Consider the following 56,759-nt stretch of genomic DNA (forward strand, 5'->3'; position numbering starts at 1 on the left):
AGGCGGGCGGTGGGGGCGTAGAAGCCGGTGACCTGGTAGCCCCACGAGCCGCCGAAGGGGTGCTCGGCCACGGGCAGGAACTCGACGTGCGTGAAGCCCAAGTCGGCTACGTAGGCGGGGAGTTGTTCGGCGAGTTGGCGGTAGGTGAGGCCGGGGCGCCAGGACGCAAGGTGCACCTCGTACACCGAGAACGGGGACGCGTGGGCGGGCCGGGCGGCGCGCTGCTCCAGCCAGGCCGCGTCACCCCACGTGTGGTGGGAGGCGTGGATCATCGAGGAGTTGGCCGGGGGCTCCTCGGTGCGGGTGGCGAGCGGGTCGGCGCGCATCGTCTTGCTGCCGTCGGGCCGGGTGATCTCGAACTTGTAGAGCTCGCCCTCGCCGATGTCCGGCACGAACAGCTCCCACACGCCGGACGAGCCGAGGGAGCGCATGCTGTGGGCCGCGCCGTCCCAGTAGTTGAACGTGCCGACGACGCGGATGCCCCGGGCGTTGGGCGCCCACACCGTGAAGCGGGTGCCCTGGACGCCCTGGTGTTCCATGGGGTGGGCGCCGAGTGCGTCCCAGAGCCGCTCGTGCCGGCCCTCGGCCATCAGGTGCAGGTCGAGTTCGCCGAGGGAGGGGAGGAGGGCGTAGGAGTCCGCGATGCGCTGGGTCGTGTCGGCGTACGTGATCTCCAGTTCGTACGTGGGCGGGATCTCGCGGAGTTGCAGCAGGGCGGTGAAGAACCCGTCGCCGTCGTCGTGGAGTTCGGCGTGCAGGCCCTCCGGGGTGGTGACGGCCACGTGCCGGGCGTAGGGGCGCCAGGTGCGGAAGGCGATGCCGCCGTGGGCGGCGTGCGCGCCGAGCACTCCGTGGGGGTCGTGGTGGGTCGCGGCGAGGAGCCGGTCGCGGTCGTCCGGGGGGACGGGGGCCGGGGTGGTGGTCGGGCGGCGGGTCACGGTGGGGGCCTCCTTGGGCGCCTTCGTGTGTGCGTGCCGGTCTTGTGTGGTGCGGTGCCGTGCTTGGAAGTCGCCCCCTCCTCCCCTTCCCGTCCCGTCTCCTGGGGGCTGCGCCCCCAGACCCCCAAAAGATTGCGCTCACGCGGCGGAGCCGCATATCGACACAGCCCCGCGCCCCTGAAAGACCTAGCTGCCCGCCAGGCGTTTCAGTGCCGCCAAGGGGACCTGGAGCCAGTCCGGCCTGTGGCGGGCCTCGTACAGGGCCTCGTAGACGGCCTTGTCCGTTTCGTAGGCGCGCAGGAGGACCGGGGCCGTGCGGGGGTCGGTGCCCGTCACCTCCGCGTAGCCGTCGCAGAACGCGGCGCGGCAGGAGAGCGACCAGTCGCTCTGCGGGGAGGCGTAGTCGAAGGAGCGGAGCATGCCGGCGATGTCCCGGTGGACGGGGTGCGGCAGGCGGCGCTCCGCGAGGGGGCGGGTCGGCTCGCCCTCGAAGTCGATCAGCTTCCAGGTGCCGGACGGCTCGCGCAGGCACTGGCCCAGGTGCAGGTCGCCGTGGACCCGCTGGGCCTGCCAGGTGCGGCCCTCCGCGCCGAGCTGGGCGAGCGCGTCGAAGGCGGAGCGCAGGCTGTCCACGTAGGGGAGCAGGGGCGGGACCTGCCCGGCCGTCGTCTCCAGGCGGTGCGTCATCGACTCGGCGAGCTGGTCGATGTGGGCGCGTGTGTACGTGACCGTGGGCAGCGCGCGGGCCAGGGACGTGTGCACCTCGGCGGTGGCGCGGCCGATGTCGCGGGCCTGTGCCGTGAAGTCCTGCTGGTTGGTGACGTGCTTGAGGGCGAGGTCCCAGCCGTCGGCCGCGCCTCTCAGGAAGGGCTGCAGGAGGCCGAGCGTCGCGGGCTGCTGCCCGGGCTGCGTCCCGGCCGTCTCGAACCAGGCGACGGGCGCCGGCACCCGGTCGCAGCCCTCGCGGGCCAGGGCCAGCGGGAGTTCCAGGTCGGGGTTGAGGCCGGGGACGACCCGGCGGAAGAGCTTGGCGATGAGCGTGTCGCCGTACACGACCGAGGAGTTGGACTGTTCCGCCGTCAGGGGGCGGGGTGCGAGGTCGCGCGGGACCTCGCCGTGCGGGCCGCGGTGGAAGCGGAGGGCGCCGAGCGCGCCGGGTATTCGGAGCCGCTCCAGGAGGACGGCGCTGTGCCGCGGGTCCTGGAGCGCCTCGTACGCGGTGCGGCCCGCCAGCGGCCCGTGCGTGATGTGGCCGATCACGGCGGGCGCGAGGTGCGGCGCCGCGGCCTCGGCGGTGCCGATGAGCAGCTGGTAGCGGTCGCCGGGCCCCTCCTCGTCGGCCGGTGGCTGGTGGGCGCGGACGAGGAGGTGCAACAGGGCGGCGTCCGGCAGCAGTTCGGTGACGGAGTCCAGGGTGAAGCCGGTGACGGGGCGGCCCTTGCCCGCGAACCAGCGCTGGCGCGGCAGCCATTCGCGCAGCAAGGGGTCGAGCGACATGAGTAACTCGGATTCTCCGGCCGTCGGGGCGGCGGCCCGGGTTGCGGCTTCCGACATGGCGTCGCGTCCTTTCCCGGATATGCGTGGAGAGTGCCCAGGTATGTCGTCGTCAGTCCTTGCGGAGGCGGAACCAGTAGAAGCCGTGTCCCGCGAGGGTCAGCAGGTACGGGAGTTCGCCGATCGCCGGGAAGCGCACCCCGCCGATCAGCTCGACCGGGTGCCGGCCGTTGAACGACTGGAGGTCCAGCTCGGTGGGCTGGGCGAAGCGGGAGAAGTTGTGCACGCACAGCACCAGGTCGTCCTTGAACTCCCGCAGGAACGCAAGGACCGCCGGGTTGGAGGAGGGCAGTTCGGTGTACGAGCCGAGGCCGAACGCCGGGTTCTGCTTGCGGATCTCGATCATCCGGCGGGTCCAGTGCAGCAGCGAGGACGGCGACGACATCGACGCCTCGACGTTGGTGACCTGGTAGCCGTAGACCGGGTCCATGATCGTGGGCAGGAACAGGCGGCCGGGATCCGAGGACGAGAAGCCGGCGTTGCGGTCCGGGGTCCACTGCATGGGGGTGCGCACCGCGTCGCGGTCGCCGAGCCAGATGTTGTCGCCCATGCCGATCTCGTCGCCGTAGTACAGGATCGGCGTGCCCGGCAGGGAGAGCAGCAGCGCGGTGAACAGTTCGATCTGGTTGCGGTCGTTGTCCAGGAGCGGGGCCAGGCGGCGGCGGATGCCGATGTTGGCGCGCATCCGCGGGTCCTTGGCGTACTCCGCGTACATGTAGTCGCGCTCTTCGTCGGTGACCATCTCCAGGGTCAGCTCGTCGTGGTTGCGCAGGAAGATGCCCCACTGGCAGCCTGCCGGGATGGGCGGGGTCTTGGCGAGGATCTCGGAGACCGGGTAGCGCGACTCGCGGCGCACCGCCATGAAGATCCGCGGCATCACCGGGAAGTGGAACGCCATGTGACACTCGTCGCCGCCGGACGCACTGTCGCCGAAGTAGTCGACGACGTCCTCCGGCCACTGATTGGCCTCCGCGAGCAGCACGACGTCCGGGTACTGGGCGTCGATCTCTTTGCGGACCCGCTTGAGCATCTCGTGGGTGGCGGGGAGGTTCTCGCAGTTGGTGCCCTCCTCCGCGTACAGGTAGGGGACCGCGTCGAGACGGAACCCGTCGATGCCCAGATCGAGCCAGAACCGCAGGGCGGCGAGGATCTCCTCCTGCACCGCCGGGTTCTCGTAGTTGAGGTCCGGCTGGTGGGAGAAGAAGCGATGCCAGTAGTACTGCTGGCGCACCGGATCGAAGGTCCAGTTCGACGCCTCGGTGTCCACGAAGATGATCCGGGCGTCGGCGTACTGCTTGTCGTCGTCGGCCCACACGTAATAGTCGCCATACGGGCCCTCGGGATCCGAGCGGGACTCCTTGAACCACTCGTGCTGATCACTCGTGTGGTTCATGACGAAATCGATGATCACGCGCATGCCGCGCTGATGCGCCGCGTCCACGAACTCCACGAAGTCGGCCAGATCACCGAACTCGGGGAGCACCGAGGTGTAGTCCGAGACGTCGTAACCGCCGTCCCTGAGGGGCGACTTGAAGAACGGCGGGAGCCAGAGGCAGTCGACGCCCAGCCACTGGAGGTAGTCCAGCTTCGCCGTGATGCCCTTGAGGTCTCCGACGCCGTCGCCGTTGCTGTCCTGGAAGGAGCGGACCAGGACCTCGTAGAAGACCGCGCGCTTGAACCAATCCGGGTCCCGGTCCTTCGCAGGGGTGTCCTCGAAGGTGTCCGGGACGGGCTCATTCATCATCATGGTGTGGGTGACCCTCCGAATCCCATGTCCCGAATGCTCCTGAGAATTCATCGCGGCGTGGCCGGTGGCGTCAGGACGAGGATGTGCGCGGGCGTGCGGCCCGGCTCTAGGCGCACATAGTTCGTCCTGCCCCAGTGGTACGTGTCGCCGGTGAGTTCGTCGCGCACCGGCACGGACGCGTGCCAGTCGAGGCCCAGGTGCGGCATGTCCAACGACACCGTGGCCTCCTGGGTGTGGTGCGGATCGAGGTTCACGACGACCAATACCGTGTTCGAGCCCTGTGCGGATGCGGTGGTTTTGGAGTACACGAGCACCGCGTCCTGGTCGGCATGGTGGAAGTGCACATCCCGCAGCGTGCGCAGGGCCGGATTACGGCGCCGGATCGCGTTCAGCGCGGTGATCAACGGGGCGATCGTGCGGCCCTCCCGCTCGGCCGACTCCCAGTCCCGCACCACCAGTTGATACTTCTCCGAGTCCAGATACTCCTCGCTCCCGGCGCGCAGCGGGGTGTTCTCGCACAGCTCGTACCCGCTGTAGACACCCCAGGTGGGCGAGAGCGTCGCCGCAAGCACCGCGCGCAGCTCGAAGGCCGGACGGCCGCCGTCCTGCAGGAACTCGTGCAGGATGTCCGGGGTGTTCACGAACAGGTTCGGCCGCATGTAGGCGGCCGCCTCGCCGCTCAACTCGGCGGCGTACTCGGCCAGTTCGCGCTTCGAATTGCGCCAGGTGAAGTACGTGTACGACTGCTGGAAGCCGACCGCGGCCAGCGTGTGCATCATCGCGGGACGGGTGAACGCCTCCGCCAGGAAGATCACGTCCGGGTCGCTGCCGTTGATGTCGGCGATCACCTTCTCCCAGAACACGACCGGCTTGGTGTGCGGATTGTCGACCCGGAAGATCCGCACCCCGTGCCCCATCCACAGCCGCAGGATCCGCGTCGTCTCCGCGATCAGCCCCGGCAGGTCCCGGTCGAAGGCGAGGGGATAGATGTCCTGGTACTTCTTCGGCGGATTCTCCGCGTACGCGATGCTGCCGTCCGGCCGGTGATGAAACCAGTCCGGATGCTTGTCCACCCACGGATGATCCGGCGAACACTGCAACGCGAAGTCCAGAGCCACCTCCATGCCCGACTCCCGGGCACGCGCCACGAAGGCGTCGAAGTCCTCGAAGGTCCCCAGGTCCGGATGGATCGCGTCGTGGCCGCCCTCGTGCGAACCGATCGCCCAGGGCACCCCCACGTCGTACGGGCCCGGCGACAGCGAGTTGTTGGGACCCTTGCGGAACGTCGTCCCGATCGGGTGGATCGGCGGCAGGTACACCACGTCGAAGCCCATCGCCGCGATCTCCGGCAGCCGCCTCGCGGCCGTACGGAACGTGCCGCTCACCGGCGGCTTCCCCGGCTCGACCACCGCCCCCTCGGAGCGCGGGAAGAACTCGTACCAGGACCCGAACAAGGCCCGTTCCCGCTCCACCAGGAGAGGCAACTTGCCGCTGCGTGTGACCAGTTCGCGGAGTGGGTGGCGGGCGAGGACGCGGCTCACGTCGGGGGCGAGCGCGGCGGCCAGTCGGGCGGGGGCCGGGCGCGTGGTGTCGCGGAGCGCGGCGGCGGCCCGCACAATCGTTTCGCGCAGCGGAGCGGGGGCGCTCTTCGCGGCGCGTTCGTGCAGCAACGCGCCCTCCTCCAGGACGAGTTCGGTGTCGATGCCCGCCGGAATCTTGATCTTCGCCGTGTGCCGCCATGTGGCCACGGGGTCGCCCCACGCTTCGATCCGGTACGTCCAGTGGCCCGGCGCGTCCGGGGTGACCTCGGCGCCCCAGCGGTCGGTGCCGGGCGCCAGCTCGCGCATCGGTGTCCAGGGGCCGGGCTCGCCGTCGGGTCCGCGCAGCACGACGTTCGCGGCGACGGCGTCGTGCCCCTCGCGGAACACGGTGGCCGTCACCAGGAAGGTCTCGCCGACCACGGCCTTGGCGGGGCGCCGGCCGTGCTCGACGACCGGGCGGACGTCACGTATCGGGATGCGGCCCATGGTGGCGCGCGGTGTCGTGGGCGCAGTGCGCTTTGAGGGCATGACCGCTCCTGTCCGCGGGGGATCGGGGGTGCGGAGACGAGATTCGGGGAGGGGGTCGTGCGGTGCAGCCGTGCGGCGTACCGGTGGAGCCTTCCACGCTCCATCGGCGGGCAATCCGTGTCGTACCAACTACTCGTCACTACTGGCGCGTAAGGGAACACATAAGACCGGTCCCGCCGAAAACGACGGGACCGGATCATGAACTCACCTCCTCCTACGGGTTGTTGACCTGAAGCAGTTTGTTGGGCGAGCCGAGGCCCGCGCCCGTCACCTTGCCCGTCGCCGCCCGCTCGGCCAGCGCCTTGCTCACCTCGGCGGGCGAGGCCGCCGCGTGGTCGGCGAGGTACAGCGCGGCCGCGCCCGCGACGTGCGGCGAGGCCATCGACGTACCGGAGAAGGTGGCCTTCCCCGAGTCGCTCTTGTACGAAGCGGACGTGATGTCGACGCCGGGTGCGAACAGGTCGAGACGAGTACCCCAATTGGAGAAGCTCGCACGTGCGTCCTTCTTGTCGCTCGCGCCGACGGTGATCGCTTCCTTGACGCGGGCCGGTGAGTACAGCTCCGCGGGCATGCCGTCGTTGCCCGCGGCCACCGTGTAGGTGACGCCGGAGGCGATGGAGTTGCGTACGGCGGCGTCGAGTTGGGCGTTCGCGTAGCCTCCGAGGCTCAGGTTCGCCACGGCCGGCCGCTGGGCGTGCTTGGTCACCCAGTCGATGCCCGCGAGGACCTGCGCCGTCGTGCCGGAGCCCTCGTCGTCGAGCACCCGCACACCGACCACGTCGGCCTGCTTGGCGACGCCGTACGTCTCGCCCGCGACGGTCCCGGCGACATGGGTGCCGTGCCCGTTGCCGTCCTGGGCGGTCGAGTCGTTGTCGACGAAGTCCCAGCCGCTCGTGGCCCGACCGCCGAAGTCGCGGTGGGTGGCGCGGATGCCGGTGTCGATGACGTAGACGTGCACTCCGGCACCCGCGGACTCGGGCCAGGTGTACGACTTGTCGAGCGGCAGATCCTTCTGGTCGATGCGGTCCAGGCCCCACGAGGGCGGGTTCTTCTGCGTGTGCTCCATGGTGACCCGGGAGTCCTGGACGACCGAGGCGACGTTCCCGTCGGCCGCGAGCCGCTCGGCCTGTCCCTCGCCTAGCGTCACCGCGTAGCCGTTGAGCGCCTTGCTGTAGGTGTGGCGGATTTTCGCCCCGTACTTCTCCGCGAGGCCCTTGCCCGCCTCGGACGGGGCCTTCGTGTCCCCCTTCAATGTCACTATGTAGCTGCCCGCTATCGAGCCGGGCTCCCCGGCGCCGAATATCCGTCCCTGCGCGGGGGCGGCGTCCGCGGGCAGCGTGATGGCCGAAAGCACCGCGACCGTGGCGACCGCGGTGAGCCCGCCGGCCCAGCGCGTCCGTCGCTTTCGCGTCACTCGCACGGTCCCTGCCATGGGTGAGTTCCCCTCCTCAACTCGGCGCGGTCTCACGCCAGTTGGCAGCCTCTCGTGCGGTGTGAAGCACCACAAGGAGGTACGAGGTGGCGGAATCGGCCATATCGGTCGTGGGGGTTGTGCGGTGGAGTTGCGGCGTTTTTCGGACGCGCCATGGGGCTTTCGGTCGTCCGCGGGGCGCGCGCAATTGTCTGGCGCGGCGCACGGCGACGTCCGATGATGAAGCCGTGTCGATCATTCACCGCACCACACTGAAGCCCACCAAGCTCGAACTCCTCGCCGACTGGCTGCCGAAGCAGCCCTGGTACCGGGGCTCCGGGACCCCGGAGCTGACCAAGGCCGGCGGGTTCCGGCTCGATGACCCGGCCGGCGAGGTCGGCCTCGAGTTCATGGCCGCGACGGACACCTCCGGCCCCGAGCCGGTGACGTACCACGTGCCGATGGCCTACCGCGGGGCCCCGCTGGAGGGCGCCGCGGACGACGCGCTCATCGGCACCGTCGAGCACGGCGTCCTCGGGAGGCGCTGGGTGTACGACGGGGCCGAGGACCCGCTCCTCGTACGGGAGTTGACCGCGCTGCTGAAGGGCGAGGCGCCCGCGCACGCGCAGAGCGTCGACGGGGAGCTCGACCCGACCGTGCGGGCGCACGTCACCGGCGACGCCGTGCGCCCCGAGATCGTGCGCGTCCTGGAGGCCGGGGTGAAGGCGCCGGACGACGCGGTCGGCGAGGTGTCCGCCGAGTGGGCCGCGGAGGACGGGCGGCGGGTCCGTGGGGTTTTCGTGGTGGTCCGCGTCGGCTGACGACCTCTGGGCGTTGCGTGCCTCTGGGTGATCATGAAATCTGGCATCGTGGGCAGGTCGCCGATGACCTACGGCGACGACTTCCTGCACCGACGTCCGAATGGTTTGGATGTGGTTTTTTGATCTGGGGGGCAACACGCATGACAGCGACCCGACGTCCGCGACGGCTTGCACGCATCTTCACGGGAGCGGCCCTCACGGTGGGCGCGCTGCTCGGCGCCGCGGCCGCACCGGCCGCGGCCTACGACCCCAACCCCGACGCGGCGGTCACCTACCGGCAGGCCGCGGGCGGCAGCCTCGGCGCCGACGTGGCGCTGACGCAGCACGGTTCCCGCCTCGGTGAGGTGGAGTTCCAGCCGGAGACGCAGCAACTGCGGGTGTACGACACCCGCAACGACGACGACACGTTCTACGTGCACGTCTCCTCCACCACGAACGGTGTCACGCACAACCTGGGCACGTACGCCGCGCCCGGCAGCGAGGCCCCCGTGGACTACCTCGTGAGGGACCTCCACCTGACGAAGGGCACCCCCGTCGACATCGAGGTGTACGACGACGCGGCACTCACCGACTACATCGGCGGGGCGCGCGGCACCGGGGCGGCCATCGCCTGACGAGAGCCCCCAGGGGCATCCGCGTACGGCGGTCCGGGCGCACGCAGCGCGTGCCCGGGCCGCCGTACGCGTTCCGGCGCCCTGCCTCGCGCCGTGGCCCGCGGCGCGGGAGGGCGGCTACCGTCGGGAGGCGACTCCGGCATCCGACGCGCAACCGCAGAGGTGAGCACGTGAAGGCCATCCGCCGATTCACCGTCCGCCCGGTCCTGCCCGAACCCCTCGCCCCGCTGCACGATCTGGCGCGCAATCTGCGCTGGTCCTGGCACGCCGGGACCCGTGACCTGTTCGCCGCCGTGGACCCCGGCCGCTGGGCCGCGTCCGGCGGCGACCCGCTGCGGCTGCTCGGCAGCGTCCCGCCCGAGCGGCTCACCCGGCTCGCGGGGGACGAGGACTTCCTCGCGAGGCTGAGCGAGATCGCCGACGATCTGCGCGGCTATCTGCACGACGACCGCTGGTACCAGGAGCGGGCCCGGCAGTCGGGGCTCCCCGCGGGCATCGCCTACTTCTCGCCGGAGTTCGGCATCACGGCCGCGCTGCCGCAGTACTCGGGCGGCCTCGGCATCCTCGCGGGCGACCACCTCAAGGCCGCGAGCGACCTGGGGGTTCCGCTGATCGGCGTAGGGCTCCTCTACCGGCACGGCTACTTCCGGCAGTCGCTGTCGCGGGACGGCTGGCAGCAGGAGACGTATCCGGTCACCGATCCGAACGAGCTGCCGCTGAACCTGCTGCGGGAGGCCGACGGCACGGCCGTGCACCTCGCGCTCGCCCTGCCCGGCGGGCGGCGGCTGCTCGCGCGGGTGTGGCAGGCGCAGGTCGGCCGAGTGCCGCTGCTGCTGCTCGACTCCGACGTCGAGGAGAACGACGCCCACGAACGGGACGTGACCGACCGGCTCTACGGCGGCGGCAGCGAGCATCGGCTGTTGCAGGAGATGCTGCTCGGCATCGGAGGGGTGCGTGCCGTGCGCGCGTACTGCCGGCTCACCGGACACCCGGCCCCCGAGGTCTTCCACACCAACGAGGGCCACGCGGGCTTCCTCGGCGTGGAGCGAATCGCCGAACTCGCCGAGGAGGGAACGGACTTCGACGCCGCGCTCGAAGCCGTGCGGGCGGGCGCCGTGTTCACGACGCACACCCCCGTCCCCGCCGGCATCGACCGCTTCGACCGGGAGCTCGTCGCCCGCCACTTCGGCGCGGCGGCCGAGCTGCCGGGCCTCGACGTGCAGCGGATCCTCGGCCTCGGCATGGAGACGTACGCGGGCGGCGACCCGAACGTCTTCAACATGGCGGTGATGGGGCTGCGGCTCGCCCAGCGCGCCAACGGCGTCTCCACGCTGCACGGCTCCGTCAGCCGCGACATGTTCGCCGGGCTCTGGCCGGGATTCGACGTCGAGGAGGTGCCGATCGCGTCCGTGACCAACGGTGTGCACGCGCCCACCTGGGTCGCGCCCGAGGTGTACCGGCTCGGCGCGCGCCAGATCGGGGAGCGGCGCACCGAGGACGCCCTGTCGGTCGGCGGCTCCGACCGCTGGGACGCCGTGGGCGAGATACCCGACCGGGACATCTGGGAGCTGCGCGGCGAACTGCGGCGGGGGCTCGTCGACGAGGTGCGCGAGCGGCTCGCCGCGTCCTGGCGCCAGCGCGGCGCGGGGGCGGCCGAACTCGGCTGGATCGACGGCGTGTTGGACCCGGACGTGCTCACCATCGGCTTCGCGCGCCGCGTCCCCTCGTACAAGCGGCTCACGCTGATGCTGCGCGATCCGGACCGGTTGATGCGGCTGCTGCTGGACGAGGAGCGTCCGGTGCAGATCGTCGTCGCGGGCAAGGCGCACCCGGCGGACGACGGCGGCAAGCGGCTCGTGCAGGAGCTGGTGCGGTTCACCGACGACCCGCGGGTGCGGCACCGGATCGTCTTCCTGCCCGATTACGGGATGGCGATGGCGCAGAAGCTCTATCCCGGCTGTGACGTGTGGCTGAACAATCCGCTGCGCCCGCTGGAGGCCTGCGGCACGAGCGGCATGAAGGCGGCCCTCAACGGCTGCCTCAACCTGTCCGTCCTGGACGGCTGGTGGGACGAGTGGTTCGCGCCCGACTACGGCTGGGCCATCCCCACGGCCGACGGGACGGCCACGGACGAGCACCGGCGCGACGACCTGGAGGCGGCCGCGCTGTACGACCTGCTGGAGCGCCGGGTGACGCCGCGCTTCTACGAGCGGGGCCCCGAGGGGCTGCCCGACCGCTGGATCGAGATGGTCCGCCGGACCCTCACCCACCTCGGGCCGAAGCTCCTCGCGGGGCGCATGGTCCGTGAGTACGTGGACCAGCTGTACGCACCGGCCGCGGGGTCCGCGCGCGCCCTCACCCCGGACGCCGCCCGGGACCTCGCGGCGTGGAAGGCGAGGGTCCGCGCCGCCTGGCCGCGGATCACCGTCGACCATGTGGAGGCGTCGGCCGGTGGCGCCGAGCTGGGTGCCACGCTCGGGCTCCATGTCCGGGTCGCGCTCGGCGAGTTGGGCCCCGACGACGTCGAGGTGCAGGCCGTCGCGGGCCGCGTCGACACCGAGGACCGGATCACCGAGCCGACGACGGTGCCGCTGAAGCCGGTCGGCGGTCCGGACGGCGAGGGGCGCTGGGCGTACGAGGGGCCGCTGGCCCTGGACCGGAGCGGGCCGTACGGGTACACCGTCCGCGTACTGCCCGCGCATCCGCTGCTCGCGTCGGTGGCGGAGACGGGGCTCGTGGTGCTGCCGACGGAGGCGACGCAGGAAGGAGCCGGGGTCCTGATGCGCTGACCCCGGCTCCGACGGCTGGTGCTTTACGGGAACGTCAGCTTGAAGCTGTTGATGTAGCCCGTGTCCTGCGCGCCGAGGTCCTGGACCTTCAGCTTCCAGGTGCCGTTCGCGGTCTCGGCCGAGGCGTTGACCGTGTACGTCGTCTGGATGTTCGGCGTCGGGTCGTACGTCGAGCTGTGCAGGCGGTACGTTCTGCCGCTCGGGCCGACCAGGTCCACCTGGAGGTCACCGCTCCACGTGTGCACGATGTCGACGCCGACCTTCAGCGTGGACGGGGCCGCGCCGCTGATGCCGGTGACCGGGACGGACGAGGTGACGGCCGCACCCGGGTAGTCGGGGATGTTCACGTTGGTGTCGTTGGTGAACGTCTTGCCGGTGCCCGGGTCGCCGCCGCCGGAGCGGGCGCCGACGTTGACGCCGGCCCACGCGTCCTGGACCGCCTTGTACTCGGCGGACGTCGTGCCGTACAGCTCACCGGCGGCCGCGAGGGTGCCGGTGCGGGCGCCCGCGTAGTTCGTCGTCGACGTGAACTTCGTGGAGAGCGCCTTGAACCAGATCAGCGCCGCCTTGTCGCGGCCTATGCCCGTGACCGGGAGGCCGTCCGAGGTCGGCGAGTTGTAGGTGACGCCGTTGATCGTCTTCGTTCCGCTGCCCTCGCTGAGCAGGTAGAAGAAGTGGTTCGCCGGGCCCGAGGAGTAGTGCACGTCGACGTTGCCGATGCCCGAGTACCAGGCGTCCTTGGACGCGCCGTCCTTGCTCGGCTTGTCCATGTAGCGCAGCGGCGTGCCGTCGCCATTGATGTTGATCTTCTCGCCGATGAGGTAGTCGCCCACGTCGGACGAGTTGTTGGCGTAGAACTCCACGGTCGAGCCGAAGATGTCGGACGTCGCCTCGTTCAGGCCGCCGGACTCGCCGGAGTAGTTGAGGCCCGCGGTGTTCGACGTGACGCCGTGCGTCATCTCGTGCGCGGCCACGTCGATGGACGTCAGCGGGTGGGTGTTGCTGGTGCCGTCGCCGTACGTCATGCAGAAGCAGCTGTCGTCCCAGAACGCGTTGACGTACGCGTTGCCGTAGTGGACCCGGCTGTACGCGCCGACGCCGTCGCCGCGGATGCCGCTCCTGCCCTGCACGTTCTTGTAGTAGTCCCAGGTCAGCGCGGCGCCGTAGTGGGCGTCGGCGGCGGCCGTCTCGGTGTTGGAGGCGGAGCCGTTGCCCCACACGTCGTCGGCGCCGGAGTAGAGGGTGCCGGTGCCGGACGTGCCGCGGTTCAGGTTGTACGTCTTGTGGGCGCCGCGGGTCGTGTCGTTCAGCGTGTACGAGGAACCGGACTGCGCGGTGCCGAGGGTGACGGTGCCGCTGTACTGGGTGTTGCCCGTGCCGGTCTCGATGGCCTGCCACTCGTGGAGCTTCTTGCCGGTGGTGGCGTCGGTGATGACGTGCAGCTGGTTCGGGGTGCCGTCGTGCTGCAGGCCGCCGACGACCGTCTCGTACGCGAGGGTGGGCTGCCCCTTCGTCGCGCCCTGGCCGAGCCAGACGACCTTGCGGGGCGCCTTGTCGGCCTCGGTCTTCTTCGAGCCGTCGGCCTTCGCGAGGGTGAGGGCCTGGGTCTCGGCCTTCGCCGGTTTCAGCGTGGCGGTGGTGTCGACGTTCTTGAGCTCGGCCTTGGCGGCCTTGGTGACGCTCTTCTCGGCGCCGGACTTCGTGGCCTCGACGATCAGGTCGCCGCCGAGCACCGGGAGGCCGTCGTAGGTGCGCTCGTAGCGGGTGTGGGTGGTGCCGTCCTTGTCCTGGAGGACGTCCCGTACGACGAGCTTCTCCTGCTTGCCGAGGCCGAGGTCCTTCGCGGTGGCGGCCTTTCCGGCGTTCGCCTCGCGGATCAGCTCGGCGCGCTTGGCGGGGGAGAGCTTCGCGGGGAGAGAGCCCGGGTCGGCGCCGGACGCGTCCGCTGTGGCGGGGAGGGACTGGAGGGTGACCGCCATCAGGGCGGCGACGGTGCCGGCGGCGATTGCCGTGGCCCGGCGTCTGGGGGAGCCGGATCTGTGGGAGGTTCGGTTCTTGCGCAACGCTGAACTCCTTCTGCGTGGCCGCGAGTTGGGTGTGCGGCCAGTGGGGAACGGGCGGCGGGTGGCCGTCCGGGCAGAGCGCAATTGCGGAGTGGTGCGGTTGGGAGAGTGGCACCACGCGCTGCCGCGTGTCAGGAGCCCGTCAACAGGTTGGCCGGAAATCGTTCGTTGTCCGGTGTGCGTGGTTCGTTAGCCGGTGACGTGGTTGCGGTCGCGGGGCGCTGCCCCGGGCCCCGCTGCTCAATCGCCGCAGGGGCTGTAAAAGATCGGGGCTCTGCCCCGGACCCCGCGCCTCAATCGCCGGCGGGGCTTGAAGGGGCCGAGCTCAGCCGATCACGCTGTCGCGCCACGCTCGGTGGAGGGTGGCGAACTCGCCTGTTGCGGCGATGAGTTCGGACGGGGGGCCGTCCTCGACCACCTTGCCCGCTGCCATGACCAGCACCCTGTCCGCGATCTCCACCGTCGACAGGCGGTGCGCGATGACGACCGCCGTGCGGCCGCGCAGTACCGTCCGCATGGCCCGCTGCACCGCCCGCTCCCCGGGGATGTCGAGCGAGCTGGTCGCCTCGTCGAGGATCAGGACCGCCGGGTCGGCGAGGAGGGCGCGGGCGAAGGCGACCAGTTGGCGCTGGCCGGCCGAGATCCGGCCACCCCGCTTGCGGACGTCCGTGTCGTAGCCGTCGGGGAGCGCCGCGATGAAGTCGTGGGCGCCGATGGCCTTCGCGGCCTGTTCGATCTCCGCGCGGGTCGCCTCGGGGCGGCCGATCGCGATGTTCTCGGCGACCGTGCCGGAGAAGAGGAACGCCTCCTGGGTCACCATGACGACCCCGCGGCGCAGCTCCGCGTTGGACAGGTCGCGCAGGTCCACACCGTCGAGCAGGACCTCGCCGTGCGACGGGTCGTAGAAGCGGGCGAGGAGCTTGGCCAGGGTGGACTTGCCGGCTCCGGTGGAGCCGACCACCGCCACCGTCTGGCCGGCCGGCAGCGTCAGGTCGAAGCGGGGGAGGACCTCGCCGCCCGTGCGGTAGCCGAAGGAGACCGACCTGAACTCGACCTCGCGGCCCGGCAGTTCGCTCTCCCGGGCGGGCAGCGGGCGCGGCGTGGCCGATTCCGGTACCGAGGGGGTCTGCACGAGCAGGCCCGCGATCTTCTTGAGGGACGCGGCCGCGCTCTCGTACGCGTTGAGGAACATCGCCAGGCGGTCGATCGGGTCGTACAGGCGGCGGATGTAGAGCACCGCGGCCGCCAGGACGCCGAGTTCGAGCGTGCCGCCCGCGACCCGGTACGCGCCCCACAGCACCATGCCCGCCACCGCCGTGTTCGCGAGCAGCCGGGAGCCGACGACGTAGCGCGCCATCTCCAGCATCGCCGTGCCATTGGACCGCTCGTGCCGGTGGTTGAGCCGCGCGAAGTGCTCGTCGTTGGCGCGTTCGCGGCGGAAGGCGCGTACCGGCCGGATCCCGTTCATCGTCTCGACGAACTTCACGATGACCGCGGCGATCGCCGAGGAGCGCTCCGCGTACGCCCGCGCCGCCCGCTGCCGGTACAGCCGGATCAGGACGTAGAGCGGCCCGAAGGACAGGGCCGCCACCGCCCCGATGCCGAGGTCCAGCCAGAGCAGCATCGCCGTGATGTAGACCGAGCCCACGATGACGTTGACCAGTTCCTGGAGGCCCTCGCTGAGCAGTTCGCGCAGCGCCTCGACGTCCGTGGTGGCCCGCGAGATGACCCGGCCCGAGGTGTACCGGTCGTGGAAGTCGACGCTCAGCGCCTGCGCGTGCCGGAAGATGCGTCCGCGCAGGTCGAGCAGCACGTTCTGGCTGACGCGGGCCGAGCAGCGGATGTACGCGTACACGAACGCCGCCGAGCCGACCGCGCACAGCAGGAAGCCCCCGCCGACGACGATCAGCGGCCCATAGTCGTGCGCCCGGAACGCGGGGACCGCGCTGTCGATGGCGTACGCGACGATCAGCGGCCCCGACTGCACGGCGGCCTGTTGCAGGAGCAGCGCGAGGACCGTGAGGGCCACCATGCGGCGGTGCGGCGCGAGCAGCGAGCGCAGCAGCCCGCCCGTCGCACCCTGGGGCGTCGGCAGGTCGTCCTGGTCGAAGAGGTCGCCGGGGGAGTGCGGCCGGATGTCCTCGGGCTGCCGGGGGTCGCCCTGTGCGCCCGTCCTGTCGTCCGGCTTCGCGGTCGTCGTCATACGCGCTCCGTCTCCGTCTTCGCGTCCGTCTCCCCGGGGTGCTCGCCCGACATGAGATGTCTGTACTCGGCGTTCGTGCGCAGCAGTTCGTGGTGGGTGCCCACCGCCGTGATCCGGCCCTCGGACAGCAGCGCCACCCGGTCGGCGAGCAGGACCGTGGACGGCCGGTGCGCGACCACGAGGGCCGTGCTGTCCGCGAGGACGCGCCGCAGCGCCGCCTCCACGGCCGCCTCCGTGTGCACGTCGAGCGCGGACAGCGGGTCGTCCAGGACGAGGAAGCGGGGCGTGCCCACGACCGAGCGGGCCAGGGCGAGGCGCTGGCGCTGGCCGCCGGACAGGCTCAGGCCCTGCTCGCCGACCTCCGTGTCGACGCCGTCGGGAAGCCGGTGCACGAACTCGGCCTGTGCGACGCCGAGCGCCTGCTCCAGGTCCGCGGCCCCCGTGTCCTCGGAGGCTCCCATCAGGACATTCTCGGCGACCGATGCGGAGAACAAGGTGGGCTCCTCGAACGCCACGGACACCAGCTCGCGCAGCTCGGCGCGCGGCATCGCGGTGATGTCCCGGCCGTCGAGCGTGATGCGGCCCTCCGTCACGTCGTAGAGCCGGGGCACGAGCGCGGTGAGCGTGGTCTTGCCGCTGCCGGTCGCGCCGACGAGCGCCAAGGTCTCGCCCGAGCGGATGTGCAGGTCGACGTGCGTCAGCGTGGGGGTGGAGTCCTCGGCGGCGTCGGGGTAGCGGAAGGCGACGCGTTCGAAGCGCAGGCCGTCATCGGTCTCGCCCTGTGGCGCCGGGGACGGGAGCGGGGTTGCGGGCGCGGGGCTCTGCCCCGGACCCCGCTGGCTCTCGTACACAAGGCGGGCTTGATTCGCCTCCGGGTCCGCGTCCAGCACCTCGAAGTACCGCCGCGTCGCCGTTGCCGCCTCCTGGCTCATGGCCAGCAGGAAGCCGATGGACTCGATCGGCCAGCGCAGCGCCAGCGCCGTGGACAGGAACGCGACGAGCGTGCCCGCCGACAGCGAGCCGTCGGACACCTGGACCGTGCCGATCACCAGCGCCGCGCCGAGCGCCACCTCGGGAAGGAGCGTGATCACCGTGAGGATCCCGGCGAGGAGGCGCGCCTTGAGCAGTTCCGTGCCGCGCACCGTGCGCGCCAGGTCGCGGAAGGCGCGGGCCTGGCTGCGGTGCCGGCCGAAGCCCTTGATGACGCGGATGCCGAGGACCGATTCCTCGACGACCGTCGTCAGATCGCCGACCTGGTCCTGCGCGCGGCGCGAGGCGTGCGCGTACCCGCCCTCGAACTTGTAGCAGAACGCGATCAGCGGGACGGCAGGGGCGAGCAGGACGAGGCCGAGCCCCCAGTCCTGGACGATCAGCACGGTGAGCCCGGCCAGGATCGTCACGCCGTTGACGATCAGGAACGTCAGCGGGAAGGCGAGGAACATCCGCAGCACCATCAGGTCCGTCGTGCCGCGCGAGAGCAACTGGCCCGAGGCCCACCGGTCGTGGAAGGAGACCGGGAGCCGCTGCAGATGCCGGTAGAGATCCGCGCGCAACGCCGCCTCCACCCCGGCCAGCGGTCGCGCCACGAGCCATCTGCGCAGGCCGAACAGGAGCGCCTCCGCGATGCCGAGCCCGAGCAGCACCCCGGCGCCCAGCCACACCCCGCCCGGATCGCGCTCGGTCACCGGGCCGTCCACGATCCACTTCAGGACCAGCGGGAAGACCAGCGCCAGACACGACGCGAGCACCGCCACGAACGCCGCGCCCGCCCACCTCGCGCGCACCGGACGCACGTACGGCCACAGCCGCAACAGCGTCCGCACGGCGGAGAGTTGGCCGGTCGTCTCTGTGGTGGCACGTGTCGTCTTCGGCATCAGGAGCGAGCCTACGGATTGCCACTGACAACGCCCACCGAGTTTCGGCCCGGCACCCGCGAGGCCCCAGCACTTGCGACGCCCCGGGAGTCGTACCCGCCATCAACCGATCGGCTGATGCGTGCTCGAGCGCGATGGCCGATGCCCCGGCAGGGCCCCCGCGGCGAGTCTTGATGCCATGACCACCACCACTGCACCGCTCATCGAGGTCGCCGGGCTGCGCAAGACGTACGCCGGGCGGGCCGTCGTCGACGGGGTGTCCTTCACCGTCGGCGAGGGCGAGATCTTCGGGATCCTCGGGCCGAACGGCGCGGGCAAGACCACGACCGTCGAGTGCGTCGAGGGGCTGCGCGCGGCCGACGAGGGGCACATCCGGGTCGCGGGGCTCGATCCCGTGCGCGACCACGCACAGGTCACCGGGATCCTCGGCGCGCAGCTCCAGGAGAGCGAGATCCAGCCGAAGCTGACCGTGAAGGAGGCCCTTGAGCTGTATTCCGCCTTCTATCCCGCGCCCCTCGACTGGCGGCCGCTCGCCGACCGGCTGCGGCTCACCGACAAGCTCGGCACCCGGTTCGCGAAGCTCAGCGGCGGCCAGAAGCAGCGCCTGTTCATCGCGCTCGCCCTCGTCGGCAACCCCCGCGTCGTCGTCCTCGACGAGCTGACCACCGGGCTCGACCCGCGCTCGCGCCGCGACACCTGGGAGCTCATCGAGGAGGTGCGCGACAGCGGCGTCACCGTCCTCCTCGTCACGCACTTCATGGAGGAGGCGCAGCGGCTCTGCGACCGGATCGCCGTGATCGACAAGGGCCGCGTCGCCGCGCTCGACACCCCGGCAGGTCTCATCCGGCAGGCCGCGGGCGCCACCGTCATCTCGTTCACCCCGTCCGCGCCGCTCGACGAGCGCGAACTCGCCGCGCTGCCGGGCCTCGCCTCCACGGAGCACAAGGACGGCCGGGTGACCCTGACCGGCGGCGAGGACACCGTGAACGCCGTCCTCACGCTGCTCGCCCGGCACCGCGTCACCGCCCACCAACTCCGCGTGTCCGACGCCACCTTGGACGACGCGTTCCTCGACCTGACGGGAGCCGGACAGTCATGACCACCGCCACCGCGCCCAGCAGCACCGCCGTCGCCCCCGCCGAGCGGGCCGCCGTCAACCGGGCCGTTCTCAAGGCCGAGTTCACGCTCTTCCGGCGCGAGGCCGGCAGCCTGCTCGGGATCCTGCTGTTCCCCGTCGCCCTGCTCGTGATCCTCGGCTCCATCCCGTCCTTCCGGGAGACCGACGCCGGGCTCGGCGGCATCCGCCTCGTCGACGCCTACGTGCCCGTCACCGTGCTGCTCGGCATGATCGCTGGCGGCATCCAGTCGATGCCGCCGATCATCACCGGCTACCGCGAGCGCGGCATCCTGCGCCGGATGTCGACCACGCCGGTGCGGCCGACGGCCGTCCTCGGCGCGCAGATGGGCATCCACGGCGTCGCCGTCCTCGTCTCCGTCGCCGTCTGCCTCGCCGTCGGCCGGATCGCCTTCGATGTGGCGCTGCCGCGACAGCTCGGGGGCTATCTGCTCGCGCTCGTCCTGTCCGTCGTCGTCTCCCTCGCCCTCGGCGCGCTGATCGCCTCCCGGGCCCGTACGACCAAGATCTCCAACGCGATCGGCTCGGTCGTCTTCTTCCCCGCGATGTTCTGCGCGGGCGTCTGGCTGCCGGTGCAGGCGATGCCGGACACGCTGGCCCGGATCGTCGAGCTGACGCCGTTCGGCGCCGCCGCGCAGGCCCTGAACCAGGCCGCTGCGGGCGACTGGCCCGCCTGGTCGCACCTGCTCGTGCTCGCCCTGTGGGCCGCGGGCCTGACCGGCGCGGCCGCGCGCTGGTTCCGCTGGGAATGACCGGGGAGGCGGGCGTGGTCGCGCAGACTGGGGGCATGGACGAGCGGGACCCACAGGACGGACGGGCGGCGGGCGGCTCGCTCGGCGAGGCCGTCGCGGACGTCGAGCGGCGGTGGCGGGAGTTCCACCGCTACTCGCCGTACGCGCTGCTCGGCGTCAGCGTGCTGCTCTCGGTGCCGACGAACGCCCCCTTCGGAGTGACACGGCCCGGCTGGTACGCGATGGCGGGCCTGGTCGTCGCGGCGGCGGTCCTGGAGGGCGCCGCGGTGCGGGCCCGGCTCGCCGCGAAGGGGCCCTCGGTCACCGGGTCGGTCTACTACGGGCTGCGCTGGGCGCTCGCCTTCGGCCTCGCGTGGATCAACCCGCTCTTCGCGTTCTACGCCGCCATCGGCTATTTCGGCGCCGACCGCTTCCTGCTGCCCAGGCTGATCAAGCCGGGGCTCGCGGCGTCCGCCGTGATCCTCGCGGGTTCGCAGTCCGGCGGGCTCCCGCCGAAGAACGCGGCGCAGTGGGGGCTGTTCGGCGCGCTCTACGCCATCAACATGGCGCTGGTCGCGGCCATGATCCACCTCGACTCCAAGGAGCGGGACCGCACCGAGGCCCAGGTCGCGACCATCGCCGAGCTGGAGCGCACCAACAAGGCGCTCCAGGACGCGCTCGACGAGAACGCCGCCCTGCACTCCCAACTGCTCGTCCAGGCGCGGGAGGCAGGCATCTCCGACGAGCGGCGCAGGCTCGCCGCCGAGATCCACGACACCATCGCCCAGGGCCTGACCGGGATCATCGCCCAGCTCCAGGTCGTCGCGGGCACCGACGACCGGGACCTGGCCCGCGAGCACCTCGACCGGGCCGCCGACCTCGCCCGGCACAGCCTCGGCGAGGCCCGCCGCTCCGTGCACAACCTGGCGCCCGCCGCCCTGGACGACGCGACGCTCGCCGAGGCCCTCAAGAAGACCGTCGCCGACTGGTCGGCCCGCACCGGCGTCCGCGCCGACTTCACCCTCACCGGCACCGCCGAGCCGCTGCACGAGGAGATCGAGGCGAGCCTGCTGCGGATCGCCGAGGAGGCGCTGTCGAACGCCGCCCGGCACGCCGCCGCCACCCGCGTCGGCGTCACCCTCTCCTTCATGGCGGGCCAGGTCACCCTCGACGTGCGCGACGACGGCCGCGGCTTCGACCCCCTCGCCGTCCCCGCCCGCTCCGGCAGCGGCGGCTTCGGCCTCGACGGCATGCGGGCCCGCGCCGAGCGCCTCGCGGGCGGCGTCACCGTCGAGTCGGAGGAGGGCGGCGGCACCGCGATCTCCGCTCACGTACCTTTGGTGCGCCATGACCAGTGACTCCGCGCCTCCCGCCATCAGCCTGCTGATCGTCGACGACCACCCCGTCGTACGGGACGGTCTGCGCGGCATGTTCGAGTCGACCACCGGCTTCACGGTCCTCGGCGAGGCTGCGAACGGGGTGGAGGCCGTCGCCCGCGCCGCCGCCCTCGACCCGGACGTCGTCCTCATGGACCTCCGGATGCCGGGCGGCAACGGCGTCGACGCGATCCGCGAGCTGGCCAGGCAGGGCGTGCGCGCCCGCGTCCTGGTCCTCACCACGTACGACACGGACTCCGACACGCTGCCCGCGATCGAGGCGGGCGCCACCGGCTACCTCCTCAAGGACGCCCCGCGCGAGGAGCTCTTCACGGCGGTACGGGCCGCGGCCGAGGGCCGCACCGTCCTGTCGCCGGCGGTCGCGTCCCGCCTGGTCACGGCCGTGCGCACGCCCGCGCCCGCCGTGGACGAGACGCTCTCGGCCCGCGAGCGCGAGGTCCTGGTCCTGGTCGCGAAGGGCACATCGAACAAGGAGATCGCCCGCGAGCTGTTCATCAGCGAGGCCACGGTCAAGACCCATCTCACCCACATCTACGGCAAGTTGGGCGTGAAGGACCGCGCGGCGGCGGTCGCGGTGGCGTACGACCGCAAGATCCTCGGCTGAGGCCCGGATACGCGACGGCTCAGCGGATCTCGTCCGGCGTCACCGTCACCCACCGCTTGTCGGCGGTCACCTTCTGGCCCAGCTCCTTCTGCCGCTTCGCCCCGTCCGCCTTCATCGCGTCCAGCTCCTTCATGTAGCTGTCCTTGCGGTTGACCCACACCCGCACGCCGCCGTGCGCCACGTCCACCGAGCGGAACAGCATCGGCCCGTCGCTCTTCGGGGTGTCCCCGGCGGCGAGGACCGGCTTCTTCCAGGCGTCGATGTACGTGCTGATGGCGGCGGGCTTGCCCTCGTACCAGGTCGCGGGCGCCCACAGCTTCGGCGTCAACTCCCGGTTCTCCAGGGCCTTCTGGTCGAACGTCCCGGCGGCGATCTCCTTGCGCGAACTCGTCACGTCACCCGTCTTGCGGTCCTTCAGGAGCGCGGCCACCCCGAGGACGTTCTCCGGCTTCACGTCGTAGCCGTACTTCGGATCGGCCAGCACCATGCGGACGAGGTCCTCGCTCGCGGCGCTCACCACGTACACCTCGATGCCGTGCGAGCGCAGCGCGTGGTACAGCTCGCGCATCCCCTCCGAGAACTCCGGCGGCTTCGCGCCGCCCGGCAGCGGCTTGTCGTACGCGAGCAGCTCGTCGACCCAGCCCTTGAGCTGCTTGAGCGTGAACCCGGAGAAGATCTGCGCGGCCCACGGGTAGCAGACCTGGTCGTCGACCTCGCACAGCCGGTTGTAGTACTCGGTGAGCGTCTCCTTGTGGTCCGCCGTGTCCTTGAAGGGGATCACCTTCAGCGACGGGTCCATGGTGTCCCGCGTCAGGACGCCCTTCTGCTCCAGGAACGGCAGCAGCGACTCCTCCAGGTCGTTGCGGTACGTCGTGTTGTCCGCGTCGAACGTCGCGTACGCGCCCTTCTCGCCCTCGTGCGCCGCCACGACCCGGGCGAGCTGCTTCGCCTGCGCCCGCGGCCAGTGCTTCAGCTGGGCGGCGACGGTCCGCGCCGTCGCGTCCCGACCGGTGGCGGCCGTCGCCTCGGTGTCCGGCCACAGCACGGTGGTGGCGAGCGCCGCGGTGAGGGCGGCGCCCACGGCACCGGCGACGAGGGGCTTCTTGCGCAGGGAGTTCTTTCTGGCTTCGGTCACGGCGCGCCACACTAGAGCCACCGGCCGCCGATTCCCATGATCGAGGTCACCGTCCGTGACCGGCATGCGACCGCCGGGCGCGGGTAGATGTCCGGCTCGCATACGGAGTCGGTGTCCGGCTCGCATACTGGAGGCATGAGCAACGGCTCCCAGGAGTTCGTGCGCGCGACGCCACGGCCCGGCGGCCCGATCGTCTCGGCGGTCGGCTATCGCACCCGCGGCCTGCCTCCCGCGCTCCACCGCGGCCTGCCCTCTCCGTACCTCACGGTGATCTTCACCCTGGACGAGCCGGTCGTCGGCGGCCACACCCCCGAGGAGGCCCTGGGCCCCGACGCGGTCCGCACCGACATCGTCGTGGGCGGCCTGCACCAGCGCCCCGAGTACATCGCCCAGTCCGGCTCCGAGGCCGGCATCCAGCTCGCCGTGCACCCCCTGGCCGCCCGCGCGCTGCTCGGCGTCCCCGCGGCCGAACTCGCGGGGCCCGTCGCCGTCGAGGGCACGGACGTGCTCGGCCGGACGGCGGCCCACGTGCGCGAGGAGCTGGCCGAACTCGACGACTGGCGGGCCCGGTTCGACCTCGTCTCCGGCTATCTGGCGCGGCGGACGGCGGACGACCCGCTGGCCGGCGTGCGCCCCGAGGTCGCCGAGGCGTGGACCTGGCTCGCCCGGCACCGCGGCGCCGGCACCCTGAAGGGGCTCGCCGCGCACGTCGCCCTCAGCGAGCGCCGCCTCACCACGCTGTTCCGCGCCGAGACGGGCCTCGCCCCCAAGCAGGCCGCCCGCCTGATGCGGTTCCAGCACGCGAAGGCCGCCGTCGTCCGCGCCGTGGCGGCGGGCGCCCCGCCGGACCTGTCCCGCGTCGCCGCCGAGCACGGCTACTGCGACCACTCGCACCTGGTCCGCGACTTCCGCCAGTACACGGGCCTGAGCCCGACCGGGTGGATCGCCGAGGAGTGCCGAAACATCCAAGCCGGGGGACACCACAACGGCGAAGACTCGGAGCCATGAACACCACACAGAGCACCCAGCAGACCCCGCGCGAGCCCGCCGTCTGGCCCACTCTCCAGGCGAACGACGCGCCCGCGCTCATCGACTTCCTCGTGAACACCGTCGGCTTCCTGCGCACCGCCGTCTACGAGGACGGCGACCGCGTCGCCCACGCCCAGCTCGACTGGCCCGAGGGCGGCGGGATCATGCTCGGCTCCCACAAGCCGGACGCCGAGCCGGGCACCTGGTGCGTGAAGCCGGGCAGCTTCGGCGGCTACGTCGTGACCGCCCGGGTCGACGAGCTGTACGCCCGGCTCGTCGACGCGGGCGTCAAGATCCTCCGCGAGATCGAGGACCAGCCGTACGGCAGCCGGGAGTTCGCGATCGTCGACCCGGAGGGCAACCTGTGGTCCTTCGGCACGTACGCGGGCGAGCCGCGGCCCACGTCCTGACCTTCAGGACCTGACCTTCAGGAGCAGCACCGTCCGCGCGGCGACGGTGACCGTGGCGCCGGCCTCGTGCAGCACGTCCGGCGCCGCGCCCTGCTCCTCCTCGCCGGTGTCCACCACCACCTCGTACGAGCGGGCCCAGGGCTCGCCCGGCAGCACGAAGCTCTCGGCCCGGTCGCCCGCGTGCAGGATCGCGAGGAAGCTGTCGTCGCGCACCGGCTCGCCGCGCGCGTCGCGGCCGGGGATGTCGCGCCCCGACAGATACATGCCGACCGTGCCGGCGGGCGCGTACCAGTCGCCCTCCGTCATCTCGGTGCCGCGCGAGGTGAACCAGGCGAGGTCGCGCAACCCGTCCGCCGAGTGCGCCCGGCCGGAGAAGAAGGCCCTCCGCCGCAGCACCGGGTGCGAATGGCGCAGCGCGACGAGCCGTGCGGTGAGCGCGAACAGCTCCCGGCAGCCGGGGTCGTCGAGCAGCGACCAGTCGACCCAGCTGATCTCGTTGTCCTGGCAGTACGCGTTGTTGTTGCCGCGCTGCGTGCGCCCGAACTCGTCGCCCGCGACCAGCATCGGCACCCCGGTCGAGAGCAGCAGCGTCGTCAGCAGGTTCCGCAACTGCCGTCTGCGCAGGGCCCGTACGCCCTCGTCGTCGGTCTCGCCCTCGACGCCGCAGTTCCAGGCACGGTTGTCGTGCGTGCCGTCCCGGTTGCCCTCGCCGTTGGCCTCGTTGTGCTTGCGCTCGTACGACACGAGGTCGCGCAGGGTGAAGCCGTCGTGCGCGGTGATGAAGTTGACCGAGGCGTAGGGGCGGCGCCCGCCCCACGCGTACAGGTCGCTCGAACCGGAGAGCCGGTACCCGAGGTCCCGTACGTCGGGCAGCGCACCGCGCCAGAAGTCGCGCACGGCGTCGCGGTAGCGGTCGTTCCACTCGGTCCACAGGGGCGGGAAGGAGCCGACCTGGTAGCCGCCCGAGCCCACGTCCCACGGCTCGGCGATCAGTTTCACGCGGCGCAGGACCGGGTCCTGTGCGATGACGGCGAGGAAGGGGGAGAGCATGTCGACGTCGTGCATGGAGCGGGCGAGCGCCGCCGCGAGGTCGAAGCGGAACCCGTCGACGCCCATCTCCGTGACCCAGTAGCGCAGCGAGTCCGTGATCAGCCTGAGCACCTGCGGCTGCACCACGTGCAGGGTGTTGCCGCAGCCCGTGTAGTCGGCGTAGCGCCGTGCGTCGTCCTGGAGGCGGTAGTAGCCGCGGTTGTCGATGCCCTTCAGGGACAGCATCGGGCCCAGCTCGCCGGCCTCCGCCGTGTGGTTGTAGACGACGTCGAGGATGACCTCGATGCCCGCGTCGTGCAGCGCCCGCACCATCCGCTTGAACTCGCCGACCTGCTGCCCGGCCGTGCCGGACGCCGCGTAGCCCGCGTGCGGGGCGAAGTAGCCGATGGAGTTGTAGCCCCAGTAGTTGCGCAGGCCCCGGCGCAGCAGATGGTCCTCGTGCGCGAACTGGTGCACGGGCAGCAGCTCCACCGCCGTCACGCCCAGCCTCACCAGGTGCTCGATCGCGGCGGGGTGCGCGAGCCCCGCGTACGTCCCCCTCAACTCCTCGGGTATGTCAGGGTGTTGGCGGGTGAAGCCGCGCACGTGCAGCTCGTAGATCACCGAGTCCGCCCACGGCGTCTTCGGCCGCCGGTCGTCCACCCACTCGTCACCGGACGCGTCGTCGTGCACGACCACGCCCTTGGGGACGTACGGCGCCGAGTCCCGGTCGTCGCGCACCGTGTCGGCGACATGCTGCTCGGGCCAGTCCCGGACATGCCCGTACACCTCGGGCGGAAGGCCGAACTCGCCGTCCACGGCCCGCGCGTACGGGTCGAGCAGCAGCTTCGCCGGGTTCCAGCGGGCGCCCGTCCACGGGTCCCAGCGGCCGTGCACCCGGAACCCGTAGCGCTGACCCGGCAGTACTCCCGGTACGAAGCCGTGCCAGATCTCGTGCGTCAACTCGGTGAGCGGGGCCCGGCGTTCGCGGCCCTCCTCGTCGAACAGGCACAGCTCGACGGATTCGGCGCCGCCCGCCCACAGCGCGAAGTTGGTGCCCGCGACGCCGTCCGGGCCGACCCGGTACCGGGCGCCGAGCGGCACGGGCGTGCCCGGCCACACCGGCTCCAGAGGGGACACGCGCTCCCGCTCGCGGCCGCGACCGGTGAACGGGGCAGGCAGCGCTCTGCCGTTGCCCCCGCGCGGCGCGCTCTGAACTGCCTCCTGCTCGGGTGCGCTCGACACCTGACGGCCTCCCGCGGCTCCACGGATCCTGGGCAGCGGGGCGTGCGGCGTCCCGGCCGCGCTCGCCCTGCTTCCTCCCACTGTTCTGCCCAGAGCTTCGCTCGCACTCACGTTTCCCCAGCGGGGGGCACGTCGTTGCCCTTGGCGTGAACAGAGCTGTGAGGCGTGCGCGGCACGCAGGGGCGACGCTGGGCGCCGTACTGACCTGGGCGGGACTGATGGGCGCGCTCGCCGGATGCGGGGGCGGCGACACGGTGTTCGGCAAGCCGCGGTCCGCGAAGGAGCTGATCCGGGTCTCGCCCGAGAACGGGGCGAAGGGAGTGCGGGGACGACTCCAGGTCGCGGTCTCCGAGGGCCGGTTGGAGTCGGTCAAGGTCGTCAGGGTCCAGGACGCCGAGGAGCACGCCGTACCGGGCCGCCTGGAGCGGGACGCGATGCGCTGGCGCCCCACGGGCCCGGGCGCGGACCGCCTCGCGCTCGCCGCGCAGTACAAGGTCGACGCGGTCGCGGTCGACGGCCACGGGCGCAGGGTGGCCCGGCACACCACGTTCAGGACGTACGTCCCCGACAAGCGCTTCATCGGCTATGTCACGCCCGAGCACCAGGCCCGGGTCGGCACCGGCATGATCGTGAAGGTCGCGTTCAACCGGGAGATCGAGAACCGGGCCGCCGTGGCGCGCGCGATCAGGGTGACCGCGGAGCCCGGCGTGGAGATCGCCCCGCACTGGTTCGGCAGGAACCGCCTCGACTTCCGGCCGGAGCGCTACTGGAAGCCCGGCACGAAGGTCACGGTCGACCTGGGCCTGCGCGACGTACAGGCGGCGCCGGGCGTCTACGGCCTCCAGGACAAGGCGTTCACGTTCACGGTCGGCCGCAGCCAGGTCAGCGTGGTGGACGCGGCGGCGCACACCATGAAGGTGCGCAGGAACGGCAAGGTGGTGGACACGGTGCCGATCACGGCGGGCGCGCCGGGCTCGACGACGTACAACGGGAGGATGGTCGTCAGCGAGAAGCTCGCCGTCACCCGCATGGACAGCCGCACGGTCGGCTTCGGCGGCGAGTACGACATCCCCGACGTGCCGCACGCCATCCGGCTCACCGACTCCGGCACCTTCCTGCACGGCAACTACTGGTCGGGCGGCGTCTTCGGCCGCAGCAACGTCAGCCACGGCTGCGTGGGCCTGCGCGACGTGAAGGGCGGCGGCTCGGGTACGCCGGCGGGCCGGTTCTTCGACGGCAGCCTGATCGGCGACGTGGTGGAGGTCAGGAACAGCGCGGACAAGAAGGTCGCTCCGGACAACGGGATGGGTGGCTGGAACATGGACTGGGCGCGCTGGAAGGCCGGGGGAGCGCTTACGCGATAGCCGAAAGTCGGGCATCCTCCCCGCTGTTGGGACGAAACGGTGACATCCCTGGGGATCCGTTTCCCCAGGTCGTGTGGTTATCTTTCGCAGTGCGCGCGTGCAGGCGCGGTAGTGCGGGCCTTGGGGCAAGGCCGTGCGAGGGGAGAAAGATCTTGAACGGGCGACGACCGATATCCGCGGCTCTGCTGGGGGCGGCACTCTTCCTTGTCACCGCGTGCGGGGGCGGCGGTGGTTCAGGCGACGACAAGGGGACATCCGGCAAGGCGGCCGCGGCGAAGAAGGAGTCGCAGGCCGTCGTGACGGTGGCCCCCAAGAACGGCGCCGACGACGTCGCGACCAAGGGGGCCCTCGAGGTCACCGCGGACAAGGGGAAGCTGACCGAGGTGAAGGTCGCCGACACCAAGGGCAACGAGGTGGAGGGCGCGATCACCGACGGTGGCAAGAGCTGGGCCCCGGCGCGGCACCTCGCCGCCTCGACCGAGTACAAGGTGCACGCGGTCGCCAAGGACAAGGAGGGCCGCGAGTCCGCCAAGGACTCCACGTTCACCACGCTCACGCCGAAGAACACCTTCATCGGCACGTTCACCCCGGAGGACGGCACCAAGGTCGGCGTCGGCATGCCGTTCTCGGTCCGCTTCTCGCGCGGCATCACGCACCCGGAGGACGTCGAGAAGGCGATCTCGGTCAAGGCCGAGCCGTCCGTCCCGGTCGAGGGCCACTGGTTCGGCAACGACCGCATCGACTTCCGCCCGGAGAAGTACTGGGCGAAGGGCACCAAGGTCACCGTCAAGATGAACCTGGACGGCGTCGAGGGCCGACCCGGTGTCTACGGCAAGCAGGTCAGGACCGTGAAGTTCACCGTCGGCCGCAGCCAGATCTCCACCGTCGACGCCAAGACGCACATGATGACCGTCAAGCGCGACGGCAAGACCATCAAGAAGATCCCGATCACCACGGGCAAGCCGGGCTACGAGACGTGGAACGGCACGATGGTCATCAGCGAACGCCTTCGGGTGACCCGTATGAACGGCGAGACGGTCGGCTACGGCGGCGAGTACGACATCAAGGACGTCCCGCACGCCCAGCGCCTGACCGACTCCGGCACGTTCATCCACGGCAACTACTGGGGCGGCGGCACCTTCGGCAACGTCAACTCCAGCCACGGCTGCATCGGCCTGCGCGACGTCCGCGGCGGCTACGACAAGAAGGTCCCGGCGGCCTGGTTCTTCGACCAGTCGATGACCGGGGACGTGGTGGTGGTCAAGAACACCCACGACAAGAAGGTGGACCCGGGCAACGGCCTGAGCGGCTGGAACATGTCGTGGGCGGACTGGAAGAAGTGACGAAGCGCACCGCGCTCGCCCGGGTGAACGGCCGCTAACCTGCGGACATGACCGTTCACCTTGAAGTAGCCGACGGCGTCGGGACCATCCGTCTGGACCGCCCCCCGATGAACGCCCTGGACATCGCCGTCCAGGACCGCATCAAGGAACTCGCGGAGGAGGCCACGACCCGGGACGACATCCGGGCCGTGGTGATCCGCGGCAGCGAGAAGGTGTTCGCGGCCGGCGCGGACATCAAGGAGATGCGCGAGATGGACCACGCGGCCATGGTCGCGCGCTCCCGCGGGCTGCAGGACTCGTTCACCGCGGTCGCCCGCATCCCGAAGCCTGTCGTCGCCGCCGTCACCGGCTATGCGCTCGGCGGCGGCTGCGAGCTCGCGCTGTGCGCCGACTTCCGGATCGCCGCCGACAACGCCAAGCTCGGGCAGCCGGAGATCCTGCTCGGCCTGATCCCCGGCGCGGGCGGCACCCAGCGTCTCTCCCGGCTCGTCGGCCCCTCCAAGGCCAAGGACCTGATCTTCACGGGCCGCCAGGTGCGGGCCGACGAGGCGCTCGCGCTCGGGCTCGTCGACCGGGTGGTCCCGGCCGCCGAGGTCTTCGACGCCGCGAACGCCTGGGCCGGGCAGCTCGCCAAGGGACCCGCGATCGCCCTGCGCGCGGCGAAGGAGTCGATCGACACGGGCCTGGAGACGGACCTCGACACGGGCCTGGCGATCGAACGCAATTGGTTCGCAGGCCTGTTCGCCACGGAGGACCGGGAGACCGGGATGCGCAGCTTCGTCGAAGAGGGCCCGGGGAAGGCGAAGTTCGCCTGACGCCCGCTCCGGGGGCCGCCGAACGTGCCGTCAAATGCCTTGCGGGCAAGCCCAGTTGATCAGTTCGCTCGTTCGGGGAGCATTATCCGAACCTTAAGCGAACCTTAAGCGCGTTCGGCGGCAAACGATCAACGGCGACGCGTACGCCACGCGTTTCCGCAGCTCATCGCGGGTGTCCAGGCCCCTGTACTGCCAAAGGCATATGCCAAAACAGCCCTCCGGAACGAAGCGTTCCGGGGGGCTTATTCCGTCGGAACGGCCCCACGGGGGGCTCCATGGCCCCATCATGGAGGCATGGCGGGGCTTGAGGGTGTGGAACAACCGCGGCGGCACGCGAGTGCGACCGCGGCGCGCTGGTCTCCCGCGGTCGAGGACGAACACGCCCTGAGGGCACTGGAGTTGTTCGGAAACCCGGCCGAGGCGGAGGTGTCGCTGCCGTCGCGCCCCGAATCGGCCGCGACCGCGCGGCGGCTCGCGCAGGTCGTCGTCCTGCGCCACTGGGGCCTCTCCCCGAAAATGACCGAGGACGGCGTCCTGCTCGTCTCCGAACTCGTCGGCAACGCGGTGCGGCACACCGGCGCCCGCCACTTCGGCCTGCGCATGCTGCGCCGCCGCGGCTGGATCCGCATCGAGGTGCGCGATCCGTCCCGCGGACTGCCCTGCCTGATGCCGGTGCACGAGATGGACATCTCGGGGCGCGGCCTCTTCCTCGTCGACAAGCTCTCCGACCGCTGGGGCGTCGACCTGCTGCCGCGCGGCAAGACGACCTGGTTCGAGATGCGCGTCGCCGACCGCTGACCGGCCCCCTTCCGCACGGCCTCGTACGCTGGGCTTGAGTCTCCACCCACTGGAAGGCCCAGACTCCTCGACATGATCGACGACGGCCCGCAGCTGCTCACGATCGGACAACTGGCGCGCCGCACCGGCCTCACGGTGCGCACCATCCGGTTCTGGTCCGACGAGGGCGTCCTGCACCCCGTGACCCGCAGCGAAGGCGGCTACCGGCTCTACGACGCCGAGTCCGTCGCCCGCCTCGAGCTGATCCACACCCTGCGCGAGCTGGGCCTCGGCCTGGCCGACGTACGGAAGATCCTCTCCGGGGAGCGGGACATCGCGTCCGTCGCCGCCGCGCACGTGGCGGCGCTCGACGCGCAGATCCAGCTGCTGCGGCTCAACCGGGCCGTGCTGTCGACCGTCGCGAAACGGAATTCGAGCGCCGAGGAGATGGCCCTGATGAACAAGATGGCACGGCAGTCCACCGCCGAGCGCAAGCGGATCATGGACGAGTTCGCCGAGGAGATGCTGCACGGCCTGGACACCGTCGACCCCGTCGTCCGGGAGCGGATGCGAGGCATGAGCGCCGGCCTGCCGGACGAGCCGACGCCCGAGCAGGTCGACGCCTGGGTGGAGCTGGCGGAGCTGCTCCAGGACCCGCAGTTCAAGGCGCGCATGCGGCAGGCCGCCGAATACAACGCGGCGGACCGCACCCCCGAGGACACGGCCGGCTCGTCCATGCTGTTCCTGCGCAAGCTGGTCGCGCTCGCGGGCGACGCGGTGCGCGAGGGGATCGACCCGGAATCCCCGGAAGCGGAGCCCGTCCTCCGGGAACTGCTCGGCGACGCCGACCGCGCCGCCGTCCTCGACCGGCTGCTCGCCACCATGAACGACAAGGTGGCCCGCTACCGCGAGCTGCTCGGCGTCCTCAAGGGCGGCGCCCCCGAGCACCCGCACCGCGAGGAGTTCGCCTGGGTACTCGCCGCACTGCGCGCGCGGACTGCCAAGTAATCTGGCCCCCGTCAACACGACAGTACGAAAATCGAGGGGTGGCCCGGTGGCGGACATCGAAGAAGCACGCAAGGCGTTCGAGCGGTTCGACGCGGACGGCGACGGCTTCATCACGGCGGCCGAGTACAAGAGCGCCATGGCGCAGATGGGCGACTTCAACGTCACGGACTCCGTGGCCGAGGTGCTCATCGCCGGGCAGGACGCCAACGGGGACAAGCGGCTCTCGTTCGACGAGTTCTGGGCGAACCTGAACAAGTGAGCCCTGGGTGGGGCGTGCGCGCGGCGCACGCCCCACCGGTGTCTCACGCCCCGGCGGCCCTGTTCACCGCCGACAGGACCGCCCGTACGGACGCCGCCAGGACGGACGTGTCCCGGCCCGCGCCCCACACCGGCACCCCGCCGACCCGGCACCGCGCGAACGCCACCGTCTCGGCCTCCCGCCCCGCCGTCAGCGCGTGCTGCCCGAAGTCCAGCACGTCCACGTCCCGGCCGGCCGCCGCCAGCGCGTCCGTGAAGGCCGCCAGCGGACCGTTGCCCTTGCCCTCCAACTCCCTTGCCGCGCCGTCCACTTCGAGCACGCACGTGAAGCGGTGCACCGCGCCGTCCTGCCGCGCCGACCAGCCGTCGGCCAGCGCCACCGGCCCGGTGACGTCCAGATAGGCCGAACGGAACAGCGCGTACAGCTCGTCCGGCGTCGCCTCCCGGCCGCTGTCGTCGGTCGCCTCCTGCACGATCCGCGCGTACTCGGGCCGCAGCTCCCGCGGCAGGTCGACGCCGTGGTGCTCCTTGAGCAGATACGCCATCCCGCCCTTGCCGGACTGCGAGTTGACCCGGATCACCGCCTCATAGGTGCGCCCCACATCGGCCGGGTCGATCGGCAGGTACGGCACGTCCCACGGACCGTCCGGGTGCGCGGCGCGGTGCGCGAAACCCTTGGAGATGGCGTCCTGGTGGGTGCCGGAGAAGGCGGTGTACACGAGCTCGCCGCCGTACGGATGCCGTGGGTGCACCGGCAGCCGGTTGCAGTGCTCGACGGTCTCGCGCACCGCGTCGATGTCCGAGAAGTCGATCATCGGGTCGACGCCCTGCGCGTACAGGTTCATCGCCAGGGTCACCAGGTCGACATTGCCCGTCCGCTCACCGTTGCCGAACAGGCAGCCCTCCACGCGCTGCGCGCCCGCGAGGACGGCCAGTTCGGCGCAGGCGACGCCGGTACCGCGGTCGTTGTGCGGATGCACGGAGAGGACGACGGACCCGCGGCGGTCCAGGTGGCGGTGCATGTACTCGATCTGGTCGGCGTACACGTTCGGCGTCGCGACCTCGACGGTCGTCGGCAGATTGTGGGTGACGGGGCGGTCGGGGCTCGCGTCCCACAGCCCGGTCAGCCCGTTGCAGACCTCCAGCGCGAAGTCCGGTTCGGTGAGGTTGAAGGTCTCCGGGGCGAACTGGAAGCGGATGTGCGCGTCGGGGCGGGCGTCGGCCAGGCGGGCCATGAGTGCGGCGGCCTCGTCGACGGTCCGCCGGATCTCGGCCCGCGTCATGCCGAGGACGACGTCGCGCCAGGTGGGGGAGGTCGGGATGTACAGATGCACGACGGCGCGCGGCAGCCCCTCGATGGACGCGAAGGTGCGCTCGATCAGCTCCGGCTTGGCCGGGGTGAAGACGACGGGCGTGACGTCGTCGGGCACGGCGCCCGCCGCGACCTGCCCCGCCAGATGCCGCACGAAGTCGAAGTCCGTCCGGCTGGCCGACGGATAGCCGACCTCGATCTCCTTGAAGCCCATCCCGACCAGCAGGTCGAAGAAGCGGCGCTTGCGGTCGGTGTCCATCGGTTCGGCGAGCGCCTGGTTCCCGTCCCGCAGATCGACGGGCACCCACAGTGGCGCCTCGGTGATCTCCTTCGACGGCCAACTCCGGTCGGCGAGCGGGACGTTGGCGACCCGCTCGTGGTGCGGCCGGTAGCGGTGGTACGGCATCGGTCCCGGGCTCTGCGGATTCCAGCGGTACATGGTGGATCGGGCCTTCCTCGGTGCGGTCGTGACGGTGACCGACCGGCAGCACGGCACCCCGCGGCGGGGTGCCGGTCGCGTCAGGCCCCGCCGCGGCAGCCGAGAAGCAGGAGTCCGCGGAACATGCCCGATACACTAGCCACACCTCAGGTCCTCAGACAAGTACTCCTCAGACAAGTTGGTGATCCCGTGTCGTCGCCGGCCGGCCCGCTCCGCCCCAGCCCCCTCGTCGAACAGGCCGCCGAGCGCCTCCGCGCGCAGATCGCGGACGGTGTCTGGCCGGTCGGCACCCGCCTCCCCGGCGAGACCACCCTCGCCAAGGAACTCGGCGTCGGCCGCTCCACCGTCCGCGAGGCCCTGCGCGCGCTCACGGGGCAGGGCATGCTGCGGCCCAAGCAGGGCGCGGGCGTCTTCGTGACCGCGCTGCGCCCCGTCGAGGACTGGCCGACCCGGCTGCGCCGCGCGGCGGTCGCCGACGTCTACGAAGTCCGTACGCTCCTGGAGATCCAGGCCGCACGCCTCGCCGCCGAGCGCCGCACGGACGAGGACGTCGCGGCGATGCGCACCGCGCTCGAAGCGCGCAGGGCGGCGGCGGGCGGCCCCGGCGACGCGTTCGTCGACGCCGACATCGCCCTCCACGCCACGGTCGTCGCGGCCGCCCACAACCCCGTCCTCGCCGACCTCTTCACCGAGTTCGCCCCGGCCCTGCGCCAGGCCCTGATCGACCTGCTGGCGCTGGTGGACGTACGCGGCACGGAGCAGGACCACGGCGACGCGGCGCACGCGGAACTGGTGGCGGCGGTCATGGAGGGGGACGCCGAGGCGGCGGGACAGGCGGCCCGGGACGAACTCGCGCTGATCCAGGGCAAGTTGGCGCCGCGGGAATAGCTCCCGGGAACTCCCGGTTCGCAGTCGACATACGTACGTGCGTGAATCCGGCGACCCCGAAGGGCAAGGGCACGACATGAAGATCGGCATCATCGGCGCGGGCAACATCGGTGGCAACCTCACCCGGCGCCTCACCGCCGTCGGCCACGACGTCCACGTGGCCAACTCCCGCGGCCCGCACACGCTCACCACACTCGCGGACGAGACCGGCGCCACCCCCGCAACCATCGAGGAAGCGGTCCGCGACGCGCAGGTCGTCGTCGTCACGATCCCGCTCAAGGCGGTGCCGAAACTGCCGAAGGGCTTCCTCGACGCCGCGGCCCCCGACGTGGCGGTCATCGACACCGGCAACTACTACCCGCAGCAGCGCGACGGGAGGATCGCCGGGATCGAGGACGAGGGCCTGACCGAGAGCCGCTGGACGGAACGCCAGATCGGCCACCAGGTGATCAAGGCCTTCAACGGCACCTACGCCCACGACATCCTCGACAAGCCCCGCCCCGTGGGCGACCCGGCCCACGTGGCCCTCCCGGTCGCGGGGGACGACGCGGCGGCCAAGCGGGTCGTCACCGCGCTCCTCGACGAGATCGGCTTCGACACCGTGGACACCGGCGGCCAGGACGACTCGTGGCGCCAGCAGCCCGGCACCCCCGTCTACGGCATGGCCGCCGACGCGGCCACCGTCCGCAAGGCGCTGGACTCGGCGTCCCCGCAGCGCACGGCGGAGTGGCGCGCCTGACCGCCGGCTTCCGTCAGACGCCGCCCGCCCACTCGTACAGGGCGTCCTTGCTCTCGAAGTCGGCGACGTTCTTGTCGAGCGGGCTGTCGGTGTACTGGTGGATCGCCCAGTCCGCCTTGATGCGGGGCTTCCCGGCACTGACGTAGTCGGCGATCCAGAGGCCGTCGCCGGCGTAGGACGTCGTGTCGATATTGAGCCAGAAATTCCGGTTTGCGTAGAGAAGCACCCGGTGATTGGGCCGCAGCCGCTTCACCTCGCGGATGAACTTGTCCTTCTCCGCGTTGCTCGCGTGCGTGCCCTCGCCGGTCGTCTCCCAGTCGACCGCGAGCAGGTCGCCCACCTTTTCCGGGGACTTGCTGACGAAGTACTCGGCCTGCGCCTTCAGGTTCCCCGGCCACAGGAAGTGGTAGAAGCCGACGACGCAGTGCGCGTCACGGGCCCGCTTCGTCTGCGCGGCCAGGCGCGGGTTGACGTACGAGCGCCCCTCCGTCGCCTTGACGAAGACGAACGACAGGCCGTCCGTGTCGAACGTGGACTGGTGCGAGCTGACGTCGATGCCACGGATCATGCGGGCCTCCAGGTCGGTGGGGCGACGAGGTCGAACTTTCATCGTCCCTGATCCGGCCGCTCATGAGATCCCCTTTGCGTGGATCGGTGCCGACCGGTCGCGCCTCCCGTGGAGGCGATGCCTCCCCGATGTCACATGTGGAGCGGGGTGATCCGTCGGGTCTGGTGGACCCTTCTGGAGGAGTGCAGCATGTTCAGCGTCTATGTCGTCGTCACCGTTCTCGCCGCCGTCGTCTTCGGGGCGGCCGCCGCCGGGAACCTCGCCGGGCACTCGTATCCCAAGGCTCAGGCCGACAAGCTGGGGGTGCCGCGCGCGTGGATTCCGTGGCTCGGGACCGCGCTCGGGGCCGGTGCGCTGGGGCTCGTCGCCGGGTTCGTGGTGCCGTGGCTCGGGATCGCCGCCGCGGCGGGGCTGGTGCTGTACTTCGTCGGGGCGTTCGGTGTGCATCTGCGGGTCGGGGACCGGAGTTACGGGGCGTGGTCGGTCTGTTGCGCACTCGCCGTGGCGGCCCTGGTCCTGAGGGTCACTGTCTAGCGTTCGAGGTTTCGGACAGCCCAATCTTGGAACGCGCTTTACCGCGGAGACGCAACTGGCGGAGCCCCTGTGCCTGTCTGACAGGGAGCTGGGGCGGACTCGGAGAGTGGAGCAGGTCGTGGGACGGAACAGGGGCAGCGGCATAGGGATCGCGCTGGCGACGGTCGCGGTGCTGGTGGGCGCGAGCGCCTGTGGCGGTGGCGGCGAGGGCAAGCAGGCCGACGCGCCGGCGTCGGCGAAGACCAGCGCGAAGCCCTCGCCGACCAAGCCCAAGGGCCCGCCGATGCTCCTGGAGACGATCACCCCGCAGACCGACGCCAAGGTCGGCGTCGCCATGCCGGTCTCCGTGGTCTTCACCAACCCGGTGGCGGCGAAGGCTCGTGCGAACGTCGAGAAGCACATGAAGGTGAGCACGTCGCAGCCGGTCGAGGGCGCCTGGCACTGGTTCGGCGACAAGCGCGCCGACTGGCGCCCCAAGACGTACTGGCCCTCCGGTACGAAGGTGAAGGTCGACGCCGACATGAAGGGCGTCGGCAACGGCAACGGTCGCTACGGCGTGCACGGCTACACGCACACCTTCACGGTCGGCGACGACGTGCGCGCCGATGTCTCCGTGCCCGGCCACACCCTGAAGGTCACGAAGAACGGCAAGGCCGTGCGCACGCTGTCGATCAACGCGGGCAGCTCCGAGTACCCGACCTGGAACGGCACGATGGCCGTCATCGACAAGCAGAAGAAGGTCCACATGACCTCCTGCAGCGTCGGCATCAGCTGCGACAAGGGCAGCCCCAATTACTACGACCTGACGCTGCCCTGGGACGTTCACCTCACCCAGTCCGGCACGTACGTCCACTACTCGACCGGTGACCCGAACCCGGGCAGCGGCAGCGCCCGCGGCTCGCACGGCTGCGTCCACCTGTCGATGTCCGACGCCAAGTGGTTCTACAACCAGGTCAAGCAGGGCGACCCGGTGACGATCACCGGTTCGCCCCGCGCCAAGGCCCCCGCCGACAACGGCTACGCGGCCTTCAACCTGAGCTGGGACGACTGGCTCGCGGGGAGTGCGTCGGGCGCCGGGAAGAGCGCCGCCCTCTAGCGCCCGACTCGTCCCCCCGAAGGGGACCGCTCAGCACTCGATGATGTTCACCGCGAGGCCGCCCCGCGCCGTCTCCTTGTACTTCACCGACATGTCCGCGCCGGTGTCCCGCATCGTCTTGATGACCTTGTCCAGGGACACCTTGTGCGAGCCGTCGCCGCGCAGCGCCATCTTCGCGGCCGTGACCGCCTTGACCGCCGCCATGCCGTTGCGCTCGATGCACGGGATCTGGACGAGGCCGCCGACGGGGTCGCAGGTCAGGCCGAGGTTGTGCTCCATGCCGATCTCGGCCGCGTTCTCCACCTGCTCGGGGGAGCCGCCGAGGGCCTCGGCGAGCGCGCCCGCCGCCATCGAGCAGGCGGAGCCGACCTCGCCCTGGCAGCCGACCTCGGCGCCGGAGATGGAGGCGTTCTCCTTGAAGAGCATGCCGATGGCGCCCGCGGTGAGGAGGAGGCGGATCACGCCGTCCTCGTCGGCGCCGGGCACGAAGTTCACGTAGTAGTGCAGGACCGCCGGGATGATGCCGGCCGCGCCGTTCGTCGGGGCGGTGACGACCCGGCCGCCCGCCGCGTTCTCCTCGTTCACGGCCATCGCGTAGAGGGTGATCCACTCCATGGCGTGCGCCACGGGGTCGCCCTCGGCGCGCAGCTTGCGGGCCGAACTCGCCGCGCGGCGGCGGACCTTGAGGCCGCCGGGCAGGATGCCCTCGTGGGACATGCCGCGCGAGACGCAGGCCTGCATGACGCGCCAGATGTCGAGGAGCCCGGAGCGGATCTCGTCCTCCGTGCGCCACGCCTTCTCGTTCTCCAGCATCAGGGCCGGGATGGACAGGCCGGTCTCCTGCGTGAGGCGGAGCAGCTCGTCGCCGGTGCGGAAGGGGTACTTGAGGACGGTGTCCTCGGGGACGATCGGGTTCTCGCCCTCGACCGCGTCTTCATCGACGACGAAGCCGCCGCCCACCGAGTAGTACGTCTTGGTGAGCAGCTCCTTGCCGTCGGCGGCGTACGCCCACAGCGTCATGCCGTTCGCGTGGTACGGGAGGGCCTTGCGGCGGTGCAGGACGAGATCGTCGTCGTAGGAGAACGGGATCTCGTGCGCGCCGAGCAGATTGAGGAGACCTTTCTCCTTGATCGTCTCTACGCGTTCGTCCGCCGTCTCGACGTCGACGGTGCGCGGCGAGTCGCCCTCCAGACCGAGCAGCACCGCCTTGGGGGTGCCGTGCCCGTGTCCGGTCGCGCCCAGGGAGCCGTAGAGCTCGGCGTGGACGGAGGAGGTGTGGGCCAGCAGGCCCTCGTTCTTCAGGCGCCGCGCGAACATGCGGGCCGCGCGCATCGGGCCGACCGTGTGCGAGCTGGACGGGCCGATGCCGATCGAGAACAGGTCGAAGACCGAGATGGCCACGGTGGGACTCCAAAGGTGGGTGGTAGACGCCGTTGTCTGCCGGACGAGCAAGAGTGCGGTGGAAGCGGCCGGGGCACCGCGCTCACTGTTTCCTTCTGGTTCCAGTGTGCGTGGTGCCCCGGTAGGACGTATGTACGCAAGGGTACGTAATCCGGGCCGAAGGGCCGTGGCTGCTACAGGCCCGGGTACAGCGGGTGCTTGTCGGCCAGGGCGGTCACCCGGGCCTTGAGCGCCCCCGCGTCGTACGACGGCTGGAGGGCGAGCGCGATGACGTCGGCGACCTCGCGGAAGTCGTCGGCGCCGAAGCCGCGCGTGGCCAGTGCGGGCGTGCCGATCCGGAGGCCCGACGTGACCATCGGCGGGCGCGGGTCGTTCGGGACCGCGTTGCGGTTGACCGTGATGCCGACCTCGTGGAGGCGGTCCTCGGCCTGCTGGCCGTCGAGCTCCGACTCGCGCAGGTCGACGAGGACCAGGTGCACGTCGGTGCCGCCGGACAGGACGTTGACGCCCGCCGCGCGGGACTCCGGGGTCGTCAGACGCTCGGCGAGGATCCGGGCGCCCTCGATCGTGCGCTCCTGTCGCTCCTTGAAGTCCTCGCTCGCCGCGACCTTGAAGGAGACGGCCTTGGCCGCGATCACGTGCTCGAGCGGACCGCCCTGGAAGCCCGGGAAGACCGCCGAGTTCAGCTTCTTCGCGAAGTCCTTGTTGCGGGCGAGGATGATGCCGCCGCGCGGACCGCCGAGCGTCTTGTGCGTCGTGGACGTGACGACGTCGGCGTACGGGACCGGGTTCGGGTGCAGGCCCGCGGCCACGAGGCCCGCGAAGTGCGCCATGTCGACCCAGAGGTACGCCTCGACCTCGTCGGCGATGCGGCGGAACTCGGCGAAGTCCAGCTGGCGCGGGTACGCGGACCAGCCGGCGATGATCACCTTGGGGCGGTGCTCCTTGGCGAGCCGCTCGACCTCGGCCATGTCGACCAGGCCGGCGTCGTCGACGTGGTACGGGACCACGTTGAACTGCTTGCCGGAGAAGTTCAGGCGCATGCCGTGCGTGAGGTGGCCGCCGTGCGCCAGGTCCAGGCCGAGGATGGTGTCGCCCGGCTTGGCGATGGCGAAGAGCGCGGCCTGGTTCGCGGAGGCGCCGGAGTGCGGCTGCACGTTCGCGTACTCGGCGCCGAAGAGCGCCTTCACGCGGTCGATGGCGATCTGCTCGGTGACGTCGACGTGCTCGCAGCCGCCGTAGTAGCGGCGGCCGGGGTAGCCCTCCGCGTACTTGTTGGTGAGGACCGAGCCCTGGGCCTCCATGACGGCGGCGGGAGCGAAGTTCTCCGACGCGATCATCTCGAGGGTCGACTGCTGGCGCTTCAGCTCGGCGTCGACCGCGACGGCGACCTCGGGGTCGAGCTCGTGCAGGGATTCGTTCAGTACGGACATCGGTGGGGTCAGCTCCCGGAGAACTCGGTGTACTCGTCGGCGGAGAGCAGGTCCTTGGGCTCGTCGCTGAGCCGGACCTTGAACAGCCAGCCGCCCTCGAACGGGGCGGAGTTCACGAGCGCCGGGTCGTCGACGACGTCCTGGTTGATCTCGGTGACCTCGCCGTTCACGGGGGAGTACAGGTCGGAGACCGACTTGGTCGACTCGAGCTCGCCACAGGTCTCGCCCGCGGTGACGGTGTCGCCGACCTCGGGGAGCTGGACGAACACGATGTCACCGAGCGCGTTGGCGGCGTGCTCCGTGATGCCGATGGTGGCGACGCCGTCCTCGACGGCGGAGAGCCACTCGTGCTCCTTGCTGTAACGCAGCTGCTGGGGGTTGCTCATGATGCGAATTCTCCTGTACGCGGGAAGGTGCTGGTGACGGAGGGGGCGCCCGGACGGGCGGGGGCTACTTCTGGCGCTTGTAGAACGGCAGGGCCACGACCTCGTACGCCTCGTGCGTGCCGCGGATGTCGACGCCGACGCCGGCCGTGCCGGGCTCCGCGTGGGCGGCGTCCACGTACGCCATCGCGATCGGCTTGCCGAGCGTCGGGGACGGGGCGCCGGAGGTGACCTCGCCGATCACCTGTCCTTCGGCGACCACGGACATCCCGGCGCGCGGGACGCGGCGGCCCTCGGCGATCAGGCCGACGAGCTTGCGGGGCGGGTTGGCCTCGGCCTTCGCCGCGGCGTCCTTGAGCGCGTCGTGGCCCACGAAGTCGTCCCCGTGCGACGTCTTCTCGAACTTCACGACGCGGCCTAGACCGGCGTCGAAGGGCGTGAGGGACGTCGACAGCTCGTGCCCGTACAGCGGCATGCCCGCCTCCAGGCGCAGCGTGTCCCGGCAGGACAGGCCGCAGGGGATCAGGCCGTACTCGGCGCCCGCCTCGGTCAGTGCCTGCCACAGCTTCTCGGCGTCGGCGGGGGAGACGAACAGCTCGAAGCCGTCCTCGCCGGTGTAGCCGGTGCGCGCGATGAGCGCCTGCACGCCTGCGACGGTGCCGGGCAGCCCCGCGTAGTACTTGAGGCCGTCCAGGTCCGCGTCCGTGACGGACTTCACGATCGCCGCGGAGTTCGGGCCCTGCACCGCGAGCAGCGCGTACGCGGCGTGGTCGTCGCGGACCTCGGCGTCGAAGCCGGCGGCGCGCTCGGTGAGGGCGTCGAGCACGACCTGCGCGTTGCCCGCGTTCGCGACCACCATGTACGTGGTCTCCTCCAGCCGGTACACGATCAGGTCGTCGAGGATCCCGCCGTCCTCGCGACAGATCATCGTGTAGCGGGCGCGGCCGTTGCCGACGGAGCCGATGTTGCCGACGAGAGCGTGGTTGAGCAGGTCCACGGCCCCCGGCCCGGACACCGTGATCTCGCCCATGTGGGAGAGGTCGAAGAGGCCGGCCGCCGTGCGCACGGCGTTGTGCTCGTCGCGCTCGCTGCCGTAGCGCAGCGGCATGTCCCAGCCGGCGAAGTCGGTCATCGTCGCGCCCAGCGAACGGTGCAGGGCGTCGAGTGCGGTGGTGCGGGTCATGGCTGGTGTGCTCCCGGTGGCATGACGGCGATGGCGGAGTCTCGGATCGCGCGCGAGACGTCCTCCCCATCTGTCATCGGAACCTGAGAGGTTCGCCCCGAGGGGGCTTGCACCTTGGGTGGGGGCGCCGTGTCACAAAGGCGCCCCACTTTTCAGATCTGCCTCGCCCGCGCGGTACGGGGCCTGAGAGATTCAAGGGAGGAACTTGCTCCTTCGGCGTCCGGGGACTCGTGGGTACCCGGAACTCTCCCGCGCGGATTCAAGCGGCCGGTATGCAGTTGCGCGCACATCATTGCATGCCCGTCCGACAGGGAAACCCCTTGAGGGGCATTACCTTCTCTTTACACTTGAGGGGCAAGGGTGACGTGACCGGAACGGGGAGGACGATCACGGTGCACAAGGCAGTGGCGGGGGCTTACGCGGTGTCGGCGTCGGCATCGGTGGTGGCGGGGGTCCGGATCCCCGGCCAGCGCTCGGTGCGCGACCTGCGCGGCCGCCGCGGGCACACCCCGCGCAGACTCGCCTTCGCGGCGGGCGACCTCGTCGTGCTCTCCGGCCTGCCCGGCAGCGGCAAGTCGACGCTGATGCGGCGGGCCGTCACCGAGATCCGGATCGACTCGCAGGACACCCGCGAGCGCTGGGCCGCGCGCATGCCGCGCTACCTGCCGTACGCGCTGTACCGCCCGCTGGTCCGCGTCGCGCACTATGTGGGGCTGCGCCGGGCGATGCGCTCGGGCGCGAGCGTCGTCGTGCACGACTGCGGTACGCAGGCGTGGGTGCGCCGCTGGGTGATCCGCACGGCGCGGCGGCGCGGCGTCGCCGTCCACCTGATGCTGCTCGACGTACCGGCGGACACGGCTCTCGAGGGGCAGCGGGACCGCGGCCGAGGAGTGTCCCGGTACGCCTTCGCCCGGCACCGCAGGGCGGTGGGCGCGCTCGTCAGCTCGACGGAGCGGGGGAAGCTGCCGGCCGGGATGGAGTCGGCGGTGCTGCTCGACCGGGCGGCGATGGAGGCGCTGGGAGGCATCACGTTCGGCGACTGACGCCGGGCCCCCGCGCAAGCGGACGGAACCGCACCGTGTCCAATTGTGTGTACGAGTTAAGGTCGGCGGGCACAGCAGCGGGCAGAACGGCAGAGGTTGATGGCAGTCATGGAGTTCCCAGGCACCCCGGAACCGGGTCACGGTCACGCCCAGGGGCACGAGGGCGGCTTCGGCCACCCCGCGCAGGGCTGGCCGGCCAACGAGTTGGAGGAGGTCCTCGCCGCGGCCCTCGGTCAGGAGGCGGGGAGTTCGGCGGGTGGCCGAATAGTCGAGGTCCTCGGCCGCAGCCACGTGTGGATCCCGCTGCCCCGGGGCGGCTCGAACGCGAGCAGGGACCTCGACCTGCCGAGCCTGGAGATCGAGGGCCAGGCCTACGTCCCCGTGTTCAGCTCCGAGCAGCAGTTCATGGCGGTCACCGGTGGCCGGATGGACTGCACGATCGCCCCGGCCGTCGAGTTCGCGCGCGGGCTTCCGCCGCAGGTCGGCATCGCCGTGAACCCGGACGGGACGGTGGGTGTGCCGCTGCCGCCGCCGGCCGTCGCCGAGCTGGCCCGCAGCGGTCGCACGGCGCTCGACGGCCCGGCGACCGGCGGCCGTGTGGTGCTGAGCGAGCCCGACTGGCAGGTCGACCCGATGGACTTCCTGGCCGCGGTGCGCGAGGAGTTCGAGGGGCTCGGCACGGTGCTGAGCGCGCGGCGCTGCCTCGCGACCGTGGAGGACGCGGAGCCGTCCCTCTTCATCGGCGTGGAACTGGCGCAGGCCGTGAGCGCGCCGAGCGGCGCGGGGGACCTTCCGCTGGACGCGCTGGGGCGGGCGCTGGGCCGTGCGCCGGTGCCCTGGGCCGTCAACCTGGTGTTCCTGGACGTGACACAGGACCCGGTCGCGGACTGGCTGCGTACACACGTACGGCCGTTCTACGTACGAGAAGGGTGACGGCGTCCGTCAAGTCGGTGTCAGTATCGCCGCTTAAGCTGGTTTCATGACGTGACCGGTCGGCGCTTCGCTTTCCGGCCACGTGTGGAACACGGACGTCTTTGAAGAGCCGAAGGGGCGGTTACGGGTGAGTGCGTCGGGCACGGGCGCGGCCAATGGGGCCTCCCCTGGTCGAGCGGAGCCGAGACCTTGGGGAAAGGTCGAGCACATGCTGCGCCAGGTGACGCCGGGACGCTACGACGCGTACGAGGCGCTCCTCAAGGCCCTCGCCGACCCCGCGGCCGGGCAGGTCTGGATGCTGCTCTGGCACGGCCAGGCCGGCTCCCCGGACGCCCAGTACGGGAACATGGAGGTGGACGGCTTCAGTTACGCCCCGTGCGTCACCTCCGCGCAGGAGCTCTCCGCCTCCGGCTGGTCGCGGGCGTACGAGGTGGTGAGCGGCGTCGACGCGGCGCGCACGCTCTACCCGGACCACTACGGGCTCTGGCTGAATCCGCACGCGCCGGGCGGCGGTGTCGGCATCCCGTGGCTCGATCTGCGGCGCATCGCGGGCGGCCTGGACCGGCAGCCGGCGGGCCCCCTCAGGCTCTCCGAGCCGACGATCGAGATCCCGCAGTTCTACGCGACCCTGACGCAGAACGCGCATCGCACGACGGCGATCCGCTCCCTGCGCCGCGCCTGGGTCCAGCCCACGCTGGGCGCGCCCTATCTCGCCATCGGCCTGGACGTCTACGACACGTCCCCGGCGTCCGTGGACGCGGTCCGGGCGATGATGCAGCAGTCCATCCCGGCGGTCCCCGAGGGCCTTCCGGTCTCCACGGTCGCGATGTCGGACGAGTACGACCCCGTGGCCATGTGGCTCCGCCAGGCGCGCCCGTTCTACGACCGGGAGGCGCATGCGGCGCCGCCGGCTCCGGCCGGTGGGGGCTACGGTTTTCCGCCGCCGTACGGGGCGACGTACTGAAAAGCTTGTCCTCAGACGCCGGACGGGCTGGAGAATTCCAGCCCGTCCGGCGTTTGGTCGTTTACGACCCAACTCGCCCGGTCAAAGGTGGGGTTCGACCACTTGTGACCCAACTGCCCACCGTCCGCCCCCCGTTCACGGCAGTCCGGATAACGGAACACCCCAGCCTGCATCACGTTTAGGCATCCTTTCGCCGTCAAGTCTGGCAACAGATCGCGCCCAGGTTGAAGACTCCCGCTCCAAGGGGGCTTCGCCTCTGTGTACGACGGACTGAACCACGCCGCCACAGCGGCAAGTGCGGGCCGGTCACCGCCGGTTGAGAGGGGTCCCTGCCACGATGACGGCACCATTGCACGACACGAGCGCAGAAGCGGAACCGAGCGCACCGGTCGAGCCTGTCAAGGGAGACGGAGAACGCAAGGTCGAGGGCCGGTCGCTCAAGCAGATCGCCTGGAGCCGGCTCAAGCGCGACAAGGTCGCCCTCGGCGGTGGCATCGTTGTCGTACTCCTCGTCCTGGTCGCGGTCTTCGCTCCGCTCATCGTCAGCCTGCTCGGCCACCCGCCGAACGAGTTCCACCAGGACAAGCTGGACGAGCTGACGAACCTGCCCAAGGGCGCCCTGGGCGGCGTCAGCGCCGAGCACCTCTTCGGCGTCGAGCCCAACAAGGGCCGCGACATCTTCAGCCGGATCGTCTACGGCACCCGCGTCTCGATGCTGGTCGCCTTCCTCGCCGCGGTCGTCGCCGTCGTGCTCGGCACCTTCTTCGGCATCATCGCCGGCTACTTCGGCGGCTGGGCCGACGCGGTGATCAGCCGCGTGATGGACGTGCTGCTCTCCTTCCCGCAGCTGCTGTTCATCATCTCCCTGGTCTCCGTCCTCCCCAACGACCTGCTCGGGCTGACCGGCAGCGGCGTGCGCATCATGATCCTGATCATGGTGATCGGCTTCTTCGGCTGGCCGTACATCGGCCGGATCGTGCGCGGCCAGACGCTCTCGCTGCGCGAGCGGGAGTACGTGGAGGCGGCACGCAGTCTCGGCGGCGGACCCCGGCACATCCTCTTCCGCGAGCTGCTGCCGAACCTGGTGGCGCCCATCACCGTCTACACCACGCTGATGATCCCCACCAACATCCTCACGGAGGCGGCGCTCAGCTTCCTCGGCGCCGGTGTCCGGCCGCCGACCGCCTCGTGGGGCGGCATGCTGCGGGACGCGCTCGGCACGTACGAGCACGACCCGATGTTCATGGTCTTCCCTGGCGTGGCGATCTTCATCACCGTGCTGGCCTTCAACCTCTTCGGGGACGGCCTGCGCGACGCGCTCGACCCCAAGGGCACCCGATAGACCCCGTTCACCGCCCCTGCCGTCCCGTCAGGAGCACTCCCTGTATGGCCCCGCGGCCGCAAGGCCGCGGACCGCGAATCCCGGAGGATGCGAGAAGAATGCCCAAAGGTTTCCAGAGTCGACGGATGATGGCCGCCGCCGCCCTCGTGGCCGCGTCGGCGCTCACCGTCACCGCCTGCGGCGGTGGCGACGACAGCGACAACGAGTCGAAGGGCGCCGGCTACAACGCCGCCATAGGCAAGATCGCCAACAAGTCGACCACAAAGGGCGGCACGCTCCGCATGGTCGCCAAGCAGGACCTGGACAGCTTTGACCCGCAGCGCGCCTACTTCGGCATGGCGTGGGACTTCATGCGCTTCTACAACCGCACCCTGGTGACGTACGACACCAAGCCGGGCGCCGCGGGCAACGCGCTGGTCCCCGACATGGCGAAGGGCATGGCCGAGGTCTCCGACGACGGCAAGACCTACACGTACAAGCTGCGCGACGGGCTCACCTGGGAGGACGGCTCGAAGCTGACCTCCAAGGACATCAAGTACGGCATCGAGCGCATCTGGGCGGACGACGTCATCACCGGCGGTCCGGTGTACCTGAAGCAGGCGCTCGACCCCAAGGGCGAGTACAAGGGCCCGTACAAGGACAAGTCGAAGGACAAGCTCGGCCTCAAGGCCATCGAGACGCCCGACGACAACACCATCGTCTTCCATCTGCCGCAGCCCAACAGCGACTTCGAGCAGATGCTCGCCATGCCGTCCGGCTCCGCCGTGAAGCAGTCGGCGGACACGCGGGAGAAGTACACGACCAAGCCGCTGTCCAACGGTCCGTACAAGGTCCAGTCGCACAAGGCGAACAAGTCGATCGTGCTGGTCCGCAACAAGGCGTGGAAGAAGGCCTCGGACCCGAACAACCCCGCGCTGCCGGACAAGATCACGGTCGCGATCAACAAGAATCTCGAAGAGAACGACAAGAACCTGATGGCCGGCGAGTACGACGTCGACCTCAACGGCACCGGCATGACCCAGTCCGGCCGGACCACCGCCGTGACGGACAACAAGGGCGACGTCGACAACATGCAGACGCCGTTCGTCCGTTACGTGGCCCTGGTCACCACGACCAAGCCGATGGACAACGTCGACTGCCGCAAGGCCGTCTTCTACGCCACCGACTTCAAGAGCCTGCAGCAGACGCGCGGTGGCGAGGTCGCGGCCGGCAAGATCGCCAACAACCCCTTCCCGAAGGCGGTTCCGGGCCACGACGACAGCTACGACCCGTACGGCGTGGTGGAGCGCAAGGGCAAGCCGGACCTGGCCAAGGCCAAGGACGCGCTGAAGAAGTGCGGCAAGCCGAGCGGCTTCTCGACCGTGCTGACCGCGCGCAGCGACCAGCCCGGTGAGGAGGACGCCGCCGAGGCGCTCCAGGAGCAGCTGGGCAAGGTCGGCATCAAGCTGACCATCGACACCTTCTCCGGTGCCGACGCCTCCTCCATCTCCGGCGACCTGAAGAAGGTCAAGGAGCGCGGCTACGGCATGACGATGAGCGGCTGGGGCCCGGACTTCAACACCGGACAGGGCTTCGGCCAGCCGCTGTGGGACAGCCGCTTCATCCAGAAGACCGGCAACTACAACGAGTCGCAGATCGACGACCCGAAGATCGACAAGATGTTCGACGAGGCGCTGAAGACGACCGACAAGGCCGAGGCGAAGAAGATCTACACCGACATGGGTCACCGGATCCTCGACGAGGCCTACTGGATGCCGTTCATCTACGAGGCCAACATCACCTGGCGCGGGCCGCGTCTGACGAACGCCTACTCGGCTCCCGCCTGGAGCGGCCGCTACGACTACGCCAAGCTCGGCGTGACGAAGTAGCAGCGACCGACCCGCTGACATCCCAGCCGACACCCACCAGTCCGAAGGGCAGGTGATGGTCCCGGCAGGCGGCCGGACCCCGCAACCCGAGGTCCGGCCGCCCCCAGGGGCCGCGCACAGTGCTTGCTTACCTCATCCGGCGCCTGAGCGCCGTCATTGTGATGGTGCTGATCGTCCTGCTGACGACGTTCGCCATCTTCTTCCTGCTGCCGAAGTGGTCCGGGCAGGACGTCGCCACGCTCTTCGCGGGCAAGGCCACATCGCCGGAGCAACTTGCGGGCATCCGCGTCAAGCTCGGTCTCAACGACCCGCTGCTCGTGCAGTTCTGGGACTTCGTCAGGGCGATCCCGATGGGCCGGGACTACGTCTCCGGCGGCAGTGTGACCCACTGTCCCGCGCCGTGCCTCGGCTACTCCTTCCGTACGGAGGAGCCGGTCTGGAACACCATCACCGGCGCCCTGCCGGTGACCGTGGCGCTCGCCGCGGGCGCCTGCATCCTGTGGCTGGTCGGCGGCGTGGCCGTGGGTGTCGTCTCCGCGCTGAAGCGGGGCACCGTCTGGGACCGCAGCGCGATGATCGCCGCGCTCTCCGGCGTCTCCATGCCGATCTTCTTCACCGGCATGGTGATGATGGGCATCTTCGTCCACAGCCTGGGGCTCATCAAGATCAGCGACAGTCTGTCCAGCGACCAGTCCATCGGGACCTGGATCGAGACGCTGATCCTGCCGTGGATCGCCCTGGCCTTCCTGCAGGCGGCGATGTACGCCCGCCTCACCCGGGCCACCATGCTCGAGGTCATGGGCGAGGACTACATTCGTACCGCCCGCTCCAAGGGCCTCGGTGAACGGGCCGTCATCACCCGGCACGCCCTGCGCTCCACCATGACGCCGATCCTCACCGTCTTCGGTCTCGACCTGGGCGTGCTGATGGGCGGCGCCATCCTGACGGAGTCGACCTTCGGGCTGAAGGGCGTCGGATTCGAAGCCGTCAACGCCGTCGAGGCGAAGGACCTCCCGGTGATCCTGGGGGTCACCCTGGTCATGTCGCTGGCCATCGCCATCGCGAACCTCGTCGTCGACATGATGTACGCCGTGATCGACCCCCGAGTGAGGCTGGGATGAGCGAGCAGAGCAACACCGGGACCGTCGTGGGCGAGCCCTTCGCGGCCGACTCCCGGCCGCCGTCCGCCTTCCTCGAGGTCCGTGACCTCAAGGTGCACTTCCCCACCGACGACGGGATCGTGAAGTCCGTCGACGGCCTGAACTTCACGCTGGAGAAGGGCCGGACCCTCGGCATCGTGGGCGAGTCCGGCTCCGGCAAGTCCGTGACCTCGCTGGGCATCATGGGCCTGCACACGGTCGGCCAGTACTCCAAGCGCCGGGCGCAGGTCTCCGGCGAGATCTGGCTGGACGGGGAGGAGCTGCTGTCCTCCCCGACGGACAAGGTGCGCAGGCTGCGCGGCCGTGAGATGGCGATGATCTTCCAGGATCCGCTGTCGGCCCTGCACCCGTACTACACGATCGGCAAGCAGATCGTGGAGGCCTACCGGGTCCACCACGACGTCGACAAGAAGGTCGCGCGCAAGCGGGCCGTCGAGATGCTCGACCGCGTCGGCATCCCGCAGCCCGACAAGCGCGTCGACTCCTATCCGCACGAGTTCTCGGGCGGCATGCGCCAGCGCGCGATGATCGCGATGGCCCTCGTCAACAACCCCGAACTCCTCATCGCCGACGAGCCGACCACCGCGCTCGACGTGACGGTGCAGGCGCAGATCCTCGACCTGATCCGCGACCTCCAGAAGGAGTTCGGCTCGGCCGTCATCATGATCACGCACGACCTCGGTGTCGTCGCGGAGATGGCCGACGAACTGCTGGTCATGTACGGCGGCCGGTGCGTCGAGCGGGGCACGGCGGAACAGGTCTTCACCACGCCCCAACACCCGTACACCTGGGGCCTGCTGGGCTCGATGCCGCGCATCGACCGGGACCAGGGCGAGCGGCTCACGCCGGTCAAGGGGTCCCCGCCGAGCCTCATCAACCTGCCGAGCGGCTGCGCCTTCAACCCGCGCTGCCCGTACGCGGACGTGCCCAAGGACAACGTCACGCGCACCGAGCGACCCGAACTGCGGGAGGTCGGCTCCGGACACTTCTCCGCCTGCCACATGTCGGGCGAGGAGCGCGAGCGGATCTGGAACGAAGAGATTGCGCCGAAGCTGTGACGGATGCCAAAGGTACGGACGGCAAAGGACCTGACACCGAGATGACGCCCCCTACGATCCCCCAGCAGGTGACGACCTCTCCGGACGCGGCGGCTGGCGAACCGCTGCTCAAGGTCGACGGCCTGGTCAAGCACTTCCCCATCCGCAAGGGCCTGCTCAAGCGGCAGGTCGCCGCCGTGCAGGCGGTCGACGGGCTCTCCTTCGACGTCCGTGCCGGTGAGACGCTCGGCGTCGTGGGCGAGTCCGGCTGCGGCAAGTCGACGATGGGCCGGCTGATCACGCGGCTGCTCGAACCCACGGGTGGGCGCGTCGAGTTCGAGGGCAGGGACATCACGCACCTCGGCACCGGCGGCATGAGGCCGCTGCGCCGCGACGTGCAGATGATCTTCCAGGACCCGTACTCCTCGCTGAACCCGCGCCACAACATCGGCACGATCGTCGGCGCGCCCTTCCGCCTCCAGGGCGTCAAGCCCGAGGGCGGCGTGCGCAAGACGGTGCAGGAGCTCCTGGAGAAGGTCGGGCTCAACCCCGAGCACTACAACCGCTATCCGCACGAGTTCTCCGGCGGTCAGCGGCAACGCATCGGCATCGCACGGGCGTTGGCGCTGCGCCCGAAGCTGGTGGTGGCCGACGAGCCGGTCTCGGCGCTCGACGTCTCGATCCAGGCGCAGGTGGTCAACCTCCTGGACGACCTCCAGGACGAGCTGGGGCTCACGTACGTGATCATCGCGCACGACCTGTCGGTCATCCGGCACGTCTCCGACCGGATCGCGGTGATGTACCTCGGCAAGATCGTGGAGCTGGCGGACCGCGACGACCTCTACTCGACGCCGATGCACCCGTACACGAAGGCGCTGCTGTCGGCGGTGCCGGTGCCGGACCCGAAACGGCGTGGCGCCAAGAGCGAGCGCATCCTGCTGCGCGGCGACGTGCCGTCGCCGATCGATCCGCCGACGGGGTGCCGGTTCCACACGCGGTGCTGGAAGGCGACGGAGCTCTGCACGACGAAGGAGCCCCCGCTGGTGCAGCTCGGCACCGGCCACCAGGTGGCCTGCCACCACCCGGAGAACGCGCCGGACCAGGCCCCCGAGGACACGAAGCTCCTCCAGGTGGCGAACGAGGCGATCGACGTGATCACGGTCCCCGAAACGGTCGAGTCCGAGGAGCCTGCTCCGGAGGACCGGAAGACGGACTAGGTCCGCCGCACGGGGCTCCGCGCCTCAATCGCCGGCGGGGCTTGGCATTTCAAGCCCCTGCGGCGATTGAGCAGCGGGGTCCGGGGCGGAGCCCCGTGGCGTCGCCCCCGTTCCGGCGCATATGGCCCGATGGGGTCATGTACATGCATACCCCCCGAGCGGCAGCATTCCGCTGTCCGTTACACCGGAACCCGCTCGAAGGGACGCCCCATGGCACTATCCCGTTCGGCACGACTGGCCGCGCTCACCGTCGCCGCCGCCTCCTTCTGTCTGATCGCCGCCGCCCCCGCCCCCACCCCCGGCTCCGACGGCGTCGGCGACCCGTACTTCCCGCAGCTCGGCAACGGCGGCTACGACGCCCGGCACTACGCCCTCGACGTCGACTACAACCCCGACACCGACCGCCTCGACGGCCGCACGACCCTCACCGCGCGCGCCACCCAGAACCTCTCCGCCTTCGACCTCGACCTGCAGAAGCTGACCGTCACCAAGGTCGAAGTGAACGGCAGACGCGCCGACTTCACGCGCAGCGGCGACGAGCTGCGCATCACCCCGCGCACCTCGATCCGCAAGGGCAACACCTTCACCACGACCGTCACGTACGGCGGTGTGCCCGAACCCCTCAGCGGCCCCATCGTCTTCGGCTCCGACTACGGCTGGATGAAGACGGACGACGGCGTCTTCGTCGCGTGCGAGCCGAACGCCGCCTCCACCTGGTTCCCGTCCAGCGACCACCCGTCGGACAAGGCCACGTACGACATCAAGATCAAGGCTCCGAAGGGCCTGACCGGCGTGTCGAACGGCCGGCTTGTCGACACGTACGACACCGACAAGGGCAAGCGGACCGTCCACCACTGGCGCGAGACCAAGCCCATGGCGACGTATCTCGCGACCGCCACCATCGGCAAGTTCGACGTGAAGACCGGAAAGACGGCCGGCGGCATCCCCGTCTACGTGGCCATCGACCCCGTCCTCGCCAACAGCAACAACGTCGACGTCTACGCCGTGACCGCCGAGGCCACCGACTACTGGTCGCAGGTCTTCGGCCCGTACCCGTTCGAGGAGACGGGTGCGATCGTCGACGACATGCCGCAGGCCGGGTTCTCCCTGGAGACCCAGTCCAAGCCCATCTACTCGGCCGTCCGCTCCGAGTCGACGATCGTGCACGAGCTGGCCCACCAGTGGTTCGGCGACTCGGTCTCCGTCGAGCAGTGGAAGAACATCTGGCTCAACGAGGGCTTCGCCACGTACGCCCAGTGGCTGTGGACCGAGCACAAGGGCGGCGCCTCCGCCCACGACTCCTTCCTCGCCGGGTACAACTCCCGCCCCGCGAACTCCACGTTCTGGCAGGTGAAGGTCGGCGACCCGCAGCGCGACACGATGTTCGCCTCCGCCGTCTACCAGCGCGGCGCGATGACGCTCCAGATGCTGCGCGAGCGCATCGGCGACAAGGCGTTCTTCAAGCTGCTGCCGCAGTGGACGCGGCTGCACAGCTACGGAAACGCCGACACGGACGACTTCATCGCCCTCGCCGAGCGGGTCTCCGGGCAGCAGCTCGACGACCTGTTCGACACGTGGCTCTTCACGACGGGCAAGCCGAGTCTGTAGCTCGCCCGCGCACGCGACAGGCGGTCGCGACAGGTAAGAATGTCGCGTGCTTCAGGAACTGTTCAGTCCCTCCGTCCAGCATTGGCTCGACCTCATCGGGATCTTCGTCTTCGCGATCTCCGGCGCCCTGATGGCCGTCCGCAAGAACTGGGACGTCTTCGGGATCGCCGCGCTCGCGGAGGTCACCGCGCTGGGCGGAGGGGTGTTCCGCGACCTGGTCATCGGCGCCGTGCCGCCGGCCGCCTTCACCGACCTCGGCTATTTCGTCACGCCGCTGATCGCCGCCGCGCTCGTCTTCTTCCTGCACCCGGAGGTCGAGCGCACCCAGACCGCGGTGAACGTCTTCGACGCGGCGGGCCTCGGCCTGTTCTGCGTCACGGGCACGACGAAGGCGTACGACTACGGTCTCGGCCTCACCGCGTCCGCCGCGCTCGGCCTCGCCACGGCGGTCGGCGGCGGTGTGCTGCGCGACATCATCGCCAACGAGGTGCCCTCGCTGGTGCGCTGGGACCGCGATCTGTACGCGGTGCCCGCGATGGTCGGCGCCGGGATCGTCGTCCTGTGCATCCACCTCGACGCCCTGGACGGCCTCACCAGCGCCCTCGCGGTCCTCACCGCGTTCGTGCTGCGGCTGCTCGCGATGCGCTACCACTGGCGGGCGCCGCGCGCCTGGAACCGCAGGTCGGCCGGGGTGGAAGTGACGGAGGAGACGCCGTAGCCCCGGACCGGGGGTCGGTGAAAGCTACCGCTTAGTAATTTCCTGTTGTACGTTTCCGGGTATGGCAGACGCAGTATCCACGCAGAGTCGCCCGGCGACCATCGGTGACAGCGAGTTCGACCGCGACACCGCCGTCACGCGGCGCGCGGGCGAGCCCGGGGTCTACGACATCGACCTCTCCGCGGGCTGGACGATCATCAACGCCCTCAACGGCGGCTACCTCCTCGCCGTGCTCGGCCGCGCCCTCGCGGACGCCCTGCCGCACGACGACCCGTTCACGATCTCGGCGCACTACCTGACCGCGTCCGCGCCGGGCCCCGCCGTGATCAGGACCGATGTGGCCCGCACCGGCCGCACCCTCTCCACGGGCCAGGCCTCCCTGTTCCAGTACGCGGAGGACGGCAGCGAGGTCGAGCGGATCCGGGTCATCGCGTCGTACGGCGATCTGGACACGCTCCCCGACGACGTGCGCACGAGCGCCGAGCCACCCGTGCTGCCCGCCATCGACCAGTGCTTCGGCGCGGGCGACGCCCCCGAGGGCGCGCCGCCCGTGCCCGGCAGCTCCGCGATCTCCGACCGGCTGCACCTGAAGCTCGACCCGGCGACGCTGGGCTGGGCGCTCGGCGCGCCGTCCGGCAAGGGTGAGATGCGCGCCTGGTTCGGCCTCGCCGACGGCCGCGACATGGACCCGCTGTCGCTGCTGCTCGCGGTGGACGCGCTGCCGCCGACCGCCTTCGAGATGGGCCTCAAGGGCTGGGTGCCGACGGTCGAGCTGACCGTCCACGTGCGCTGCCGCCCGGCCCCAGGACCCGTCCGCGTCGCGATCACGACGCGGAACCTGGCCGGCGGTTTCCTGGAGGAGGACGCCGAGATCTGGGACGCGAAGGACCGCCTGGTGGCCCAGTCCCGCCAGCTCGCGCGCGTACGCCTCGGCTGAGCGAACCTATGCGCGCAGGAACTCGCCCAGTACGGCGGCGAGTTCCGCGGGCGCGTCCTCCTGGACGAGATGCCCGGCGCCCTCGATGATCCGCAGCTCGGCGCCGGGGATCAGCTTGGCCAGCTCGTGTGCCCGCTCGACCGGGATCCAGCTGTCCTCGGCGCCCCAGGCGACCAGGACGGGCAGGTCCAACTCCCCGTAGCGGCCCTGGATGTCGTCGGTGGCCGCCCACAGCGGGTTCTGCTCGATCTGCCGGTAGAAGGAGTCCTTGCCGGCCCGGGTCAGCCAGGGCGCGACCACGCGCGCGTGCGTCTCGGGGTGCAGCCCGTGGTGGCTGCCGGAGGCGATGTAGCGGTGCACGAGCGCCTCGTGCAGATCGGGCGGCAACTGCCGGAACACGTCGGCGTGCTCGGCGAGCAGCCGGTACGTGGGGGAGCCCCACGGCCGGATCGCCACCGGGTCGACCAGGGCGAGGCGTTCGTACGCGGCCCCGTGCACCAGGTGTGCGCGCAGCGCGACGCAGCCGCCGAAGTCGTGGCCCACGACGGCGGGCCCGCGCCCCTCGCCGGTCAGGCCCCAGTGGTCGAGCAGCTCCGTCAGGACGCGGGCCTGGGTGTCGAGCGAGAGGTCCTGCCCGGCGCGCGTCTCGGAGTCGCCGTAGCCCGGCAGATCCCATACGTGGACCCGGTGTTGACGCGCGAGCGCGCGGGCCGGCTGCCGCCAGACGTACGAGGAGAACGGCGTGCCGTGGACGAGGACGACGGGCGGCGCGTCGGCCGGCCCGAGTGACGTCCAGCGGATCTCGCCGGACGAGCTGGAGAAGCTTCGGTCGAGGTTCCAGTCGGCTGCTGTCATGACCGTAACGCTAGTTGGTCATGACGCGTCGAGCCAGTGCTTTCGGCCGATGCTGACGAGCCGCAGCTGCCGCTCGGCCCGGTCCGCGACCTGCTCGAACTCCTCGGCAGGCGTCGTGAGCAGCAGCGATGCCGTCACCAGCATGTGATCCACGTACAGATTCGCCAGCATTCTCAGATCCTCCTCGCTCCAGCCCGCCGCGCCGGGATCGCGCCCGAGCGCCTCCCGCACCTCGTCGGCGAACTGTCCGAGCTGCTCGCCGATCGCCTCCCGGACGCGCTGTACGCCGCCGTGCCGCTCGCGCGCGATGAAGCGGACGTGCGCGGGGTACGCGTGCACATGGCGGGTGATCAGCTCGACGGTGCGCGTGATCCGCTCGTCGCTGTCCCACGTCGCCGTCAGCGCGTCGCGGATCACCGCGTGCAGGCTGCCGAGCGCCTCCTCGACCAGGGCCACTCCGAGGTCGGCCGTGCTGTCGAAGTGCCGGTAGAAGGCGGTCGGGGTCACGCCCACGGCGCGCGTCACCTCGCGCAGGCCGAGGCTGCTGAGGCTCTGGTCCTCCAGCAGTCCCAACGCCGCGTCCAGGAGCGCCTGTCGGGTCTTCTGTTTCTGCGCCTGACGGGCGCCGAGGGTGTGACTCATGTCATCCAGTTAACAACTGTTCTCTGTAATGGGGAAGTCGTGACGCGAGCTAGACTCCATAGTCAGTGAACAGTTGTAACCCAACTTTTCGAGAGG

General features: G+C 70.7%; 48 protein-coding genes and 2 riboswitches. Of the genes, 30 read left to right on the forward strand and 18 right to left on the reverse strand.

What is annotated here, in order from left to right; genetic code table 11:
* The 5 genes from ACZ7L4_RS34790 to ACZ7L4_RS34810 form a co-directional block, all read right to left on the reverse strand.
* Window positions 1-938 (reverse strand): GlgB N-terminal domain-containing protein (locus ACZ7L4_RS34790; protein WP_472108840.1); only part of this gene is annotated, 938 nt, incomplete at its 3' end.
* Window positions 939-1,124: 186 nt separating this feature from the next.
* Window positions 1,125-2,492, reverse strand: coding sequence for a maltokinase N-terminal cap-like domain-containing protein (locus ACZ7L4_RS34795; RefSeq protein ID WP_472108841.1), 1,368 nt, complete (start codon window positions 2,490-2,492; stop codon window positions 1,125-1,127).
* Window positions 2,493-2,544: 52 nt separating this feature from the next.
* Window positions 2,545-4,239, reverse strand: a complete 1,695-nt coding sequence (treS, locus tag ACZ7L4_RS34800) for a maltose alpha-D-glucosyltransferase (RefSeq protein ID WP_472108843.1) — start codon at window positions 4,237-4,239, stop codon at window positions 2,545-2,547.
* Window positions 4,240-4,286: 47 nt separating this feature from the next.
* Window positions 4,287-6,308: an alpha-1,4-glucan--maltose-1-phosphate maltosyltransferase gene (locus ACZ7L4_RS34805; RefSeq protein ID WP_472108844.1), complete on the reverse strand. Its 2,022-nt coding sequence runs from the start codon at window positions 6,306-6,308 to the stop codon at window positions 4,287-4,289.
* Window positions 6,309-6,522: 214 nt separating this feature from the next.
* A complete protein-coding gene (locus ACZ7L4_RS34810) occupies window positions 6,523-7,740 on the reverse strand; it encodes a S8 family peptidase (protein ID WP_472108846.1) in 1,218 nt (405 codons plus the stop codon).
* A 227-nt stretch (window positions 7,741-7,967) separates the two neighbouring features.
* Between ACZ7L4_RS34810 and ACZ7L4_RS34815 the strand changes: the two genes are divergently transcribed.
* The 3 genes from ACZ7L4_RS34815 to glgP all read left to right on the forward strand — a co-directional run bounded on the left by ACZ7L4_RS34815 (window position 7,968) and on the right by glgP (window position 11,943).
* Complete coding sequence (locus ACZ7L4_RS34815; RefSeq protein ID WP_472108847.1) at window positions 7,968-8,540, forward strand: maltokinase N-terminal cap-like domain-containing protein; 573 nt, start codon at window positions 7,968-7,970, stop codon at window positions 8,538-8,540.
* Window positions 8,541-8,680: 140 nt separating this feature from the next.
* Window positions 8,681-9,154, forward strand: a complete 474-nt coding sequence (locus ACZ7L4_RS34820; protein WP_472108849.1) for a hypothetical protein — start codon at window positions 8,681-8,683, stop codon at window positions 9,152-9,154.
* 170 nt (window positions 9,155-9,324) lie between these two features.
* Window positions 9,325-11,943 (forward strand): alpha-glucan family phosphorylase, encoded by a 2,619-nt coding sequence (gene glgP / locus ACZ7L4_RS34825; protein WP_472108851.1) that lies wholly within the window; start codon window positions 9,325-9,327, stop codon window positions 11,941-11,943.
* Window positions 11,944-11,966: 23 nt separating this feature from the next.
* Here the strand turns inward: glgP and ACZ7L4_RS34830 are convergent, their stop codons facing one another.
* The 3 genes from ACZ7L4_RS34830 to ACZ7L4_RS34840 all read right to left on the reverse strand — a co-directional run bounded on the left by ACZ7L4_RS34830 (window position 11,967) and on the right by ACZ7L4_RS34840 (window position 18,083).
* Window positions 11,967-14,006: a M4 family metallopeptidase gene (locus tag ACZ7L4_RS34830; protein WP_472108852.1), complete on the reverse strand. Its 2,040-nt coding sequence runs from the start codon at window positions 14,004-14,006 to the stop codon at window positions 11,967-11,969.
* A 325-nt stretch (window positions 14,007-14,331) separates the two neighbouring features.
* Window positions 14,332-16,209: an ABC transporter ATP-binding protein gene (locus tag ACZ7L4_RS34835; RefSeq protein ID WP_472108854.1), complete on the reverse strand. Its 1,878-nt coding sequence runs from the start codon at window positions 16,207-16,209 to the stop codon at window positions 14,332-14,334.
* Window positions 16,206-18,083, reverse strand: a complete 1,878-nt coding sequence (locus ACZ7L4_RS34840) for an ABC transporter ATP-binding protein (protein ID WP_472108856.1) — start codon at window positions 18,081-18,083, stop codon at window positions 16,206-16,208. The genes ACZ7L4_RS34835 and ACZ7L4_RS34840 overlap by 4 nt, the downstream gene beginning before the upstream one ends.
* Before the next feature lie 178 nt (window positions 18,084-18,261).
* Here ACZ7L4_RS34840 and ACZ7L4_RS34845 point away from each other — a divergent pair, with 178 nt between their 5' ends.
* The 4 genes from ACZ7L4_RS34845 to ACZ7L4_RS34860 are packed head-to-tail and all read left to right on the forward strand — an operon-like array spanning window position 18,262 to window position 21,950.
* Window positions 18,262-19,182 carry an ABC transporter ATP-binding protein gene (locus ACZ7L4_RS34845; RefSeq protein WP_472108858.1) on the forward strand — a complete coding sequence of 307 codons (921 nt, stop codon included), beginning with the start codon at window positions 18,262-18,264 and terminating at the stop codon, window positions 19,180-19,182.
* The gene (locus ACZ7L4_RS34850; RefSeq protein ID WP_472108860.1) at window positions 19,179-19,970 is read left to right on the forward strand and encodes an ABC transporter permease; all 792 of its coding nucleotides are present in this window, start codon (window positions 19,179-19,181) and stop codon (window positions 19,968-19,970) included. The genes ACZ7L4_RS34845 and ACZ7L4_RS34850 overlap by 4 nt, the downstream gene beginning before the upstream one ends.
* 35 nt (window positions 19,971-20,005) lie before the next feature.
* Window positions 20,006-21,307: a sensor histidine kinase gene (locus tag ACZ7L4_RS34855; protein WP_472108862.1), complete on the forward strand. Its 1,302-nt coding sequence runs from the start codon at window positions 20,006-20,008 to the stop codon at window positions 21,305-21,307.
* A complete protein-coding gene (locus tag ACZ7L4_RS34860; protein WP_472108864.1) occupies window positions 21,297-21,950 on the forward strand; it encodes a response regulator in 654 nt (217 codons plus the stop codon). Before ACZ7L4_RS34855 ends, ACZ7L4_RS34860 begins: the two co-directional genes overlap by 11 nt.
* Window positions 21,951-21,969: 19 nt before the next feature.
* On the opposite strand, the gene ACZ7L4_RS34865 is transcribed toward ACZ7L4_RS34860, so the two are convergent.
* Window positions 21,970-23,085, reverse strand: a complete 1,116-nt coding sequence (locus tag ACZ7L4_RS34865; protein WP_472108866.1) for an HAD family hydrolase — start codon at window positions 23,083-23,085, stop codon at window positions 21,970-21,972.
* 135 nt (window positions 23,086-23,220) lie between these two features.
* On the opposite strand from ACZ7L4_RS34865, the gene ACZ7L4_RS34870 reads away from it, so the two are divergent.
* Window positions 23,221-24,093, forward strand: a complete 873-nt coding sequence (locus tag ACZ7L4_RS34870) for an AraC family transcriptional regulator (protein WP_385769531.1) — start codon at window positions 23,221-23,223, stop codon at window positions 24,091-24,093.
* Window positions 24,090-24,524 (forward strand): VOC family protein, encoded by a 435-nt coding sequence (locus ACZ7L4_RS34875; RefSeq protein ID WP_472108868.1) that lies wholly within the window; start codon window positions 24,090-24,092, stop codon window positions 24,522-24,524. The genes ACZ7L4_RS34870 and ACZ7L4_RS34875 overlap by 4 nt, the downstream gene beginning before the upstream one ends.
* Before the next feature lie 3 nt (window positions 24,525-24,527).
* On the opposite strand, the gene glgX is transcribed toward ACZ7L4_RS34875, so the two are convergent.
* The gene (gene glgX, locus ACZ7L4_RS34880) at window positions 24,528-26,798 is read right to left on the reverse strand and encodes a glycogen debranching protein GlgX (RefSeq protein WP_472108869.1); all 2,271 of its coding nucleotides are present in this window, start codon (window positions 26,796-26,798) and stop codon (window positions 24,528-24,530) included.
* Window positions 26,799-26,944: 146 nt separating this feature from the next.
* On the opposite strand from glgX, the gene ACZ7L4_RS34885 reads away from it, so the two are divergent.
* The 6 genes from ACZ7L4_RS34885 to ACZ7L4_RS34910 all read left to right on the forward strand — a co-directional run bounded on the left by ACZ7L4_RS34885 (window position 26,945) and on the right by ACZ7L4_RS34910 (window position 32,364).
* Complete coding sequence (locus ACZ7L4_RS34885; protein WP_472108871.1) at window positions 26,945-28,162, forward strand: L,D-transpeptidase; 1,218 nt, start codon at window positions 26,945-26,947, stop codon at window positions 28,160-28,162.
* Window positions 28,163-28,314: 152 nt separating this feature from the next.
* Entirely contained in the window at window positions 28,315-29,505 is a 1,191-nt protein-coding gene (locus tag ACZ7L4_RS34890; protein WP_472108872.1) for a L,D-transpeptidase, read from the forward strand.
* Window positions 29,506-29,552: 47 nt separating this feature from the next.
* Window positions 29,553-30,320, forward strand: a complete 768-nt coding sequence (locus tag ACZ7L4_RS34895; protein WP_472108874.1) for an enoyl-CoA hydratase/isomerase family protein — start codon at window positions 29,553-29,555, stop codon at window positions 30,318-30,320.
* A gap of 189 nt (window positions 30,321-30,509) precedes the next feature.
* On the forward strand, window positions 30,510-31,118 hold the full coding sequence (locus tag ACZ7L4_RS34900; protein ID WP_472109223.1) for an ATP-binding protein: 609 nt from the start codon (window positions 30,510-30,512) through the stop codon (window positions 31,116-31,118).
* Window positions 31,119-31,190: 72 nt separating this feature from the next.
* The gene (locus ACZ7L4_RS34905) at window positions 31,191-32,105 is read left to right on the forward strand and encodes a helix-turn-helix domain-containing protein (protein ID WP_472108876.1); all 915 of its coding nucleotides are present in this window, start codon (window positions 31,191-31,193) and stop codon (window positions 32,103-32,105) included.
* 46 nt (window positions 32,106-32,151) lie between these two features.
* A complete protein-coding gene (locus ACZ7L4_RS34910; RefSeq protein ID WP_457480441.1) occupies window positions 32,152-32,364 on the forward strand; it encodes an EF-hand domain-containing protein in 213 nt (70 codons plus the stop codon).
* 43 nt (window positions 32,365-32,407) lie between these two features.
* On the opposite strand, the gene leuA is transcribed toward ACZ7L4_RS34910, so the two are convergent.
* Window positions 32,408-34,114 carry a 2-isopropylmalate synthase gene (leuA, locus tag ACZ7L4_RS34915; RefSeq protein WP_472108878.1) on the reverse strand — a complete coding sequence of 569 codons (1,707 nt, stop codon included), beginning with the start codon at window positions 34,112-34,114 and terminating at the stop codon, window positions 32,408-32,410.
* 189 nt (window positions 34,115-34,303) lie between these two features.
* Here leuA and ACZ7L4_RS34920 point away from each other — a divergent pair, with 189 nt between their 5' ends.
* Both ACZ7L4_RS34920 and ACZ7L4_RS34925 read left to right on the forward strand, forming a co-directional pair.
* Window positions 34,304-35,002, forward strand: a complete 699-nt coding sequence (locus ACZ7L4_RS34920; RefSeq protein WP_472108880.1) for a FadR/GntR family transcriptional regulator — start codon at window positions 34,304-34,306, stop codon at window positions 35,000-35,002.
* A gap of 37 nt (window positions 35,003-35,039) precedes the next feature.
* Window positions 35,040-35,741 carry an NADPH-dependent F420 reductase gene (locus ACZ7L4_RS34925; RefSeq protein WP_472108882.1) on the forward strand — a complete coding sequence of 234 codons (702 nt, stop codon included), beginning with the start codon at window positions 35,040-35,042 and terminating at the stop codon, window positions 35,739-35,741.
* 13 nt (window positions 35,742-35,754) lie between these two features.
* On the opposite strand, the gene ACZ7L4_RS34930 is transcribed toward ACZ7L4_RS34925, so the two are convergent.
* Entirely contained in the window at window positions 35,755-36,309 is a 555-nt protein-coding gene (locus ACZ7L4_RS34930; RefSeq protein ID WP_472109225.1) for a glycoside hydrolase family 25 protein, read from the reverse strand.
* Between the two features lie 189 nt (window positions 36,310-36,498).
* Between ACZ7L4_RS34930 and ACZ7L4_RS34935 the strand changes: the two genes are divergently transcribed.
* Window positions 36,499-36,843, forward strand: coding sequence for a DoxX family protein (locus ACZ7L4_RS34935; protein ID WP_472108884.1), 345 nt, complete (start codon window positions 36,499-36,501; stop codon window positions 36,841-36,843).
* 118 nt (window positions 36,844-36,961) lie between these two features.
* Entirely contained in the window at window positions 36,962-37,939 is a 978-nt protein-coding gene (locus ACZ7L4_RS34940) for a L,D-transpeptidase (protein WP_472108886.1), read from the forward strand.
* Between the two features lie 30 nt (window positions 37,940-37,969).
* On the opposite strand, the gene ACZ7L4_RS34945 is transcribed toward ACZ7L4_RS34940, so the two are convergent.
* The 4 genes from ACZ7L4_RS34945 to gcvT all read right to left on the reverse strand — a co-directional run bounded on the left by ACZ7L4_RS34945 (window position 37,970) and on the right by gcvT (window position 42,339).
* Window positions 37,970-39,340 carry an L-serine ammonia-lyase gene (locus tag ACZ7L4_RS34945; protein ID WP_472108887.1) on the reverse strand — a complete coding sequence of 457 codons (1,371 nt, stop codon included), beginning with the start codon at window positions 39,338-39,340 and terminating at the stop codon, window positions 37,970-37,972.
* A 173-nt stretch (window positions 39,341-39,513) separates the two neighbouring features.
* Window positions 39,514-40,773, reverse strand: coding sequence for a serine hydroxymethyltransferase (gene glyA, locus ACZ7L4_RS34950; protein ID WP_472108889.1), 1,260 nt, complete (start codon window positions 40,771-40,773; stop codon window positions 39,514-39,516).
* A gap of 8 nt (window positions 40,774-40,781) precedes the next feature.
* Window positions 40,782-41,159 carry a glycine cleavage system protein GcvH gene (gene gcvH / locus ACZ7L4_RS34955; RefSeq protein ID WP_385769500.1) on the reverse strand — a complete coding sequence of 126 codons (378 nt, stop codon included), beginning with the start codon at window positions 41,157-41,159 and terminating at the stop codon, window positions 40,782-40,784.
* 64 nt (window positions 41,160-41,223) lie between these two features.
* A complete protein-coding gene (gene gcvT / locus ACZ7L4_RS34960) occupies window positions 41,224-42,339 on the reverse strand; it encodes a glycine cleavage system aminomethyltransferase GcvT (RefSeq protein ID WP_472108891.1) in 1,116 nt (371 codons plus the stop codon).
* A 60-nt stretch (window positions 42,340-42,399) separates the two neighbouring features.
* Window positions 42,400-42,501, reverse strand: a riboswitch (glycine riboswitch).
* Window positions 42,502-42,601: riboswitch (glycine riboswitch) on the reverse strand.
* Window positions 42,602-42,761: 160 nt separating this feature from the next.
* Between gcvT and ACZ7L4_RS34965 the strand changes: the two genes are divergently transcribed.
* From ACZ7L4_RS34965 to ACZ7L4_RS35015, 11 genes are all read left to right on the forward strand, one after another.
* Complete coding sequence (locus ACZ7L4_RS34965; RefSeq protein WP_472109227.1) at window positions 42,762-43,382, forward strand: AAA family ATPase; 621 nt, start codon at window positions 42,762-42,764, stop codon at window positions 43,380-43,382.
* Between the two features lie 108 nt (window positions 43,383-43,490).
* Window positions 43,491-44,315 carry an enhanced serine sensitivity protein SseB gene (locus ACZ7L4_RS34970; RefSeq protein WP_472108893.1) on the forward strand — a complete coding sequence of 275 codons (825 nt, stop codon included), beginning with the start codon at window positions 43,491-43,493 and terminating at the stop codon, window positions 44,313-44,315.
* Between the two features lie 127 nt (window positions 44,316-44,442).
* Window positions 44,443-45,279: an enhanced serine sensitivity protein SseB C-terminal domain-containing protein gene (locus ACZ7L4_RS34975; protein WP_472108895.1), complete on the forward strand. Its 837-nt coding sequence runs from the start codon at window positions 44,443-44,445 to the stop codon at window positions 45,277-45,279.
* A 337-nt stretch (window positions 45,280-45,616) separates the two neighbouring features.
* On the forward strand, window positions 45,617-46,621 hold the full coding sequence (locus ACZ7L4_RS34980; RefSeq protein ID WP_472108897.1) for an ABC transporter permease: 1,005 nt from the start codon (window positions 45,617-45,619) through the stop codon (window positions 46,619-46,621).
* 98 nt (window positions 46,622-46,719) lie between these two features.
* Window positions 46,720-48,489, forward strand: coding sequence for an ABC transporter substrate-binding protein (locus ACZ7L4_RS34985; RefSeq protein ID WP_472108899.1), 1,770 nt, complete (start codon window positions 46,720-46,722; stop codon window positions 48,487-48,489).
* 119 nt (window positions 48,490-48,608) lie between these two features.
* Complete coding sequence (locus ACZ7L4_RS34990) at window positions 48,609-49,610, forward strand: ABC transporter permease (RefSeq protein WP_472108901.1); 1,002 nt, start codon at window positions 48,609-48,611, stop codon at window positions 49,608-49,610.
* Window positions 49,607-50,707, forward strand: coding sequence for an ABC transporter ATP-binding protein (locus ACZ7L4_RS34995; protein ID WP_472108903.1), 1,101 nt, complete (start codon window positions 49,607-49,609; stop codon window positions 50,705-50,707). Before ACZ7L4_RS34990 ends, ACZ7L4_RS34995 begins: the two co-directional genes overlap by 4 nt.
* Window positions 50,708-50,748: 41 nt before the next feature.
* On the forward strand, window positions 50,749-51,903 hold the full coding sequence (locus ACZ7L4_RS35000) for an ABC transporter ATP-binding protein (RefSeq protein ID WP_472108904.1): 1,155 nt from the start codon (window positions 50,749-50,751) through the stop codon (window positions 51,901-51,903).
* A gap of 210 nt (window positions 51,904-52,113) precedes the next feature.
* Window positions 52,114-53,511: a M1 family metallopeptidase gene (locus ACZ7L4_RS35005; RefSeq protein ID WP_472108906.1), complete on the forward strand. Its 1,398-nt coding sequence runs from the start codon at window positions 52,114-52,116 to the stop codon at window positions 53,509-53,511.
* Between the two features lie 46 nt (window positions 53,512-53,557).
* Window positions 53,558-54,229, forward strand: a complete 672-nt coding sequence (locus ACZ7L4_RS35010) for a trimeric intracellular cation channel family protein (RefSeq protein WP_472108907.1) — start codon at window positions 53,558-53,560, stop codon at window positions 54,227-54,229.
* A gap of 61 nt (window positions 54,230-54,290) precedes the next feature.
* On the forward strand, window positions 54,291-55,166 hold the full coding sequence (locus tag ACZ7L4_RS35015; protein WP_472108908.1) for a thioesterase family protein: 876 nt from the start codon (window positions 54,291-54,293) through the stop codon (window positions 55,164-55,166).
* A gap of 6 nt (window positions 55,167-55,172) precedes the next feature.
* Here the strand turns inward: ACZ7L4_RS35015 and ACZ7L4_RS35020 are convergent, their stop codons facing one another.
* Together ACZ7L4_RS35020 and ACZ7L4_RS35025 are read right to left on the reverse strand one after the other, a co-directional pair.
* The gene (locus ACZ7L4_RS35020) at window positions 55,173-56,021 is read right to left on the reverse strand and encodes an alpha/beta fold hydrolase (protein ID WP_472108910.1); all 849 of its coding nucleotides are present in this window, start codon (window positions 56,019-56,021) and stop codon (window positions 55,173-55,175) included.
* A gap of 18 nt (window positions 56,022-56,039) precedes the next feature.
* Window positions 56,040-56,663, reverse strand: coding sequence for a TetR family transcriptional regulator (locus ACZ7L4_RS35025; RefSeq protein ID WP_472108912.1), 624 nt, complete (start codon window positions 56,661-56,663; stop codon window positions 56,040-56,042).
* Window positions 56,664-56,759: the final 96 nt, after the last annotated feature.

The sequence above is a fragment of the Streptomyces sp. NPDC107575 genome, from assembly GCF_055657265.1.

Excerpts from the sequence above, each read along its gene's own strand:
- ACZ7L4_RS34795 (WP_472108841.1), bottom strand. The coding sequence starts at position 2,492 with ATGTCGGAAGCCGCAACCCGGGCCGCCGCCCCGACGGCCGGAGAATCC.
- treS (WP_472108843.1), bottom strand. The coding sequence starts at position 4,239 with ATGATGATGAATGAGCCCGTCCCGGACACCTTCGAGGACACCCCTGCG.
- ACZ7L4_RS34805 (WP_472108844.1), bottom strand. The coding sequence starts at position 6,308 with ATGCCCTCAAAGCGCACTGCGCCCACGACACCGCGCGCCACCATGGGC.
- ACZ7L4_RS34810 (WP_472108846.1), bottom strand. The coding sequence starts at position 7,740 with ATGGCAGGGACCGTGCGAGTGACGCGAAAGCGACGGACGCGCTGGGCC.
- ACZ7L4_RS34820 (WP_472108849.1), top strand. The coding sequence starts at position 8,681 with ATGACAGCGACCCGACGTCCGCGACGGCTTGCACGCATCTTCACGGGA.
- ACZ7L4_RS34835 (WP_472108854.1), bottom strand. The coding sequence starts at position 16,209 with ATGACGACGACCGCGAAGCCGGACGACAGGACGGGCGCACAGGGCGAC.
- ACZ7L4_RS34840 (WP_472108856.1), bottom strand. The coding sequence starts at position 18,083 with ATGCCGAAGACGACACGTGCCACCACAGAGACGACCGGCCAACTCTCC.
- ACZ7L4_RS34845 (WP_472108858.1), top strand. The coding sequence starts at position 18,262 with ATGACCACCACCACTGCACCGCTCATCGAGGTCGCCGGGCTGCGCAAG.
- ACZ7L4_RS34850 (WP_472108860.1), top strand. The coding sequence starts at position 19,179 with ATGACCACCGCCACCGCGCCCAGCAGCACCGCCGTCGCCCCCGCCGAG.
- ACZ7L4_RS34855 (WP_472108862.1), top strand. The coding sequence starts at position 20,006 with ATGGACGAGCGGGACCCACAGGACGGACGGGCGGCGGGCGGCTCGCTC.
- ACZ7L4_RS34860 (WP_472108864.1), top strand. The coding sequence starts at position 21,297 with ATGACCAGTGACTCCGCGCCTCCCGCCATCAGCCTGCTGATCGTCGAC.
- ACZ7L4_RS34870 (WP_385769531.1), top strand. The coding sequence starts at position 23,221 with ATGAGCAACGGCTCCCAGGAGTTCGTGCGCGCGACGCCACGGCCCGGC.
- ACZ7L4_RS34875 (WP_472108868.1), top strand. The coding sequence starts at position 24,090 with ATGAACACCACACAGAGCACCCAGCAGACCCCGCGCGAGCCCGCCGTC.
- ACZ7L4_RS34895 (WP_472108874.1), top strand. The coding sequence starts at position 29,553 with ATGACCGTTCACCTTGAAGTAGCCGACGGCGTCGGGACCATCCGTCTG.
- ACZ7L4_RS34905 (WP_472108876.1), top strand. The coding sequence starts at position 31,191 with ATGATCGACGACGGCCCGCAGCTGCTCACGATCGGACAACTGGCGCGC.
- leuA (WP_472108878.1), bottom strand. The coding sequence starts at position 34,114 with ATGTACCGCTGGAATCCGCAGAGCCCGGGACCGATGCCGTACCACCGC.
- ACZ7L4_RS34930 (WP_472109225.1), bottom strand. The coding sequence starts at position 36,309 with ATGATCCGTGGCATCGACGTCAGCTCGCACCAGTCCACGTTCGACACG.
- ACZ7L4_RS34935 (WP_472108884.1), top strand. The coding sequence starts at position 36,499 with ATGTTCAGCGTCTATGTCGTCGTCACCGTTCTCGCCGCCGTCGTCTTC.
- glyA (WP_472108889.1), bottom strand. The coding sequence starts at position 40,773 with ATGTCCGTACTGAACGAATCCCTGCACGAGCTCGACCCCGAGGTCGCC.
- gcvH (WP_385769500.1), bottom strand. The coding sequence starts at position 41,159 with ATGAGCAACCCCCAGCAGCTGCGTTACAGCAAGGAGCACGAGTGGCTC.
- gcvT (WP_472108891.1), bottom strand. The coding sequence starts at position 42,339 with ATGACCCGCACCACCGCACTCGACGCCCTGCACCGTTCGCTGGGCGCG.
- ACZ7L4_RS34970 (WP_472108893.1), top strand. The coding sequence starts at position 43,491 with ATGGAGTTCCCAGGCACCCCGGAACCGGGTCACGGTCACGCCCAGGGG.
- ACZ7L4_RS34980 (WP_472108897.1), top strand. The coding sequence starts at position 45,617 with ATGACGGCACCATTGCACGACACGAGCGCAGAAGCGGAACCGAGCGCA.
- ACZ7L4_RS34985 (WP_472108899.1), top strand. The coding sequence starts at position 46,720 with ATGCCCAAAGGTTTCCAGAGTCGACGGATGATGGCCGCCGCCGCCCTC.
- ACZ7L4_RS34995 (WP_472108903.1), top strand. The coding sequence starts at position 49,607 with ATGAGCGAGCAGAGCAACACCGGGACCGTCGTGGGCGAGCCCTTCGCG.
- ACZ7L4_RS35000 (WP_472108904.1), top strand. The coding sequence starts at position 50,749 with ATGACGCCCCCTACGATCCCCCAGCAGGTGACGACCTCTCCGGACGCG.
- ACZ7L4_RS35005 (WP_472108906.1), top strand. The coding sequence starts at position 52,114 with ATGGCACTATCCCGTTCGGCACGACTGGCCGCGCTCACCGTCGCCGCC.
- ACZ7L4_RS35015 (WP_472108908.1), top strand. The coding sequence starts at position 54,291 with ATGGCAGACGCAGTATCCACGCAGAGTCGCCCGGCGACCATCGGTGAC.
- ACZ7L4_RS35020 (WP_472108910.1), bottom strand. The coding sequence starts at position 56,021 with ATGACAGCAGCCGACTGGAACCTCGACCGAAGCTTCTCCAGCTCGTCC.
- ACZ7L4_RS35025 (WP_472108912.1), bottom strand. The coding sequence starts at position 56,663 with ATGAGTCACACCCTCGGCGCCCGTCAGGCGCAGAAACAGAAGACCCGA.